The 46,854-nt window shown below is 66.7% G+C and carries 47 protein-coding genes, 1 tRNA gene and 4 pseudogenes (1 of these 52 cut by a window edge); 26 read left to right on the forward strand and 26 right to left on the reverse strand.

Annotation, left to right across the window (positions count from 1 at the left end):
- The 5 genes in view from AC5Y5O_RS24625 to AC5Y5O_RS24645 are tightly spaced (at most 5 nt apart) and all read right to left on the reverse strand, a layout consistent with a single transcriptional unit that may run on beyond the window.
- On the reverse strand, positions 1 to 985 hold the 5' portion of the coding sequence (locus AC5Y5O_RS24625; RefSeq protein WP_500027847.1) for an acyl-CoA dehydrogenase family protein. The gene continues 182 nt to the left of window position 1, outside the view; only the first 985 of its 1,167 coding nucleotides appear in the window; it begins with the start codon at positions 983 to 985; its stop codon lies off the left edge, out of view.
- On the reverse strand, positions 986 to 2,998 hold the full coding sequence (locus AC5Y5O_RS24630; protein ID WP_096289912.1) for an acetyl/propionyl/methylcrotonyl-CoA carboxylase subunit alpha: 2,013 nt from the start codon (positions 2,996 to 2,998) through the stop codon (positions 986 to 988). It lies immediately after the preceding gene.
- 5 nt (positions 2,999 to 3,003) lie between these two features.
- Positions 3,004 to 4,593 carry an acyl-CoA carboxylase subunit beta gene (locus AC5Y5O_RS24635; RefSeq protein ID WP_207768623.1) on the reverse strand — a complete coding sequence of 530 codons (1,590 nt, stop codon included), beginning with the start codon at positions 4,591 to 4,593 and terminating at the stop codon, positions 3,004 to 3,006.
- Between the two features lie 2 nt (positions 4,594 to 4,595).
- Positions 4,596 to 5,744: an acyl-CoA dehydrogenase family protein gene (locus AC5Y5O_RS24640; protein WP_096289910.1), complete on the reverse strand. Its 1,149-nt coding sequence runs from the start codon at positions 5,742 to 5,744 to the stop codon at positions 4,596 to 4,598.
- Positions 5,741 to 7,462, reverse strand: coding sequence for an acyclic terpene utilization AtuA family protein (locus AC5Y5O_RS24645; protein WP_096289909.1), 1,722 nt, complete (start codon positions 7,460 to 7,462; stop codon positions 5,741 to 5,743). Before AC5Y5O_RS24645 ends, AC5Y5O_RS24640 begins: the two co-directional genes overlap by 4 nt.
- Before the next feature lie 246 nt (positions 7,463 to 7,708).
- Here AC5Y5O_RS24645 and rpmF point away from each other — a divergent pair, with 246 nt between their 5' ends.
- The 5 genes from rpmF (at position 7,709) to AC5Y5O_RS24670 (ending at position 12,409) form a co-directional block, all read left to right on the forward strand.
- Positions 7,709 to 7,882: a 50S ribosomal protein L32 gene (rpmF, locus tag AC5Y5O_RS24650; RefSeq protein WP_036471323.1), complete on the forward strand. Its 174-nt coding sequence runs from the start codon at positions 7,709 to 7,711 to the stop codon at positions 7,880 to 7,882.
- A gap of 63 nt (positions 7,883 to 7,945) precedes the next feature.
- Positions 7,946 to 8,629: a two-component system response regulator MprA gene (gene mprA, locus AC5Y5O_RS24655; RefSeq protein WP_096291346.1), complete on the forward strand. Its 684-nt coding sequence runs from the start codon at positions 7,946 to 7,948 to the stop codon at positions 8,627 to 8,629.
- Positions 8,629 to 10,197, forward strand: a complete 1,569-nt coding sequence (locus tag AC5Y5O_RS24660; RefSeq protein WP_096289908.1) for a HAMP domain-containing sensor histidine kinase — start codon at positions 8,629 to 8,631, stop codon at positions 10,195 to 10,197. The genes mprA and AC5Y5O_RS24660 overlap by 1 nt, the downstream gene beginning before the upstream one ends.
- A gap of 74 nt (positions 10,198 to 10,271) precedes the next feature.
- Positions 10,272 to 11,849 carry a S1C family serine protease gene (locus AC5Y5O_RS24665; protein ID WP_096289907.1) on the forward strand — a complete coding sequence of 526 codons (1,578 nt, stop codon included), beginning with the start codon at positions 10,272 to 10,274 and terminating at the stop codon, positions 11,847 to 11,849.
- The gene (locus tag AC5Y5O_RS24670) at positions 11,849 to 12,409 is read left to right on the forward strand and encodes a MogA/MoaB family molybdenum cofactor biosynthesis protein (protein WP_096289906.1); all 561 of its coding nucleotides are present in this window, start codon (positions 11,849 to 11,851) and stop codon (positions 12,407 to 12,409) included. Before AC5Y5O_RS24665 ends, AC5Y5O_RS24670 begins: the two co-directional genes overlap by 1 nt.
- A 32-nt stretch (positions 12,410 to 12,441) precedes the next feature.
- On the opposite strand, the gene mscL is transcribed toward AC5Y5O_RS24670, so the two are convergent.
- The 4 genes from mscL to AC5Y5O_RS24690 all read right to left on the reverse strand — a co-directional run bounded on the left by mscL (position 12,442) and on the right by AC5Y5O_RS24690 (position 14,731).
- Positions 12,442 to 12,903 (reverse strand): large-conductance mechanosensitive channel protein MscL, encoded by a 462-nt coding sequence (gene mscL / locus AC5Y5O_RS24675; RefSeq protein WP_096289905.1) that lies wholly within the window; start codon positions 12,901 to 12,903, stop codon positions 12,442 to 12,444.
- A gap of 65 nt (positions 12,904 to 12,968) precedes the next feature.
- On the reverse strand, positions 12,969 to 13,646 hold the full coding sequence (locus AC5Y5O_RS24680; RefSeq protein ID WP_096289904.1) for an SAF domain-containing protein: 678 nt from the start codon (positions 13,644 to 13,646) through the stop codon (positions 12,969 to 12,971).
- A gap of 66 nt (positions 13,647 to 13,712) precedes the next feature.
- A complete protein-coding gene (locus tag AC5Y5O_RS24685) occupies positions 13,713 to 14,051 on the reverse strand; it encodes an FmdB family zinc ribbon protein (protein ID WP_096289903.1) in 339 nt (112 codons plus the stop codon).
- Positions 14,052 to 14,140: 89 nt separating this feature from the next.
- Positions 14,141 to 14,731: a 5-formyltetrahydrofolate cyclo-ligase gene (locus tag AC5Y5O_RS24690; protein ID WP_096289902.1), complete on the reverse strand. Its 591-nt coding sequence runs from the start codon at positions 14,729 to 14,731 to the stop codon at positions 14,141 to 14,143.
- A gap of 76 nt (positions 14,732 to 14,807) precedes the next feature.
- Between AC5Y5O_RS24690 and AC5Y5O_RS24695 the strand changes: the two genes are divergently transcribed.
- From AC5Y5O_RS24695 to AC5Y5O_RS24715, 5 genes are all read left to right on the forward strand, one after another.
- On the forward strand, positions 14,808 to 15,722 hold the full coding sequence (locus tag AC5Y5O_RS24695; protein WP_096289901.1) for a UTP--glucose-1-phosphate uridylyltransferase: 915 nt from the start codon (positions 14,808 to 14,810) through the stop codon (positions 15,720 to 15,722).
- Positions 15,723 to 15,829: 107 nt separating this feature from the next.
- A complete protein-coding gene (glp, locus tag AC5Y5O_RS24700; RefSeq protein WP_500027853.1) occupies positions 15,830 to 17,122 on the forward strand; it encodes a molybdotransferase-like divisome protein Glp in 1,293 nt (430 codons plus the stop codon).
- Between the two features lie 21 nt (positions 17,123 to 17,143).
- A complete protein-coding gene (locus AC5Y5O_RS24705; RefSeq protein ID WP_207768594.1) occupies positions 17,144 to 17,797 on the forward strand; it encodes a GNAT family N-acetyltransferase in 654 nt (217 codons plus the stop codon).
- Between the two features lie 259 nt (positions 17,798 to 18,056).
- Positions 18,057 to 19,082 (forward strand): divisome protein SepX/GlpR, encoded by a 1,026-nt coding sequence (gene sepX / locus AC5Y5O_RS24710; RefSeq protein ID WP_096291344.1) that lies wholly within the window; start codon positions 18,057 to 18,059, stop codon positions 19,080 to 19,082.
- Between the two features lie 50 nt (positions 19,083 to 19,132).
- Positions 19,133 to 19,205: transfer RNA gene (locus tag AC5Y5O_RS24715), tRNA-Ala, on the forward strand.
- Positions 19,206 to 19,388: 183 nt separating this feature from the next.
- Here AC5Y5O_RS24715 and AC5Y5O_RS24720 read toward each other — a convergent pair.
- The 3 genes and pseudogenes from AC5Y5O_RS24720 to AC5Y5O_RS24730 all read right to left on the reverse strand — a co-directional run.
- Positions 19,389 to 19,720: pseudogene (locus AC5Y5O_RS24720) on the reverse strand (NAD-binding protein); the annotation flags it as partial.
- Between the two features lie 63 nt (positions 19,721 to 19,783).
- Positions 19,784 to 20,270, reverse strand: a pseudogene (locus AC5Y5O_RS24725) (aldehyde dehydrogenase family protein); the annotation flags it as partial.
- A gap of 224 nt (positions 20,271 to 20,494) precedes the next feature.
- Positions 20,495 to 21,106 (reverse strand): TetR/AcrR family transcriptional regulator, encoded by a 612-nt coding sequence (locus tag AC5Y5O_RS24730; RefSeq protein WP_500027856.1) that lies wholly within the window; start codon positions 21,104 to 21,106, stop codon positions 20,495 to 20,497.
- 117 nt (positions 21,107 to 21,223) lie between these two features.
- Between AC5Y5O_RS24730 and AC5Y5O_RS24735 the strand changes: the two genes are divergently transcribed.
- The 4 genes and pseudogenes from AC5Y5O_RS24735 (at position 21,224) to istB (ending at position 25,625) form a co-directional block, all read left to right on the forward strand.
- Positions 21,224 to 22,387 carry an aromatic ring-hydroxylating oxygenase subunit alpha gene (locus AC5Y5O_RS24735; RefSeq protein ID WP_423790951.1) on the forward strand — a complete coding sequence of 388 codons (1,164 nt, stop codon included), beginning with the start codon at positions 21,224 to 21,226 and terminating at the stop codon, positions 22,385 to 22,387.
- A 61-nt stretch (positions 22,388 to 22,448) separates the two neighbouring features.
- Complete coding sequence (locus tag AC5Y5O_RS24740) at positions 22,449 to 24,071, forward strand: acyl-CoA synthetase (protein ID WP_096289897.1); 1,623 nt, start codon at positions 22,449 to 22,451, stop codon at positions 24,069 to 24,071.
- 255 nt (positions 24,072 to 24,326) lie between these two features.
- Positions 24,327 to 24,818: pseudogene (locus tag AC5Y5O_RS24745) on the forward strand (Mu transposase domain-containing protein); the annotation flags it as partial.
- Positions 24,818 to 25,625 (forward strand): annotated as a pseudogene (gene istB, locus AC5Y5O_RS24750) (IS21-like element helper ATPase IstB). The pseudogenes AC5Y5O_RS24745 and istB, both read left to right, overlap by 1 nt.
- Positions 25,626 to 25,911: 286 nt before the next feature.
- Here istB and AC5Y5O_RS24755 read toward each other — a convergent pair.
- The 4 genes from AC5Y5O_RS24755 to AC5Y5O_RS24770 form a co-directional block, all read right to left on the reverse strand.
- Positions 25,912 to 26,511, reverse strand: coding sequence for an RES family NAD+ phosphorylase (locus AC5Y5O_RS24755; protein ID WP_096289896.1), 600 nt, complete (start codon positions 26,509 to 26,511; stop codon positions 25,912 to 25,914).
- Positions 26,508 to 27,167 (reverse strand): hypothetical protein, encoded by a 660-nt coding sequence (locus AC5Y5O_RS24760; RefSeq protein ID WP_096289895.1) that lies wholly within the window; start codon positions 27,165 to 27,167, stop codon positions 26,508 to 26,510. The genes AC5Y5O_RS24755 and AC5Y5O_RS24760 overlap by 4 nt, the downstream gene beginning before the upstream one ends.
- A gap of 72 nt (positions 27,168 to 27,239) precedes the next feature.
- The gene (locus AC5Y5O_RS24765) at positions 27,240 to 27,491 is read right to left on the reverse strand and encodes a hypothetical protein (protein WP_133160882.1); all 252 of its coding nucleotides are present in this window, start codon (positions 27,489 to 27,491) and stop codon (positions 27,240 to 27,242) included.
- 148 nt (positions 27,492 to 27,639) lie between these two features.
- Complete coding sequence (locus AC5Y5O_RS24770; protein ID WP_096289893.1) at positions 27,640 to 28,116, reverse strand: hypothetical protein; 477 nt, start codon at positions 28,114 to 28,116, stop codon at positions 27,640 to 27,642.
- 127 nt (positions 28,117 to 28,243) lie between these two features.
- Here AC5Y5O_RS24770 and AC5Y5O_RS24775 point away from each other — a divergent pair, with 127 nt between their 5' ends.
- On the forward strand, positions 28,244 to 28,864 hold the full coding sequence (locus AC5Y5O_RS24775; protein ID WP_096289892.1) for a MerR family transcriptional regulator: 621 nt from the start codon (positions 28,244 to 28,246) through the stop codon (positions 28,862 to 28,864).
- A gap of 248 nt (positions 28,865 to 29,112) precedes the next feature.
- Positions 29,113 to 29,313, forward strand: coding sequence for a hypothetical protein (locus AC5Y5O_RS24780; RefSeq protein ID WP_096289891.1), 201 nt, complete (start codon positions 29,113 to 29,115; stop codon positions 29,311 to 29,313).
- A 4-nt stretch (positions 29,314 to 29,317) separates the two neighbouring features.
- Here AC5Y5O_RS24780 and AC5Y5O_RS24785 read toward each other — a convergent pair whose 3' ends face one another.
- The 7 genes from AC5Y5O_RS24785 to AC5Y5O_RS24815 all read right to left on the reverse strand — a co-directional run bounded on the left by AC5Y5O_RS24785 (position 29,318) and on the right by AC5Y5O_RS24815 (position 36,989).
- Positions 29,318 to 30,847 carry a molybdopterin-dependent oxidoreductase gene (locus AC5Y5O_RS24785; protein ID WP_500027861.1) on the reverse strand — a complete coding sequence of 510 codons (1,530 nt, stop codon included), beginning with the start codon at positions 30,845 to 30,847 and terminating at the stop codon, positions 29,318 to 29,320.
- 58 nt (positions 30,848 to 30,905) lie between these two features.
- Complete coding sequence (locus AC5Y5O_RS24790) at positions 30,906 to 31,934, reverse strand: dihydrodipicolinate reductase (RefSeq protein ID WP_207768622.1); 1,029 nt, start codon at positions 31,932 to 31,934, stop codon at positions 30,906 to 30,908.
- Between the two features lie 143 nt (positions 31,935 to 32,077).
- Positions 32,078 to 33,127 (reverse strand): cation diffusion facilitator family transporter, encoded by a 1,050-nt coding sequence (locus tag AC5Y5O_RS24795; protein ID WP_096289889.1) that lies wholly within the window; start codon positions 33,125 to 33,127, stop codon positions 32,078 to 32,080.
- Positions 33,124 to 33,522 (reverse strand): ArsR/SmtB family transcription factor, encoded by a 399-nt coding sequence (locus AC5Y5O_RS24800; protein WP_096289888.1) that lies wholly within the window; start codon positions 33,520 to 33,522, stop codon positions 33,124 to 33,126. The genes AC5Y5O_RS24795 and AC5Y5O_RS24800 overlap by 4 nt, the downstream gene beginning before the upstream one ends.
- A gap of 60 nt (positions 33,523 to 33,582) precedes the next feature.
- Positions 33,583 to 34,428, reverse strand: a complete 846-nt coding sequence (locus tag AC5Y5O_RS24805) for a mycofactocin-coupled SDR family oxidoreductase (RefSeq protein WP_096289887.1) — start codon at positions 34,426 to 34,428, stop codon at positions 33,583 to 33,585.
- Between the two features lie 53 nt (positions 34,429 to 34,481).
- Positions 34,482 to 34,964 carry a DUF732 domain-containing protein gene (locus AC5Y5O_RS24810; protein WP_096289886.1) on the reverse strand — a complete coding sequence of 161 codons (483 nt, stop codon included), beginning with the start codon at positions 34,962 to 34,964 and terminating at the stop codon, positions 34,482 to 34,484.
- A 75-nt stretch (positions 34,965 to 35,039) separates the two neighbouring features.
- Entirely contained in the window at positions 35,040 to 36,989 is a 1,950-nt protein-coding gene (locus AC5Y5O_RS24815) for a heavy metal translocating P-type ATPase (protein WP_096289885.1), read from the reverse strand.
- Positions 36,990 to 37,088: 99 nt separating this feature from the next.
- Here AC5Y5O_RS24815 and AC5Y5O_RS24820 point away from each other — a divergent pair, with 99 nt between their 5' ends.
- Both AC5Y5O_RS24820 and AC5Y5O_RS24825 read left to right on the forward strand, forming a co-directional pair.
- Positions 37,089 to 37,442: an ArsR/SmtB family transcription factor gene (locus AC5Y5O_RS24820; RefSeq protein ID WP_096289884.1), complete on the forward strand. Its 354-nt coding sequence runs from the start codon at positions 37,089 to 37,091 to the stop codon at positions 37,440 to 37,442.
- A gap of 109 nt (positions 37,443 to 37,551) precedes the next feature.
- Entirely contained in the window at positions 37,552 to 37,803 is a 252-nt protein-coding gene (locus tag AC5Y5O_RS24825) for a hypothetical protein (protein WP_096289883.1), read from the forward strand.
- Between the two features lie 20 nt (positions 37,804 to 37,823).
- Here the strand turns inward: AC5Y5O_RS24825 and AC5Y5O_RS24830 are convergent, their stop codons facing one another.
- On the reverse strand, positions 37,824 to 38,582 hold the full coding sequence (locus AC5Y5O_RS24830) for a class I SAM-dependent methyltransferase (RefSeq protein ID WP_096289882.1): 759 nt from the start codon (positions 38,580 to 38,582) through the stop codon (positions 37,824 to 37,826).
- Positions 38,583 to 38,701: 119 nt separating this feature from the next.
- On the opposite strand from AC5Y5O_RS24830, the gene AC5Y5O_RS24835 reads away from it, so the two are divergent.
- The 5 genes from AC5Y5O_RS24835 to AC5Y5O_RS24855 all read left to right on the forward strand — a co-directional run bounded on the left by AC5Y5O_RS24835 (position 38,702) and on the right by AC5Y5O_RS24855 (position 42,625).
- Entirely contained in the window at positions 38,702 to 39,697 is a 996-nt protein-coding gene (locus AC5Y5O_RS24835; RefSeq protein ID WP_096289881.1) for a permease, read from the forward strand.
- Complete coding sequence (locus AC5Y5O_RS24840; RefSeq protein ID WP_096289880.1) at positions 39,694 to 40,395, forward strand: TIGR03943 family putative permease subunit; 702 nt, start codon at positions 39,694 to 39,696, stop codon at positions 40,393 to 40,395. Before AC5Y5O_RS24835 ends, AC5Y5O_RS24840 begins: the two co-directional genes overlap by 4 nt.
- An 81-nt stretch (positions 40,396 to 40,476) precedes the next feature.
- On the forward strand, positions 40,477 to 41,493 hold the full coding sequence (locus AC5Y5O_RS24845; protein ID WP_096289879.1) for a GHMP family kinase ATP-binding protein: 1,017 nt from the start codon (positions 40,477 to 40,479) through the stop codon (positions 41,491 to 41,493).
- Positions 41,481 to 42,098: a D-sedoheptulose-7-phosphate isomerase gene (locus tag AC5Y5O_RS24850; protein WP_207768593.1), complete on the forward strand. Its 618-nt coding sequence runs from the start codon at positions 41,481 to 41,483 to the stop codon at positions 42,096 to 42,098. The genes AC5Y5O_RS24845 and AC5Y5O_RS24850 overlap by 13 nt, the downstream gene beginning before the upstream one ends.
- Before the next feature lie 2 nt (positions 42,099 to 42,100).
- Positions 42,101 to 42,625 carry a D-glycero-alpha-D-manno-heptose-1,7-bisphosphate 7-phosphatase gene (locus tag AC5Y5O_RS24855; protein ID WP_096289877.1) on the forward strand — a complete coding sequence of 175 codons (525 nt, stop codon included), beginning with the start codon at positions 42,101 to 42,103 and terminating at the stop codon, positions 42,623 to 42,625.
- Here the strand turns inward: AC5Y5O_RS24855 and AC5Y5O_RS24860 are convergent.
- Positions 42,612 to 43,358 (reverse strand): WecB/TagA/CpsF family glycosyltransferase, encoded by a 747-nt coding sequence (locus AC5Y5O_RS24860; RefSeq protein ID WP_500027868.1) that lies wholly within the window; start codon positions 43,356 to 43,358, stop codon positions 42,612 to 42,614. The two genes, AC5Y5O_RS24855 and AC5Y5O_RS24860, sit on opposite strands and share 14 nt — an antisense overlap.
- A 147-nt stretch (positions 43,359 to 43,505) precedes the next feature.
- On the opposite strand from AC5Y5O_RS24860, the gene pat reads away from it, so the two are divergent.
- On the forward strand, positions 43,506 to 44,498 hold the full coding sequence (pat, locus tag AC5Y5O_RS24865) for an acetyltransferase Pat (protein ID WP_096289875.1): 993 nt from the start codon (positions 43,506 to 43,508) through the stop codon (positions 44,496 to 44,498).
- 1 nt (position 44,499) lies between these two features.
- Here pat and AC5Y5O_RS24870 read toward each other — a convergent pair whose 3' ends face one another.
- Entirely contained in the window at positions 44,500 to 45,471 is a 972-nt protein-coding gene (locus tag AC5Y5O_RS24870; protein WP_096289874.1) for a linear amide C-N hydrolase, read from the reverse strand.
- A 37-nt stretch (positions 45,472 to 45,508) separates the two neighbouring features.
- Between AC5Y5O_RS24870 and AC5Y5O_RS24875 the strand changes: the two genes are divergently transcribed.
- Both AC5Y5O_RS24875 and AC5Y5O_RS24880 read left to right on the forward strand, forming a co-directional pair.
- On the forward strand, positions 45,509 to 46,177 hold the full coding sequence (locus AC5Y5O_RS24875) for a DUF5642 family protein (RefSeq protein WP_096289873.1): 669 nt from the start codon (positions 45,509 to 45,511) through the stop codon (positions 46,175 to 46,177).
- A gap of 28 nt (positions 46,178 to 46,205) precedes the next feature.
- The coding region (locus tag AC5Y5O_RS24880; protein ID WP_500027871.1) for a DUF5642 family protein at positions 46,206 to 46,854 on the forward strand (649 nt) is incomplete at its 3' end.

Raw genomic sequence — 46,854 nt, forward strand, 5'->3', positions numbered from 1 at the left:
CGGCCGCAGCGTATTTCGCCATGTTGGCGGCCTCGGCCGCACCGAAGTCATCACCGGCGTCGTAGAGCGTGGCGGCCTTCTGCATCATCAGTTTGGCGAGCTGGACCTCAATGTGGCACTGCGCCAACGGGTGTGACAGACCCTGGTGCGCGCCGATCGGGGTTCCCCACACCTGGCGGGTCTTGACGTAGTCGGAAGCCTTCTCCAGTGCGAAGCGGCCCATGCCTACCGAGCTCGCCGCACCCATGATCCGCTCGGGGTTCAGGCCCGCGAAAAGCTGTGCGATCGCGGCATCTTCGGCCCCGACGAGCGCATCGGCTGGCAGCCGGACGTCGTCCAGGAAGACCTGGAATTGACGCTCGGGGCTGATCAGCTCCATCTCGATCGGCGTGTAGCTGAAGCCGGGCGCGTCGGTGGGCACCACGAACAACGCCGGGTGCAGCTTGCCGGTCTTGGCCTCCTCGGAGCGTGCCACCACCAGCACGGCCTGCGCCTGATCGACGCCGGAGATGTAGACCTTCTGGCCCTTGAGAATCCAGTCGCTGCCGTCGCGGCGCGCGGTGGTGGTGATCTTGTGTGAGTTCGACCCGGCGTCGGGTTCGGTGATCGCGAACGCCATCGTCATCGTGCCGTCGGCGATGGAGGGGATCCAGCGCTTCTTCTGCTCTTCGGTGCCGAACTTGCTGATGATGGTGCCGTTGATCGCCGGGGAGACCACCATCAGCAACAGCGCGCTGCCCGCGGCGGCCATTTCTTCCATAACCAAGGACAGCTCGTACATGCCGGCGCCGCCGCCACCGTATTCCTCCGGCAGGTTCACGCCGAGGAAGCCGAGTTGGCCTGCCTCTGACCACAATTCATCGGTGTGCTCCTGGGCGCGCGCCTTTTTCAGGTAGTACTCGCTGCCGTATTTGGACGCCCAGGCGGCCACCGACTTGCGCAGCGCCTGGCGCTCCTCGCTTTCGATGAAGCTGGTATCGGTCATTTACGAATCTCCTTTTACTTGGCCGTTCTCCGGCGCTTCGACTATTGCCAGGACGGCGCCGACTTCTACTTGCTGGCCGCTCGTGACGGCCAGGGAGCTGAGTACGCCGTCTGACGGCGCGGTGATGGTGTGCTCCATCTTCATCGCTTCCAGCCAGATCAGCGGCTGGCCGGCCGTTACGCTGTCGCCCACCTGTGCGCCGAGCCGGATGACGTTGCCGGGCATGGGCGCAACCAGCGATCCCTTGGCAACCGACGATCCCGGCTCCGGGAACCGGGGCACCGCGTTCAGATGAACCGGTCCGCGCGCCGAGTCGACGTAGACGTCGTCGAGGTTGGGGCCGTAGCGGGCAACCGCGAATCGGCATGCCACGCCGTTGGCGTCGGCCAGCACCACTTCGTCGGGTGCCGACGAGACCAGATGCACGGCCTCGTCCCCGGCGAGCACCAATCCGGTTCTGGTGAACCGGTATTGGATTCGGTGTTCGTTGTCCTGGTCGTCGGTGTACGTCTTGACCTGATATCCCGAAGTGAGGTTGCGCCAGCCGCTGGGCAGCGAGCCGAACGCCACGGCGGCCGCACGATTGTGTGCGGCATCGGCCAGGGCCGCGGCGATTGCCGACAACCGCACCACGCCTTCGTCGCTCAGCGGTGCCGACAGCTGCGCCAGGCCGTGCGTGTCGAAAAACGCGGTGTCGGTCGCACCGTCGAGGAATGCCGGATGCCGTAGCACGTTCACTAACAGCTCGCGGTTGGTGCGCAGCCCGTGCAGTCGTGTCCGGGCCAACGCGTCGGCCAGTACCAGCGCGGCTTGCCGGCGGGTCGGTGCATACGAGATGACCTTCGCCAGCATCGGGTCGTAGTGGATCGACACCACCGATCCGTCGACGATGCCAGAGTCCAGCCGGATGCCGGTGCGCTGTCCCAACGAGGCGAATTGTGCCCGGCTGCCGGGCACATCGATGGTGTGCACCAGGCCGGCCTGGGGTTGCCACCCGCGTGCGGGATCTTCGGCGTACAGGCGAGCTTCTATCGAATGCCCTTGGGCGGCGGGAGGTTCGGCATCGAGGCGGTGGCCGTCGGCCACCGCGAGCTGCAGTTCGACGAGGTCGAGCCCGGTGGTCTCTTCGGTGACCGGGTGCTCGACCTGCAGCCTGGTGTTCATCTCCAGGAAGAAGAACTCGCCTTGTCCACCAGGCGAGTCGTCGGCGAGGAACTCCACCGTCCCGGCCCCGGCGTAGCCGATGACGCTGGCGGCCAGCCGGGCAGCGTCGAAAAGCTTGGCCCGCATGCCCGGAATGCGTTCCACCAACGGCGACGGCGCCTCTTCGATGATCTTCTGGTGGCGCCGCTGAATCGAGCACTCCCGTTCTCCGACCGCCCACACCGTGCCGTGGGTGTCGGCGAGGACCTGAACCTCCACATGGTGGCCGGTCGGCAGGTAGCGCTCGCAGAATACGGTCGGATCACCGAAGGCAGACTGCGCTTCGCGCTGAGCCGCGGCGACTTCGCCTGCCAGAGCGGATAACTCGTGGACCACCCGCATACCGCGGCCGCCGCCTCCCGCGGAGGCCTTGACCAGCACCGGCAACTGCGCCTGGGTGACCGCGTCGGGGTCGAGTTCGTCGAGCACCGGCACCCCCGCCGACGCCATCAGCTTCTTGGACTCGATCTTGGAGCCCATCGCCCGTACCGCGTCCACCGGCGGCCCGATCCAGGTCAGGCCCGCGTCCGCGACGGCGGCCGCGAAGTCGGCGTTCTCCGAGAGGAATCCGTAGCCGGGATGTATGGCGTCGGCGCCCGCGGCCCGCGCGGCGGCGATGATGGCCTCGGCATTCAAGTAGTCGTTGGTCTTCGCCAAGCGCACCCGGGCGTCGGCTTCGGCGACGTGCGGGGCCGCGGCGTCCGGTTCGGTGTAGACCGCGACGGTTCCCAGACCGAGCCGGCGGCAGGTGGCGAAGACTCGGCGGGCGATCTCGCCGCGGTTGGCAACGAGTACTCGAGTGATTCCCATGGGGCTCACATCCGGAAGACGCCGAAGTTCGACGTCCCCTTGATCGGGCCATTCGCGATGGCGGACAGACACATTCCCAGTACGGTGCGGGTATCGCGGGGGTCGATCACCCCGTCGTCGTAGAGCATTCCAGACAAGACCATCGGCAGCGACTCGGCCTCGATCTGTCCCTCGACCGCGGCTCGCATCGCGGCGTCGGCGTCCTCGTCGACCTGTTGGCCGCGAGCTTCGGCGGCCGCCCGGGCCACGATCGACAGCACGCCGGCCAGCTGGACACCGCCCATCACCGCGGATTTGGCGCTGGGCCAGGCGAACAGGAATCGGGGGTCGTAGGCCCGCCCACACATGCCGTAGTGGCCCGCGCCGTAGGACGCACCGATCAACAGCGAGATGTGCGGGACGGTCGAGTTGGACACGGCGTTGATCATCATCGATCCGTGCTTGATCATGCCGCCCTCTTCATAGTCCTTGCCGACCATGTATCCGGTGGTGTTGTGCAAGAACAACAGTGGCGTGTCGTAACGGTTGGCCAGCTGAATGAATTGGGTGGCCTTCTGTGATTCCTCGCTGAACAGCACACCGCGATGGTTGGCCAGAATCCCGATCGGGTAGCCGCACAACGTCGCCCAGCCGGTCACCAGCGACGAGCCGTACATCGGCTTGAACTCGTCGAATTCGGAGCCGTCGACGACCCGCGCGATCACGTCGCGTGGGTCGAACGGGATGCGCAGGTCCGACGACACGATGCCGATCAGCTCCTCCGCGTCGAACAGCGGCTCCGTCACGGGCCGCGGCACCGGCCCGAGCTTGCGCCAGTTCAGCCGGGTCACCACCCGGCGCCCGATGCGGATCGCGTCGAGCTCGTCGACGGCGAAGTAGTCGGCCAGACCCGAAGTGCGGGCGTGCATTTCGGCGCCGCCGAGGGACTCGTCGTCGGACTCTTCACCGGTGGCCATCTTCACCAGCGGGGGACCGGCCAGGAACACCTTCGAGCGTTCCTTGATCATCACGACGTGATCGGACATGCCGGGGATGTAGGCACCGCCGGCGGTGGAGTTGCCGAAGACGAGCGCGATGGTCGGAATGCCCGCCGCCGAGAGCCGGGTCAGATCGCGGAACATCTGCCCGCCGGGGACGAAGATCTCTTTCTGGGTGGGCAGGTCCGCGCCGCCCGACTCCACCAGCGAGATCACCGGCAGCCGGTTCTGCAGCGCAATCTGGTTGGCCCGCAAGATCTTCTTGAGCGTCCAGGGGTTGCTGGTGCCGCCCTTGACGGTCGGGTCGTTGGCGACGATCAGGCACTCCACGCCCTCGACGGCGCCGATGCCCACCACCACGCTGGCCCCCAGGGTGAAGGAACTGCCGTAGGCGGCCAGCGGGCTCAGCTCGAGGAACGGCGAATCCGGGTCCAGCAGTAGCTCGATGCGCTCGCGGGCGGTGAACTTGCCGCGGGCGTGGTGGCGCGCGGTGTACTTTTCTCCGCCTCCGGCCAGCGCCTTGCCGTGCTCGACGTCGATCTCGGCCAGCTTGGCGAGCATGGTTTCGGCCGCGTCGGCGTACGTGGACGCCTTCGGGTCGAGGGTGGACTGCAGCACGGTCATGATTGGAATCCCAGCAGTTTGGCGGACAGGGCGGTCAGGATTTCGGTGGTACCGCCGCCAATGCCCAGGATTCGCATGTCCCGATATTGGCGTTCGACTTCTGATTCGGCCATGTAGCCCATGCCGCCGAACAATTGAACGGCTTGATTGGCCACCCATTCACCGGCCTCGACGGCGGTGTTCTTGGCGAAGCACACCTGCGGGATCAGGTTCGTCTCACCGGCCAGCTGGCGCTGCACCACATCGCGCGAATAGACGCGGGCGACATCGATGCGCCGGGCCATCTCGGCCAGGGTGTTCTGCACCGACTGGCGCGAAATCAGTGGGCGACCGAACGTCTCGCGGTCGCGACACCAAGCCACGGTGATGTCCAGGCATCGCTGTGCACTCGAATACGCTTGCGCGGCAAGGCCGATCCGCTCAGAGACGAACGCCTGCGCGATCTGGGCGAATCCGCTGTTCTCAGCGCCGACCAGGTTGGCGACCGGAACCCGGGCATCGACGTAGCACAGCTCGGCGGTGTCCGACGAACGCCACCCCATCTTGTCCAGCTTGCGGCTCACCTCGAAGCCCGGTGTGCCCTTCTCGACCGCCAGCAGCGAAACCCCTGCTGCGCCAGGCCCTCCGGTGCGCACCGCGGTGACGACATAGTCGGCGCGCACCCCGGAGGTGATGTAGGTCTTGGCGCCGTTGACCACGTAGTGGTCGCCGTCACGCACCGCGCTGGTGCGCAAATGCCCGACGTCCGAACCGCCGCCGGGTTCGGTGATGGCCAGTGATCCGATCTTCTCGCCGGCCAGCGTCGGCCGGACGAACTCCTCGATCAGCCGCTGATCGCCCGAGGCGATCATATGGGGAACCGCGATGCCACAGGTGAACAGCGACGCGAAGACACCGCCCGGGCCGCCGGCCTGGTGGAACTCTTCGCAGATGACCACCGCGTCGGCGCCGTCGCCGCCACCGCCGCCGGCGGCTTCGGGTAACCCGGCGCCGAGCAGCCCGGCCGCCCCGGCGCGCCGGTGCAATTCGCGCGGCAGATCGCCGGTGCGTTCCCACTCGTCGACGTGCGGCAGAATCTCGCGTTCGGTGAAGGCGCGCACCGTCTTTCGCAGCTGTTCGCGCTCCGGGGTGTTCCAGATATTCACAAAAGCCCTTCCGGGATTTCGACGTGGCGGCTGCGCAGCCATTCACCCAGTCCCTTGGCCTGGGGATCGAACCGTGCCTGATAGGCGACGCCCTGTCCGAGGATGCCCTCGATCACGAAGTTCACCGCACGCAGGTTGGGCAGCACGTGACGGGTGACGTCGCAGTCCGCTGCCTCCGGCAGCAGCTCCTTGAGCAGTTCGACCGTCAATGTGTTGGCCAGCCAACGCCATTGGTCCTCGGTGCGCACCCAAACCCCGACGTTGGCCGAGCCGCCCTTGTCGCCGCTGCGGGCGCCGGCGATGCGGCCGAGGGGTGCGCGCCGGGTCGGCCCGGCCGGCAGAGGTTGCGGCAACGCCGGGGAAGCGGCAGGGGCCAGCTCCAAAGTCTGGCTGGCACAAGGGATATCGGTGCGCGTGCCGTCGGAGTGCACCGCGATATGCGGCACGACGGTGGCCTCGACGTAGCCCGCGTGGAAGACGCCGTAGACCTGGCCATCGCCCGGCGGGGCGGTGACGTGGAAGCCCGGGTAGCTGGCAAGCGCCAACTCGACTGCCGCCGAGGAGAATTGGCGTCCGACATTGGCGGGGTCGGGGTCGCGGACCACACAGTGCAGCAGCGCACTGGCGGCTTCCTCGGTGTCGGCATCGGGGTGGTCGGTGCGCGCCAGCGTCCACTGAAGCTCCGCGGGTTTGACGGTGAGCCCGGCCTCGAGCTGGCGGCGCACCAGCTCGGCCTTGGCCTCGATGTCGAGCCCGGTCAACACGAAGGTCATCGCGTTGCGGAATCCGCCGATGCTGTTCAGCGACACCTTCAGCGTCGGTGGCGGCGGCTCACCGACCACGCCGCTGATGCGCACCCGGTCCGGGCCGTCGGAGGACAGCTCGACGGTGTCCATCCGCGCGGTGACGTCCGGGTTGGCGTAGCGGGCGCCGGTGATCTCGTAGAGCAGCTGCGCGGTGACGGTGTCGACGCTGACCAGCCCGCCGGTGCCGGGGTGTTTGGTGATCACCGAGGATCCGTCCGCGTTGACCTCGGCCAAAGGAAAGCCCGCATGAAAAAGGCTAGACAGGTCGGGCACTTCGGTGAAAAACGCGTAGTTGCCGCCGGTGGCCTGCACGCCGCATTCGATGACGTGACCGGCGACCACCGCGCCGGCGAGTTCGTTGTAGTCGGTGCGGCCCCAGCCGAAGTGGGCGGCCGCGGACCCGACGATCACCGAGGCGTCGGTGACCCGGCCGGTGACGACGACGTCGGCTCCGTCGTTCAGGCAGTCGACGATGCCCCAGGCACCCAGGTAGGCGTTTGCCGTCAGCGGCGTGCCCAGCCCCAGTTCGGCCGCGCGCGGCTGCAGATCGTCGCCCTCGACGTGGGCCACTCGGGCGGTGATGCCCAGCCGTTGCGCCAGGGTGCGGATCGCGTCCGCCAGCCCGGCGGGGTTGAGGCCGCCGGCGTTGGCGACGATGCGCACCCCGCGGTCCCGAGCCTCGCCCAGACAATCCTCGAGCTGAGTCAGGAAGGTCTTGGCGTAGCCGCGCTCGGGGTGTTTCATCTTGTCGCGGCCCAGAATCAGCATCGTGAGCTCGGCCAGGTAGTCGCCGGTGAGGTAATCGACGTCTCCGCCGGTCAGCATCTCGCGCATGGCCGCCAGCCGGTCGCCGTAGAACCCCGAGCAGTTCGCGATCCGGACAGCACCGGATGAGCCAGAACCAGAGGCCATGGGCGTCCTCCATTCGGGATTTCCGGTGCTCAACCAACCAACCACCCGGTAGGTTAGCGGGTACCGCCGGTGTCACGTCAAGGATGCCCGTTCCGGCGCTGCCGTCATAGCCGCGCAGGCCGTACCGCCCATTTTGGCCACCAGCAGGTCACCGACTATTCTGGAGCGCAATCGTCGCCGTCGGCCGCAGAGGTCATGCCGCGCGACGGACGACCGAAACCCCAGACCGAGGAGTAAGGCCCGACCATGGCCACACCCAAGCGCAGGATGTCGCGCTCGAACACCCGCAGCCGCCGCTCGCAGTGGAAGGCGGAAAAGACCGAGCTCGTCGGAGTGACCGTGGCCGGCCAGAAGCACAAGGTGCCGCGTCGACTGCTCAAGGCGGCTCGCCTGGGCCTGATCGATCTCGACCGACGCTAATCTCGGCAAATACCCGGCGCGCCTCTCAGGCCGCTCTCAGGCCCTAGGACGAAACTAGTGGCCGTGCGCATTCTTGTCGTCGATGACGATCGCGCGGTCCGCGAATCGCTGCGCAGATCGCTCTCCTTCAACGGCTACTCCGTCGAGTTGGCTCATGACGGAGTCGAGGCGCTGGAGCTCATCTCCAGTGACCGCCCCGACGCCGTCGTGCTCGATGTGATGATGCCGCGCCTCGACGGTCTCGAGGTCTGCCGGCAGCTGCGTAGCACTGGCGACGACCTGCCGATTCTGGTGCTCACTGCCCGCGACTCGGTGTCCGAGCGGGTGGCCGGCCTGGACGCCGGCGCCGACGACTACCTGCCCAAGCCGTTCGCCCTCGAGGAGCTGCTGGCCCGGATGCGGGCGCTGCTGCGCCGCACCAAGCCCGAGGACGCCGAGTCGGTCGCGATGACGTTCTCCGATCTGGCTCTGGACCCGGTGACCCGTGAAGTCACCCGAGGGCACCGCCGGATCAGCCTGACCCGCACCGAATTCGCCCTGCTGGAGATGCTGATCGCCAACCCGCGCCGGGTGCTCACCCGAAGCCGCATTCTCGAAGAGGTGTGGGGATTCGACTTTCCCACCTCGGGCAATGCGCTGGAGGTCTACGTCGGCTACCTGCGCCGCAAAACCGAAGCCGAGGGTGAACCGCGCCTGATCCACACGGTGCGTGGCGTCGGCTACGTACTACGGGAGACCCCGCCCTGATGATCCGGTTCCAACGACGTCGGCGCGCACCCCTGCGAGCCCCCAGTTCGTTGTCGTTGCGGTGGCGGGTCATGTTGCTGGCGATGTCGATGGTGGCGATGGTTGTCGTGCTGATGGCGTTTGCCGTCTACGCGGTGATCGCGGCGGCGCTCTACAGCGACATCGACAACCAGCTGGATAGCCGCGCGCAGCTGCTGATCGCCAGCGGTTCGCTGGCCGCCGACCCGGCCAAGGCCATCGAGGGCACCGCGTATTCCGACGTCAACGCGATGCTGGTGAACCCCGGCCACTCGATCTACACCGCCCAGCAACCGGGCCAGACCCTGCCGGTCGCCGAGCCGGAGAAGGCAGTCATCCGCGGTGACTTGTTCATGTCCCGTCGTACCGCTTCTGATCAGCGCATCCTGGCGATCCACCTGCCCAACGGCAGCTCGCTGCTGATCTCCAAGAGCCTGCGGCCGACCGAGGCGGTGATGACCAAACTGCGCTGGGTGCTGCTGATCGTCGGCGGTATCGGGGTCGCGGTCGCCGCGGTGGCCGGTGGCATGGTCACCCGGGCGGGGCTGCGGCCGGTCGCCCGGCTGACCGAGGCGGCCGAGCGGGTGGCGCGCACCGACGACCTGCGGCCCATCCCGGTGTTCGGCAGTGACGAATTGGCAAGGCTCACTGAGGCATTCAACTTGATGCTGCGCGCTCTCGCGGAGTCGCGGGAGCGGCAGGCGCGGCTGGTCACCGACGCCGGACACGAATTGCGCACCCCGCTGACATCACTGCGGACCAACGTCGAACTGCTGATGGCGTCCATGGAACCGGGGGCGCCGCGGCTGCCCGAGCAGGAGATGGTGGACCTGCGTGCGGATGTGCTGGCGCAGATCGAGGAATTGTCCACGCTGGTAGGCGATTTGGTAGACCTCACCCGCGACGACGCGGGCCAGGTAGTACACGAACCGGTCGACATGTCCGAGGTCATCGACCGCAGCCTGGAGCGGGTTAGGCGGCGGCGCAACGATATTCACTTCGATGTCGACGTAATCCCGTGGCAGGTCTACGGCGACAACGCCGGCCTATCGCGGGCGGCACTGAACCTGATGGACAACGCCGCCAAATGGAGTCCGCCGGGCGGCCACGTCGGTGTCCGGATGCGCCAACTCGACCCGTCGCATGCCGAGTTGATCGTCTCCGACCTGGGCCCGGGTATCCCGCCACACGAGCGGCGCCTGGTGTTCGAGCGGTTCTACCGGTCGACGACGGCGCGGGCCCTGCCGGGATCGGGGCTGGGGTTGGCCATCGTCAAGCAGGTGGTGCTCAACCACGGCGGGCTGTTGCGCGTCGAAGACACGGTTCCGGGCGGTCATCCTGCGGGAACATCGATCTACGTGCTGCTTCCGGGTCGGCCACTGCCGGTGTCGGCGTATCCGGCGGCCGGCACCGAGAGCGGGGCCTCGGTCGGTGAAGCCGCCGGCGAAGCCAAGACCGATCCCGCCGTTCGCACAGATGACGGCGCAGCGAACTCTCGGGAATCGGCGAACGTTATCTCAGTGGACTCTCAGTCCGCACGCGCAAGGTAGAGGCAGTTAGTGTTGACAATCGAGCCAAGTCGAGCTCGACAGCACCCCAATTAGAGGAAGAGCGACTTAGCGCTATGACGAATGACCCGAGGTATTCGCCACCGCCTCAGCAGCCGGGATACCCGAGCGCGCCTAACCAGCCCTTTGAACCGGGTGGAGCTCCCGCGTACGCCCAAGGGCATCAGCAACCGTACAACCAGCCGTACGACTGGCGGTACCAGCAAGGCCAGCAGTCACAACCGTCGCAGACCTCGCAATACCGTCGGCCGTACGAGCCGTTCGGTGACACCGGGGCGGGCGCGGTACCCAGCGGCACCGGGCCGGGCCGGATCCCCGGCGGTACCGGCGCGGGCCCGATTCCTGGAAGCACCGGCGCCGGACCCATCCCCGGCGGCTCGGGAGTAGGGCCGATCCCCGGAGCCACCGGCACGGGCCCGATCCCCGGCATGCTGCCGCCGATGGGGCCGCCGCGACCGCAGAAGCGAGGCCGCGCCGGCCTGCTGATGGCCGGTGCGCTGGCGATCGCGGTGGTGTCGGCCGGCATCGGCGGCGCCGCGGCCACGGTCGTCGAACTGGGGACGCACTCCACCACCGCCAGCGGTAGCAGCGGACCGTCGGGCGCCACACCCGGCGTTCCGGCGGCCAACATGCCGCCCGGCACCGTCGAACAGGTCGCCGCGAAGGTGGTGCCCAGCGTCGTGATGCTGGAGACCGACCTCGGTCGGGCATCCGAAGAGGGGTCCGGCGTCATCCTGTCGTCCGACGGGCTGATTCTGACCAACAACCACGTCATCGCCGCGGCCGCCGCCCCGCCGAAGGGACCCGGTGGCCCGACGCCCAGCAGCCCGACGCCCGGAAGCCCGCCGCCCGGCGGGCCGGGTGGTCCCGCGCCGAAAACGACGGTGACCTTCTCGGACGGCCGCACCGCGCCGTTCACCGTGGTGGGTGCCGATCCCACCAGCGATATCGCCGTCATTCGCGTGCAGGGTGTCTCCGGCCTGACCCCGATCGCGATGGGTTCCTCGTCCGATGTGCGGGTCGGCCAGCCCGTGATGGCGATCGGTTCCCCGCTGGGCTTGTCGGGCACGGTGACCACCGGGATCATCAGCGCCCTGAACCGGCCGGTGTCCACGACCGGCGAGTCGGGCAACCAGAACACCGTGCTGGACGCGATTCAGACCGACGCCGCGATCAACCCGGGTAACTCCGGCGGTGCGCTGGTCAACCTGCAGGGGCAGCTGGTCGGCATCAACTCGGCGATCGCCACCCTGGGTTCGGATTCGCCGGACGCTCAAAGCGGTTCGATCGGCCTCGGTTTCGCGATTCCGGTCGACCAGGCCAAGCGCATCGCCGACGAGCTGATCAGCACCGGCAAGGCGTCGCATGCGTCGCTGGGCGTGCAGGTGACCAGTGACAAGAGCACGCCGGGCGCCAAGGTCGTCGACGTCGTGACCGGCGGCGCGGCCTCGAACGCGGGCGTGCCGAAGAACGTGGTCGTCACCAAGGTCGACGATCGTCCGATCAGCAGCGCCGACGCGCTGGTCGCCGCGGTGCGCTCCAAGGCGCCGGGCGACAAGGTATCGCTGACCTTCCAGGATCCCGGCGGTGGCAGCCGGACCGTGCAGGTCACCCTCGGCAAGGCGGATCAGTGATGAGAGTCGACGAGCCTCTGAACGAGCCCCTGTCCGAGCTCGGATATACGGTTGCACCCATGGATACGGGTGCGGAATTGGTAGTCGGCCGGGCTCTGGTCGTGGTGGTCGACGATCGCACCGCCCACGGGGACGAAGAAGACCACAGCGGGCCGCTGGTCACCGAGCTGCTGACCGAGGCAGGATTCGTGGTCGACGGTGTGGTGGCGGTCGCGGCCGACGAGGTCGAGATCCGCAACGCGCTGAACACCGCGGTGATCGGTGGGGTGGATCTGGTGGTGTCGGTCGGCGGCACCGGAGTGACCCCGCGCGACGTCACCCCGGAGGCCACCGTCGAGATCCTGGACCGGGAAATCCTGGGCATCGCCGAGGCCGTCCGGGCCTCCGGGCTGTCGGCGGGAATCATCGACGCCGGGTTGTCCCGCGGTCTGGCCGGCGTGTCCGGCAGCACCCTGGTGGTCAACCTTGCCGGTTCCCGGTACGCGGTGCGCGATGGCATGGCGACGCTGAATCCGCTCGCCGCACAGATCATCGGGCAGTTATCGAGCCTCGAGATCTAAAGTCGCGGGCGTCTCGTGCAAGCCGCGGGGACCTACAGCGACTCGGCGTCCGCGCGCGGCCCGTATTCGGGCGGCGGGGTGGTGCCCGCCCCGCCGTGCCGGCCCGACGAAGCCCCGCCGTTGGTCTGCGCGAGCAGGTCGCGGATCTCGGTCAGCAAGACGACCTGGGCGTCGTCGGCCTGCTCGACCTCGCCGCGTTTGCGGAACGTGTTGTAGGGCAGCACGACCAGGAAGTACACCACCGCGGCGACCAGGACGAAGTTGATCGCTGCGGACACCAGCACGTTGAGGTCGATCGTCTGGCCGCCACCGATGCTGATTTTCAGGATGCCGACATCGGATTGCTGGTTGACGCCGATCCGGTTGATCAACGGCTGAATGATGCTGTCGGTGAACTTGGTGACCAGGCCGGTGAATGCCGTACCGATGACCACCGCGACGGACAGGTCGACGATATTGCCCCGCGCGAGAAACTCCTTGAACCCCTTGAGCATTCGACGTCCTTTCTGGGCTGGACATAGTTTGCTGCGGGTGCTCTGGCGAGCGGGGTGTCAGGCACTCAGTGCAGGGTGAGGGTGACTGCCTGCCCTAGCACCGAGCCTGCCACCGTGTTCGCCACGCGGGCCGGCAGCGCAACTAAGACTACGCGGTCATTATCGGCGGCCTGGACTTTCTGCTTCGGCGACACGAGCACGACGACGGCATCGGTGGCCACCACCACGCTGGTCGCCTGGGTGCCCGGCCGCGAATCGGTGGGCGCGGCGAGCACGTCGACCACGTCGCCGGCACGCACCAGGTCGATCAGCGCGCTGTCGGCCAGATGCAGCGGCACGATGCGCGCGCCCGGCCCGGTCTTCGATCCGATCGCGGCTTCGGCCAGCCGGCTGCCCAGCAGCCGGACGTCGGTGAGCACCTCACCCCGACGCGCCGGACCGGCCAGCATCGAACCCACCACCGCGCTCAGGTCTGCTTGTGAACCCTCGGGAAGTGTTGTCGCCAAACGCTTTTCGACCCGAACATCGTCGGAGGTCAACGCCGTGCCGGGAGTCAGGTCACGCGTGGCCACCACCGCGTCGACGCGATCGCCGTCCGGATTCGAGCGCACCGCCGCGACCGCGGCCAACACGACGAGCCCGCCCGCCGCCACCCGGCGGGCCAGTACGGTCCGGGTCCAGTCCGGGCGCAGCGACGCCGATAATCGCTGAAGTAGCGCCGGATTCAGCGATGGTTCTGCCACGCCGCAACGGTAGGCCCGGCGGGCAGCGCAACGCGCCCCAACGGGATGGGTGCTGTGGATAACCCGCTAGCTGGCCGCGGCCGACGTCGTGGATTTCTCGCTGGACGAGGACTTGTCGCTCGAGCTGGACTTCTCGCTGGACGAGGACTTCTCGCTCGAGCTGGAGCTCTCGGAAGATCCGTTGGTCGACGAGCCGTTGCTCGAGCTGGACGACGACTTTTTGCCCGACTCGCGGCTGTCGGTGCGGTAGAAGCCGCTGCCCTTGAACACGACGCCGACGGAGTTGAACAACTTGCGCAGTCGGCCCGAGCACTTCTCGCACGTGGTCAGGGCGTCGTCGGTGAAGGCCTGTACGACGTCGAAGCGATCATCGCATTCGGTGCACGCGTAGCTGTAGGTCGGCACTCCAAAACCTCCGTTAGATAAGCTTGTTAGCACTCTACAGTGCCTGAGTGCTAAAACAGCCATGAAATCCGTCTCATTCCCGGGCGTTATCACCCCGTGGGCAGCGCCACCACGCCGCGCCCGGGGGTGATCACGTGGGTCATCGGCACATCGTGCGGTTCGGCCGGCAACTCTTCGACGAACTCCTCGTCACGCACCATCGCGATCAGCCGTGCCTGCGGGTTTCTGGCATCCAGCGAGCGGTCGTAGTAGCCCCGGCCGCGGCCCAGCCGCACGCCCCGGTGGTCCACGGCCAGCGCCGGAACCACCACCATCTCCGCCTCGGCCAGGACAGACTCCGGCAGCCACGGCTCGGGCGGCTCGAGCAGGCCCCAGCGGCCGCGGACGAGCCCACCCGGCCGGTACTCGGCCCAGCGCAGCCGCATCGGGATGCCGTCACCGGTGGTGCGCGCGACGGGCAACAACACCCGCCGCGCGTGGCGCAGCAACATGTCCAGCATTTCGACCGAACCCGGCTCGGTACCCACCGGGACGTAGGCGCAGACGGTGCTGCCGCCGCTCACCGCGAGGGCAAGCTGCTCGTTGAGCATCCGCGCCTGGGCGGCGTGCACGTCGTCGGCGACCTGACTTCGAGCCGCCAGCACCTGCTCGCGCAGTGTGGCCTTGGTCGAAGTGGTCATGCATCAACGATGACAGCACGGGTATTCGGCCTGCCATGCAGCGGCGGCCACCCCTCTGAGCGCTATGGTGTGAACGATGTCACGGCCAGATGAAGTCCCGATCCCGTACACGGCGATCGTCCCCGCAGCCGGTCTGGGCACCCGTTTCCTGCCGGCCACCAAGACGGTGCCCAAAGAGTTGCTGCCCGTCGTCGATACGCCCGGTATCGAGCTGGTCGCCGAGGAAGCGGCCGCGGCCGGCGCCGAGCGGTTGGTGATCATCACCTCGGAGGGCAAGGACGGCGTGGTCGCGCACTTCGTCGAGGACCTGGTGCTCGAGGGCACGCTCGAAGCGCGCGGCAAGAAGGCGATGCTGGCCAAGGTGCGCCGGGCGCCGGCGCTGATCAAGGTCGAATCGGTGGTGCAGGCCGAACCGCTCGGGCTGGGACACGCGATCGGTTGCGTGGAGCCGACGTTGACGCCCGACGAGGACGCCGTCATGGTGCTGCTGCCCGATGACCTGGTGCTGCCGACCGGCGTGCTGGAGACGATGGCCAAGGTGCGCGCCGAGTACGGGGGCACGGTGTTGTGCGCCATCGAGGTCACGCCCGAGGAGATCAGCGCCTACGGTGTTTTCGACGTCGAGGCCATCCCCGGCGCCGGCAATTCCGACGTCCTCAAAGTCAACGGCATGGTGGAAAAGCCCAAGGCCTCCGAGGCGCCGTCGTTGTACGCCGCGGCCGGCCGCTACGTGCTCGACCGCGCCATTTTCGACGCGCTGCGCCGCATCGACCACGGCGCCGGCGGCGAGTTACAGCTCACCGATGCGATCGCGCTGCTGATCAAAGAGGGCCACCCGGTGCATGTCGTCGTGCACCGCGGATCTCGACACGACTTGGGAAATCCCGGCGGCTACCTCAAGGCTGCGGTTGACTTTGCATTGGATCGTGACGACTACGGCCCGGAGTTGCGGCGGTGGTTGGTGGCGCGATTGGGCCTGAACGAGCAGTAGCCGGCCGCCATACCGGGCCCGGAGAACCACCGGGCGATCGGGGTCGGTCTTTTTCACCGGGCCCGATACGGCGCGCCCGTCAGGGTGACGGCAGGGAGGCGCGGCGAGTGCGTTCGGTTGAGGAGCAGCAAGCCCGGATAACGGCGGCCGCGGTAGCCCCGCGCCCGATCCGGGTTGCCATCGCGGAGGCGCAGGGATTGTTGTGCGCCGAGGAAGTCGTGACCGAGCGGCCGCTGCCCGGCTTCGATCAGGCCGCGATCGACGGCTACGCGGTGCGCAGCGTCGACGTACTGGGTATCGGCGAGGTGGGCGTCGACCTTGCGCTCGACGAAACCGGCGAGCCGATGGCCGACGAGGACAGCCCCGGCGGGCTGGTCCTGCCGGTGATGGGGACCATCGAGGCCGGGGCGCGAACGCCGAGCCGGCTGCAGCCACGCCAAGCCGCCCGGGTGCAGACCGGGGCGCCGCTGCCCACGCTGGCCGATGCGGTGCTGCCGTTGCGGTGGACCGACGGCGGCACGTCGAAGGTGCGGATTCTGCGCGGAGCACCGTCGGGTGCCTACGTGCGGCGCGCCGGCGACGACGTCCAGCCCGGCGATGTGGCGGTACGGGCCGGGACGATCATCGGCCCGGCTCAGGTGGGATTGCTCGCCGCGGTCGGCCGCGAGCGGGTCCTGGTGCACCCGCGTCCGCGGGTGTCGGTGATGGCGGTGGGCGGCGAGCTGGTCGACATCTCGCGCACGCCGAGCAACGGGCAGGTCTACGACGTCAACTCCTACGCGTTGGCGGCCGCGGCCCGGGATGCCGGCGCGGAGGTCAACCGGGTCGGCATCGTGCCCAACAACCCGCAGGAGCTCGGCGAAATCGTCCAGGGCCAGATCAATCGCGCCGAGGTCGTGGTGATCGCCGGGGGAGTCGGGGGCGCGGCCGCCGAAGCGGTGCGGGTGGTGCTGTCCGAACTCGGCGACATGGAGGTCGTCCGGGTCGCCATGCACCCGGGGTCGGTGCAGGGCTTCGGGCAGCTCGGGCGCGACGGCGTGCCGGTCTTCTTGTTGCCGTCGAATCCGGTCAGCGCCTTGGTGGTCTTCGAGGTGATGGTGCGGCCACTGATCCGGCTGTCGCTGGGCAAGCGCCAGCCGATGCGGCGGATCGTGCAGGCCCGCACACTGTCGCCGATCACGTCGGTGGCCGGGCGCAAGGGTTACCTGCGCGGCCAGCTGATGCGCGACCAGGACAGTGGCGAGTATCTGGTGCAGGCGTTGGGTGGCGCCCCGGGGGCGTCGTCGCATTTGCTCGCGACGCTGGCTGAGGCAAACTGTCTAGTTGTGGTTCCCAGTGGTGCCGAACAGATTCGCACCGGTGAGATCGTCGACGTCGCGTTCCTGGCCCAGCGCGGCTGACTCCGACGACTGCGCACGCCCGTGAACCTCTTGCGCTCTAGCGCCCGTCACCCCGGTTGGCCGTCGTCGGTGGGGCCGCTGCGGGTCGCGGCCGGTGTGGTCCGGCTGCGCGCGGTGCGGATGCGCGACGGCGCGCAGTGGAGTCGTCACCGGTTGGCCGACCGGGCGCATCTCGAGCCGTGGGAGCCCACCTCCGACGGCGACTGGGCGCTGCGGCACACTGTCGCGGCCTGGCCGGCGCTGTGTTCTGGCCTGCGTGCCGAGGCCCGCAACGGGCGCATGCTGCCGTACGTGATCGAACTCGACGGGCAGTTCTGCGGACAGCTGACCATCGGCAACGTCACCCACGGCGCGCTGCGCTCGGCGTGGATCGGCTACTGGGTGCCGAGCTCGGCGACCGGCGGAGGAGTGGCCACCGGCGCGCTGGCGCTGGGCCTGGACCATTGCTTCGGGCCGGTGATGCTGCACCGGGTGGAGGCCACCGTGCGCCCGGAGAATCTCGCGAGTCGGGCCGTGCTGGCCAAGGTCGGCTTTCGCGAGGAGGGCCTGCTGCGCCGCTATCTCGAGGTCGACCGGGCGTGGCGCGACCATCTCCTGATGGCGATTACGGCCGAGGAGGTCTACGGATCGGTGGCATCGACGCTGGTCCGTGCCGGATATGCGCGCTGGGCGTAAATTCTTCCCTTCTTGTGCGCGGCGAGATTGCCGTCACGGCTGTGATCGGCGCCTGACTGCGACCATGACCGCAATCTCGACGTGCGGGAACTCGCCGCCGAAGACAAATCGCAATATTTCTGTGGCTCACGTGACATATGTGGCGTGTGATGCTTGATTGAGGCAAATTACAGGTGTGTAATTGCGCTGGTCACAGGTCCCGACCGCGCAGGTCAACGATCGGCCTCGCGGGGATCCGGACCAGAAGGAGCAGGTCATCATGCCAAGCATCCCGCAGTCGTTGTTATGGATCTCACTGGTGGTGCTCTGGCTGTTCGTGCTGGTACCGATGCTGATCAGCAAGCGTGACGCCGTGCGACGCACCAGTGACGTGGCGCTGGCAACCCGGGTGCTCAACGGCACCGGGTCCCGCCTGCTGCGGCGCAGCGGTCCGGCCTCGGGCCACCGCAGCGACCCGCACTGGCAGCCGGAAGACTCGGCCGACGACGACGAGTTCGACGATGCGGAGCGTGACGACCTCGCCGGGACCGACGATGAACACGATGCCGAGACCGAGGAACTGCGCCCCGCCCGTCCGGTGGTGATGAGGATGGCGGCCGCCGAGCCGGCCGAGCCCGACTACCTGGACGTCGACGTCGTCGAAGACTCCGTCGCACTCCCGGTCGGTGCCAGCGCCGCGGCCACCGAACCCCAGCTCGCGGCCGTCGACGAGGACGAGCACGAGCAAGCCGACGATGAGCACCCCGACGACGAGTACGAATACGTCGAGGACTCGTCCGGCTTGGAGCCGGAGGCCGAGGACGAGGACCCGGGACTGCGCGAGCGGGTGGTCCCGTCGAGCGCCCAGCGTCGCCGCCGCTTCGACACCAAGACCGCGGCCGCCGTCACTGCCCGCAAGTACGCCTTCCGCAAGAAGGTGTTGATGGTGATGGCCGTCATCTTGGTTGGCTCGGCGACCGCGGCGTTCGAGATCAGCCCCACCGCCTGGTGGGTGTGCGGCGTGGCCACCGCGATCACGGTGCTTTACCTGGGCTATCTGCGCCGGCAGACCAAGATCGAGGAGAAGGTCCGTCGTCGCCGCACGCAGCGGATGACCCGCGCGCGCATGGGTGTGGAAAACACCCGCGACCGCAACTACGACGTGGTCCCGTCGCGGCTGCGCCGGCCCGGCGCGGTGGTCCTGGAGATCGACGACGAGGACCCGATCTTCGAGCACCTGGACTACGCGATGCCGCAGCAGCACTACGGCTGGCCGCGGGACCTGCCGCGCGCCGTCGGCCAGTAGTGCCGTTGGTGCTGGCGCCCTTGCAGAACTGGTAGCCTCTAGCGGGTCAAGGGGCTATAGCGCAGTTGGTAGCGCGTCTCGTTCGCATCGAGAAGGTCAGGGGTTCGATTCCCCTTAGCTCCACTTTGCGATGAGTGGAGTCATGGGTTACACCTGAGTCGCGTCATCGGTTACAGATCGCCCCGGCCATCGGCCGGGGCGTTTTTGTTGGTTGCGCCAGTAGTTGTGGTCGGGGTCGATGGATCAATGGCATTTTGAGCGACTTTGGTTGAGCCGTTTGACGGTCCCGCCAGCCCGCCAGTGGTGAAGGCCTCCGCTTCCGGCTATAGCGTTGAGCGCGAAGCTATTTCCGCTGCCGCGTGATACTACTTCGCTGCGACGGCCGGGGACACGTCGAGGGATTTGGCTAGCGACAGAGCGCTGGCCGCTGTGCCCAAGTTGGCGGTGAACAGCAGATTGTTCAGCACCTTAGTGATTTGCCCGCAGCCGAGGGCGCCGAGGTGCACGACAGAGTCCGCGTAGGTGTAACACCGGTCGGCACGGTCGACAACATCGGCATCACCACCGGCCATGACCAGCAGACGGCCCTGCGCCGCGGCCGGCCCGCCACCGCCGACCGGCGCGTCGATGAACGAAATATCCGGCGCGCCATGGGGCCGACCTGACTGCCCAGCCCGATGAATCCGACTCTCACGCAACGCTCAACTCATGCCAATGCGGATGTTTTTGATCCGCTGAAACTCACGCAGGCCATCGAGGCCGCCGGTGCGACCGAACCCACTGTGCTTGTAACCGCCATAGGGGCCCTGGGGTTCGATGTCGCTGAATTTGTTGACCCACACTGACCCGGCTTCGAGTTCACGCGCGACCCGATGGGGCGGTTGAGGTCGCGGGTGTGCACGAAGGCGTTCAAACCGTAGGAAGTGTCGTGGCGATCCGCACTGCTTCGTCGTCGTCGCGAAATCTGATGAGGGAGATCACCGGTCCGAATGTCTCGGTTTGCGCCAATTCCGAGGAGTTGTCCACGTCGCCGACGGCGGTGGGTTCGATGTAGTAGCCGCGCGCGAGTTCACCTTCGATGCGCTTACCTCCGGTGAGAAGCTCGCCGGCGCGGGCGCACACGGCGTCATCGAACGCCTGCAGGATGCGGTCGGCGGCGGCCTGGCTGATGACGGGTCCGAACATCACCGAGGCCCGTCTGGTCTGGTGACATTCTCTACGAAACCACCTTCGTCGGGATCGAATACCGCGACGGCGCACGGCGGACGCTGTAGCCAGACATCGAGGAGTGCACAGCCCTGCCGCTTTCCTATTGTATGAATTGTCCGGCGAGACAAAGGATTCAAGCAGGTGGAGCATTACCGCTACGACGACGCCCGTCCTATGTTAGCTATTTTCATGAGTGGTTGTGGTCAGTCGATGCCCGCTCGGCAGTGTGCTTGAACAGCAGGGGCAACCCAACGGTGCAAGTACGCACGCAGCTCCTCGCCACGACGTTGTGGCCGTCCGGGATCGATGATCAACGACTGCAGTATGCGCAGCATGAACTCGACGAGCTCTTGGAGGCTGTCGTCGTCGAATCCCGCGCCCGCCCAGTCGACATTGAACCGATTGAGGATCGATCGGCCGAAGGAAACAGATACCTCCGCCGTCACGCCGGCAGTGAAAGCGCTTGCCTTGCCGGGCTGCATGACCATGCCCAGGTATCTGTCGTGGGGAAGTTGCTCGAGCGTGTAGGCAATCCCCTCCACAACGGCGTGGGTGGGCGAAGTCAGAGGTTGCAGGTGAGCAGCGAGGTGATCGAGAAACGCAGAGACAGCCGATAGCGCTGTGGCGTGTAGTAGCGCCTCTAACGTGGGGAAGTACCGGTACAGGGTGGGTCGAGTGATGCCGAGGGATTCGGCCACCTGGGACACGCTGACCGTTCCCTCGGCGTCGATCGTGCGTCGGGCGGCCGCCACGATGCGGGCGGCCGCTTCGTCGTCGTCGGCGGGAATGTCTCCGGCCCAGCCATGTCTGCGCATCCGTGCATCGTCGCATTCTCTTAGTCCGAGGCAATGAACCCACTTGACTTTACAGTTGGTATTAGATGTATTGTCCGAATAGGAGCCCGCATCAGCCAAGGAGCACCGATGACATCGATGATTGAGCCAACCGTCAACGGCCACGACGAGAGCCTGACCCGTCGGGCACTGCGCTTTGCACTGGATAAGACCACGCAGATGGCCGACAGCGAGCTGCGGGTGCCGCTGCACTACTACCGCGATCCAAAGATCACCGAGATTGAGGAGTCTCAGATCCTGCGGCGGGTGCCTCTGGCGATCGTGCCGTCGGCGCAATTGCCCAAAGCCAACGATTACGTGGTGCGATCGGTATTGGGCGATTCGTTGTTGGTCACCCGAGATCGTCACGGCGAGAGCCACGTGTTCCTGAACTACTGCCGTCACCGTGGCGCGATGCCTGCCTGCGGAACGGGCAACGCGTCACGATTCACCTGCCCGTATCACGCGTGGTCGTACAAGAACACCGGGGACCTGTTCGCGGTGCCCGGCAGCAGCGGCTTCGCCACGATGAACAAGGCCGACTACGGCCTAGTCGAGCTGCCCAACCAAGAACGCCACGGCTTCATCTGGGCGGTGTTGAGTGCCGATGCAGACATCGACGTCGACGCCCATCTCGGTGATATGGCACCCGAACTGGCCCTGATGAACTATTCCTCGTACGGCTATCACACTGAACGCGAGTTCGAGTCCGACGTGTCCTGGAAAGGCGCACTCGAGGCATTCGCCGAGGGCTACCATTTCCCATTCGTCCACGGGCAGAGTGTGATCGGACAGAACACCATCGCCAACACCTCGGTGTACGACGAGTTCGGAAAGCACCATCGGCTGGGGTTTCCCTTCAATTGGATCGTCAACCTCGACAACGACCCCTCGGGAGCCTGGGACCCGTCAGCGAACATGGGCGTGATCTATTGGATCTATCCAAATCTCGTCCTGGCCAACAGCCCGCTGGGTGTGGAAATCATCGACATCCTGCCGGCCGGCGCCCCCACCCGCTGCACCGTGCGGCACAGCTGGATGGGTCGCGTGCCCGCGGCCAACGACGAGATGCGCGCCGTCTACGACGAAGTCTACGAGAACGTGCATGCCGCCGTGCGTGACGAGGATTTCACCATGTTGCCCCAGTGCGGCGAGGGCGTTCGGCACGGACAGCACGACCATATGATCATCGGCCGCAACGAAATTGGTGTGCAACACATGATCCGGGTCTTGGCACAGGAACTCGGTGTCGCACTGCAATGAACACTTTCCTGACCGAGTCGAGTCTCTTGGTCCGCGCAAGGCGGCGGGGAGGATCCACGCAATGGCACTGAACATCGCAGATCTTTTCGAGCACGCCGTAGACGCAGTACCGGACCGCACCGCCGTCATTGCGGGGCCCCGCACCCTGACCTATGCCCAGATCGAAAACGAAGCCAACCAACTGGCGCATCTGCTGCAGTCGAACGGGATCGGTCACGGCGACCACGTCGGGGTTCTTGCCCCCAATACGGCTGAACACGTCGTTGCAATTCTCGCCCTGTTCAAGATTCGCGCGGTCCCGATTAACCTGAACTATCGCTACACCGCACCAGAACTGGCGTATGTCTTCGACAACGCCGACCTCGTCGGGCTGTGTTTTGACGACTCGCTCGGACCACTGGCGTCGCAGGTGCTGACACAGCGGGAGCCACTGCGGGTGCTGGTCTCCATGGGCGCCGGCATCGTCAACAACCCGATGCCCGAAGCGCTGGCCTACGCCTCAGCTCGTGACGAATTCAGCACCGAAAGAGACTTCGGTCAGCGTTCGCCCGACGATCTCTACGTTCTCTACACCGGCGGCACGACCGGATACCCCAAAGGCGTCGTATGGCGCCACGAGGACATCTGGCGAACACTCGGCGGCGGCACGAACTTCATGACCGGCGAGCTGCTCGACGAGTACGACCAATCCACCCAAGCCGCCACGAACCCGCCCATTATGGCCTTCGCGGTCAGTCCACTCATGCACGGTGCGGCCGTCTGGGGGACTCTCATGCATCTTTTCTCCGGTCACACCACCGTGCTGATCGATAAATTCGAGGCTCACGCCGTCTGGGAACTCATCGACCGCCACGGCGTCCAGACGGTGTTCATCACCGGAGATGCCATGGCACGCCCCCTTATCGAGGCTTTCGACACCGGGCGACACTCCGGCGCCTCGCTGGCCGCTGTTGCCAGCAGCGCCGCGTTGTTTAGTCCCGCGGTCAAGAAACGCTGGATCGATGCGTTCTCCCGCACCGTGTTCACCGACTCCATTGGCGCCTCCGAAGTCGGTTTCACCGGCACGACCATCCTCGAACGAGACAATCTCGCCGGCGAAGGACCGTTGGTCCAGATGGCGGCGCAGACCATCGTCGTCGATGACGATCTCAACATCCTCGACCCGGAAGAACACGTGGGACAAACCGCGCGCGTCGCCCGAGCCGGCCACATTCCGCTTGGCTATTACAACGATGAAGAGAAGTCTCGCACCACATTCTTCGAACGCGACGGCATCCGCTTCTCGGTTCCCGGCGACTATGTACGCATCGAAGCCGGGCGCCGGCTGCGGCTGCTCGGTCGCGGCTCCAACTGCATCAACACCGGCGGGGAGAAAGTCTTCGCCGAAGAAGTCGAGCAGGCTCTCAAATCCCACCCAAATATCTACGACGCCATCGTAGTAGCCGTACCCGACCCGCGCTGGGGCCAACGCGTCGCCGCCGTAGTACAGGCTAGAGATGGTCTCCGAGTGACGATCGAATCGATTCACACCCACCTGCGAACAATGATCGCCGGCTACAAACTCCCGCGAGACATCACATTCGTCGATGCCGTGCCACGCCACGTCACCGGCAAAGCCAACTATCCCGAAGCCCGCAAGATCATGCTGGCCAGTTTGGAACCCACCCAACAGCCGACTCACTGAGCTGCCCGCCCGGGAACGACCTGAAACACTCCGCCGTGGCGCCACCCTCATCGATGAACATCGTGGCGACATAAGGCCGACCTCAGCATCGACAGGCGCCCCGGCCAAAGCCATCGAACACGTTGCAGCACAAGAACCTACCAGCGCTGCGAGGGTAGCAGCGCTGACATCAACCGATGGGGTTCTGAGTGCATGGCCCGTCAAGGAAGCTCCGGAACACCACCAATCGAGCTTGCGCCTGCCTGGCCGCAATTTTTTGCCTCCCCGTCCGATTTCAACACCCAGATGACCGACTGGCTGGCCGTGGTCAACACCCGCAACCGTCGGGCGCTCGGCTGTGCGCCGACTGACCGGATCGAGGCTGATCGGGCAGCGATGCTCGGGCTACCGCCGGTGGCGCCGGCCACCGGCTGGTGCTCATCGCTGCGGCTGCCGCGGGATCACTACATTCGCCTGGACGGCAACGACTACTCGGTGCACCCCGCAGCGGTCGGGCGGCGGGTGCTGGTGCGCGCCGACCTGGATCGGGTGCAGGCGTTCTGCGATGGGCAGACCGTCGCCCAACACGACCGGGTCTGGGCGACGCATCAGACGATCTCCGATCCGGTGCATGTGGAGACAGCGAAGATGTTGCCGGGCAGACGGATCCAGATACCACCACCACCTTTGGAGTCCGAAGTGCCGGTACGGGATCTGTCGTCGTATGACATTGCGTTCGGAGTCGACCTCGATGGCGGGGCCGCCTAATGGCCACCACCAAGACCACCGCCACTGCAGGCCGGGACGTGACTGCTGAGTTGGCCTATCTGACCTGGGCGCTGAAAGCACCTACCTTGCGTGAGTCCATCGCCCGGCTGGCCGAACGCGCTCGCGCGAAGAACTGGACCCACGAGGAATACCTGGCGGCATGTCTGCAACGCGAAGTCTCAGCACGTGAATCCCACGGCGGTGAGGGACGAATCCGGGCCGCACGATTCCCCGCGCGAAAGTCGTTGGAGGAATTCGACTTCGACCATGCCAGCGGGCTCAGACGCGACACCATCGCGCACCTGGGAACCCTGGACTTCGTCACCGCCCGCGACAACGTCGTCTTCCTCGGCCCACCCGGAACTGGCAAGACGCATCTGGCGATTGGGCTGGCCATGCGGGCCTGCCAAGCCGGCCACCGCGTCCTATTCGCCACGGCAGCTGAATGGGTGGCCCGCCTGGCCGAAGCCAACCAAGCCGGACGCATCCACGCTGAGCTCACCCGACTCGGCCGCTACCCGCTCATCGTCATCGGCGAAGTCGGATACATCCCCTTCGAACCCGAAGCCGCCAACCTGTTCTTCCAACTGGTCTCGGCCCGCTTCGAACGCGCCAGCCTCATCGTCACCTCCAATCAAAGCGTTCGGCCGCTGGGGCGAAGTATTCGGCGACGACGTCGTGGCCGCCGCCATGATCGACCGCCTCGTCCACCACGCCGAAGTCATCACCCTGAAAGGAGACAGCTACCGACTCAAAGACCGAGACCTGGGCCGCACACCTGCCGCAGCGGCCACCACTGAGGAATAATCACCAACCACCACCGGACAGGGGGTCAATTTTCACCTGCCGCCAGGGGATCAATTTTCAGCCGCCGTCGACAATGCATACGAGCCGCGCACATTCGGGCCTTGTCGACAGTCTCCTTCGAGCGTTGAGGGTTAGGTGCCGCGACAAGCGTTCGATATCGGCTCCGAAAGCTATAGGAGACCTATAACTAAGCCTGGTACCCAGCTGATGTGGCTGGGGCAGGCGGAGGACGTCTCCGGGGCGACACAAATAACGTCTCCCGCTGCGGAGATGTTCGACGCTGCCGCTACCAGCGCGTTGCAGGCGGATCATCGAACAGATCGTATCGGCCTGTGGCGTTCCACTGGTCTGCCGCGCTGTGCGGGGTGCCGCGCCATCGGACGTGCGCCGCGACCTCGGCCGCTGGACGGGCTCCGTCTGTCAGGTGCCCGGTTGGAATGTCTTCGGGCGCGACGGGAAGGCCCAGAAACGGAATCAGCAGACGGACATCGAAGAGGATCAGATTGTGAGTTCCTGGAAGCGCGGCCGAAGGCACGATCATCGCGTCTGCTCCGTTGCGACGAACGGCCGCGGCTAATGCTTGTGTCGGGGCGTAATCGTCACCGACGAGCTCGTCGGGCGTGAGTCCGTAGGTGGCGCAGTCGTCGAAGTCCACACGTGTCGGCTCGATGTTGACGGTCGCTGTCCACAAATTCAGGAGTAGGTCGTCTGGATCTCCAGTTGGACCAATGTGGTGGCGGAGCATTTCAGCTGCAGGGCCGAATGGATGAAGGCAGAGGTACTGGACGGTGTCGAGGCTCGCGCGGTGGAAACGGCCGTCGCTTGGGCTTGGGAACGCCCACCATGGCGTGTCGTACGAGGCGTGCCGAAAGATCGTTAATCTCATGTGGTCATTGCGCGGGCCTCAGTCGCGATGGCAAGGAGCCGCGGGTAGCACAGTGGGTCATCGAGTAGGTCGATTGGTCGTTGGCCGAGCATTGGATGCTCCCGATAGAACCATGCGACTACTCCTGGGCCGGTAAATGAGTGGCGCAGCTGGTTTACGACCTGGCCGACTACGCGGATGCGGGCGGCGTCTTCGGCGGCAGGACCAGTCCCGTCATTTGCGAGCCAGCGCTGCAGTTGCCGAATGGACACTCCAAGTAACTCGGCGAGGGTCTTTTGAGGGGTTGCCAAGACTTCGGCGGTGTTTGCCAACACGACCCCGACTGGCGCGTCATCGCTGAAAGGCTGGTTTTCCACAATGTCGCGTAGCGCATGGCGGAACTGCTCTAACGCGATGCGCACATCTCGGCGCCGCTGTTCGGCGTCGTCATGGCGGAGCGCTTTCTCTGCACGGAACGCGGCGGCCCACAGACTCGTGGTCAGGTACGGGTCGGCTTTGAGACGTGACGGCCTCGCAGCATCCAGTCTGCGATCCAAGCTGTCGATCAGTAGGCCAACTTCTTCCGGCACTGTCGCAGAGCGCTGCAGCAGCTTGGTCGTGTCGTTGACACTCTGGAGCAGGTCACTGAGCTCGCTTTCCAGCAGTGTCGTAGTCATGTCGCCATGATACGACAAATTTACGCAAGCTGCATGCTCGTTTCGTGGAGGTCTTGCCGGTTTCGGCGACGATCACCTGGGCGAGGTCGTCGATGCAAGCGGCGATGATGCGGCGCCACGCGTCCAGCCGGCGCGGCGACCGGCATAGGACAGCCCGGACCACCAGTCCGACGCGGTCCGCGCTCGAGCGACGATGCGATCGACATCGGCCCGAGAATGTATGGGGTAGTTCGCCAACGCCGATCCGTCACGGGGGTCGAACGACGTGAACACGCTGTCCTGCAGCGCCGGGTCGTCCACCGACCCTTTCGTCGATGTGGTCATGGTTGCTTCGTTCTGCTCACGCGTTGCGCGGCTTGAGTTCCGTTGCGGTCACGCCTCACGGACGCCCGTGTTGATTCTGTCGCGCCCAACCGCTTTATACAACTAGTTGCAGAAAAATATTGATGCGCCGGGTGACCCTGATGTGGGGTCAGGCGGCGCTACGAGCCAACGACTGTGCGTATCCGATCGTCTCCTCGTCCACATGCGCCTGGATCGAGTAGCGCATGCCGGCGAAGAGGCCCATCACCCGCATCCACGCGGGCACCTCGAGCTCGACGCGACAAGTAAACCGTGATGTCGAGTCCGTCACCGGGGTGACCGACATGACCCAGCGCACGCCGAGTGTCGCGGGCAGCACGTGAGTCAGGTAGATGCGACTCTTCGGCGAAACCATGACCACCTCGGAGGGCTTGCTGGAGTCTTCGCGGTAGTGCTGGACCAGGAGGTGGCCGCCGATCGACTCGACGTTGACCATGCCGCGCGTTCCGCTTTCGACGAAGGTGCCCGCGGCGCGATGCCCCTTGGCGCATCGCTGGTACTCGCGGTCGGTCATGCCAAACAGCCACTTCGGGACGTCGAGGCGATTCGCCGGCAAGTCGATGGTTGTGTGCTGCTCAAACTCCATTAAGACCATGTGTTTCCTTTCAGAGACTGGCGCTGCGGACCGTGAGGTCCGCAGGGTGACGCCGACTGGATAGCATCACGATCCAATTATGGATAGTGATAGTATCCAATGTCAAAGGAGGAACGGTTTGCGTATCTCACATCTGTCCGCCCGCACCGGCGTGTCGATCCCGAGCATCAAGTTCTACCTGCGCGAAGGTCTGCTGGACGCGGGGGAGCGGACGTCGCGCACCCAGGCGGAATACGGCGAGCGGCACGTCGACCGGCTCCGAGTTATCAAGGCGCTCAGCGAGGTACCCGGCCTGTCGATCAACCGGATTCGAGACATCCTCGCGTTGATCGACAACCCCGGCGAGGACCTCCTCGGCGCGCTCGGGTCGGCGAGCAAGCAGTTGCCGCCCTACGCGGACGACAATGTGTCGCTGCAGGATTCGGCCAATGAAGTGCTCACCAGGCTGAGCGGGTCCGCCGATCGCGAGATCGACGCGCTCGGGCAATTGGGCCATGCGTTGCAGACCGCGCAGGCGGCAAACCTGCCCGTCTCCGATGAGCGGCTGGAGGTTTACCGTGAGCACCTCGGCGCGATCGCGGCCTACGAAATCGCCACCATGCCAACCGAACCGTCCGACGCGCTGACCTACGCCGTCATCGGCACCGTGTTGTACGAGCCGCTGCTGCTTGCGCTGCGGCGGATAGCACTGCAAGAGGAGGCTACCGCGGCGCTGAGCGGCCCGGGCAATGCCAAATAGGTTCGCCCATAGTCGCTGTCGTAGTGAGGGCGGGGGGTCTTAGTCACCGACTTCGGATGCAGACCGCCGGGGGGTCTGCTGCACGGACTGGTGACACTGGCCGCCACGGGGCGCCTGCGTGCCAACCACGTCAGCGAACGTGTGCACCTGTTGGTCGAGCGGTTTGCCGGCAGCGAGCGACCGTCGCGATAGCGGCGGCGGTTCCGGCGCGGGTGGGACGTCGACGCAATGGTGCCTAGGCTTCTGGTATGAGTAGGGGTTTCGTCGTCATGTTCGCGGTCGGATTGCTCGTCGCGGTGTTCGGTCTGATCTGGGCGCTGCAGGGATTCGGGGTGTTGGGTGGTAGCCCGATGAGCAACACCACAACTTGGTCGATCATCGGTCCGATCGCGGTGCTGATCGGCATCGCGATCGCGGTATTCAGTTGGCGCAAGCTTTCGTCGAAATAGCTCGTCAGTTCTCCGTCACGGTGAAGTTCACCGTGTGCCAGCCGGTGGCGCCGTCGGGGACACTGGGAACTTGATCCGCGGTTTGGGTAGCGCCGGAGTTGTCGGTGGCCCGCACTGTAATGCTATGATTCCCAACGATTTTCGCCTGCCAAGGGAAGCTCCACAATCGCCACGTCGCATTGGAATAACTGGCGCCAAGTTCGGCGGGCTGCCATCCACCGTCGTCGATGCGGACCTCCACGGCCCGCACCCCCCGATTCTGTGCCCACGCCACACCGCCGAACACGACGGATCCTCTCGGCAGTTTCTGGCCGTCCGCCGGCACGTCGACGCGCGACTCGGTCTTGATCGGCGCCTGCGCCGCCCAGCCGAACCGCGTCCAGTACGCCTTTGCTTTGTCGAATCGAGTCAGCTCCAAGTCGACGACCCACTTGGTGGCGGACACATACCCGTAGAGCCCGGGCACCACCAGCCGGGCCGGATACCCGTGCTCGACCGGCAGCGGCTGACCGTTCAGGCCCACCGCGAGCAGCGCGTCGCGACCATCGGTGAGGGCCTGCACCGGCGTGCCCGCGGTGAATCCGTCGATCGACGTGGAGAGCACCATGTCGGCGTTTGAATGCACACCGGCCGCCGCAAGCAGGTCGGCCAGCCGGTAGCCCGTCCACACGCCCGTCGAAATCAGTTTTCCACCAACGGGGTTCGACACACAGGTCAACGTCGCCACCGTCTCCACGACATCGAAACGGGACAGGTCGTCAAAGCTGTAGGTGGCTTCGCGGTCCACCATGCCGTGAACGCGCAGCCGCCAGTCGCCGTGGCTGAGTTGGGGAACACTAAGCGCGGTGTCCACCCGATAAAAGTCGCCGCTAGCGGTGACAAAGCTCGGGAGCGTGACGCCTTTCGGTTGGACGTCGGCGGGGATGGGTGGAGCCGGTGCGCGGGGGGTGGGGAGTGTGACGGCGTTGCGGTCGGCGGCCACCGAATGCACCAATCGTGTGACGACCGCGCCCACCACACCGCTCACCACGCCGAATCCGAGCAATCCGTACACCAGCACCGCGCGCCGGCGTGCGTCCGGCTCGTCGCCGTCCGGGTCCCGCGGGTCGAACCGGCGGGTGAGCAAGCGCAGGGCCGCGACGCCGCTGACCGCACCCGCGACCGTGGGGATCGTGTCGGGCAACGTCGCGCCCTGCCGGGACAGCACCGCGGCGCAGCCGAGGATGCCCGCCGCGGCGATGACCGCGCTGCCGACGGGACGCCGCTTGGTTTCGAAGCTGCCGGCGACCGCAGCGATGGTCGCGATCACCACGAGCACGACGATCCCCAAGAAGGCCTTGTCCAGCGAGCCCAAGGTCTGAATCGCCCATTCTTTGACGGGCCCCGGGGTCAGGTCGACGACCATGGAACCGACCGCGGCGCGCGCATCCGCCCGCGCGCCGAACGGGATGGCCACCAGCGCGGCGACCCCGAGCGAGACCGCCGCGGCGGCGACCCCCGCGATCATCCGCTGATTCGACGTCGCGGCAGCCATCGGACCAACTCTACTCGCGTTCACTCAGCACACCGCAAAAACCTTGCCGGGCAGCCGATCACGCCTTGGTCGTGTTGCCGAATCCGACGTGGCTGTGAATCAGGGGCAGCGTCGCCGCCGTGGCGAAGCCCGCTGGGGCTGCGCAGATCGCGGCCACGGCGTTCAGCACCTGCATGCCGGTGGCCACGCTTGCCGAGCGGACGTGCTCCTCCATACTCGCGGCGCGGGTGAAGCTGGCCAGGCAGAAGAAGTGGGTCCGCATCGAGGGGTCGCCCTCGATCGTCAGCGTCCACCCGTCCTGGGGTTTGGGCCAATCGTCCGGGTATTCGCCGCCGACGGTCCACAATGTTTCGATCTGGACCAGCACCTCGCCGTTGCGCCGGCCCGACCACTTCCACCGTTGCCCCGCAGTGGTTCCCGCGCGCAGCACATGATCGAAGATCTGATGATCCTCGCGGGCGGGAACGGCCTGCACGGTCGCGGTGACCTCGTCGATGTCGGCGTTGAGCGTGTCGGCGAGGAACCAGACCTGTTCGGTGAAGATCCCGCTGTTGAAGGCCAGGAACTCGCTGGCTTGCGGGCTGATCTCCTCGATGGGTTGGCCAAAACGCATGTTGTCGAACGTGATTGACGTGCTTTCGTAGACCGACCAGTCGGCGCGCTCCTGAAGCGTGATCTTGTCGATGGTGCGGCACATGCCGGACAGGGTCAGCGGCAGTGCGCCGGAGAGGTTCCCGGGGTTCAGCCCGCTGCCGTGCACCGTGGTGTCACCGGCCCGGCACGCCTCCAGCACCCGATGGCGGTCGGCCGGTACGATACGGCGCGGATGGAACAGGAATGCCGTCGTCGCAACGTTTTTCCCGCCGGCGAGCAGCTCGCACACCTCGTCGAGGTTGGTGTTGCGCGGCGTGTAGAGCACACAGTCCGCGTCGAGCTCCATGATCTTGTCGGCGTCGGTGGTCGCGGCGACGCCGATCGGGTCGCGGCCCACCAGGGTGCCGACGTCGACTCCGTCCTTCGCGTCGGAATACACCCGGGCGCCGACGATCTCGAGATCGGGTCGATGGTCGATGATGGTCGTGACCATCTCGGCGCCCACCGTGCCAACGCCCCAGGGGACGACGCGCAGTGGCCGATGTGGCTGGCGATCACTAGCTGGCGTCATTGCCGTCTTTCTGTAGCCGAAAGTGTGGTCGCCATAGACGATAGAGTGCCGCGGCACTTCACTGTTCAGTGGTGATGGGCGTGCGACGCGATGCTTTCGCGATGTTGCTGGGCCGCGTTGGTGCCGCCGGCGGGATAGGCATGAATCATCGCGGTGGTCAGCTTGGGCACGGCGTGAATCAGATCGTGTTCGGATTCGTGTGCGATTTGGTGTGCCGCAGCCAAACTCAGCGCCGGGTCGATGTCGAGTTCGGCATCGGCGTGTAGGCGGTGCCCGATCCAGCGCATCCGCACACTGCGCACTGCACGCACGCCGGGCCGGGCGGCCAGCGCGGCTTCGGCCGTGTCGATGAGCTCCGGATCGACGCCGTCCATCAAGCGGCGGAACACATCTCGCACCGCGGTGCGCAGCACCGCCAAGATGGCCACCGTGATCAGCAAGCCGACGATCGGATCGGCCAGCGGGAAGCCCAAGGCCACGCCGCCGGCACCGGCCAGCACCGCCAGCGAGGTGAAGCCATCGGTGCGCGCGTGCAGGCCGTCGGCGACGAGCGCGGCCGAGCCGACGCGGCGTCCGACCCGGATGCGGTAGAGCGCCACCCATTCGTTTCCGATGAAACCCAGAAGTCCGGCTACCGCGACCCAGCCGACGTGCTCGATGGGCCGCGGATTGATCAACCGCTCAACGGCCTCGTACCCGGCGATGATCGCCGACAGCGTGATCATCGCGACCACGAACAGTCCGGCAAGGTCTTCGGCCCGGCCGAAGCCGTAGGTGTAGCGGCGCGTTGCGGCCTTGGTACTCAACGCAAATGCGATCCACAGCGGCACCGCCGTCAGGGCGTCGGAGAAGTTGTGGATGGTGTCTGCGGCCAGCGCGATGGAGCCGGAGAGGACCACCACGACGATCTGCGCGATGGCCGTCGCGCCCAGGACCAGCAGGCTGATCTTGACCGCGCGGATGCCGTCGGCGCTGGACTCCAGCTCGCTGTCGAAGCTGTCGGCGGCGTCGTGGGAATGCGGCGCGAAGATCTCCTTGATCGCGGCCCGCAGTCCCTTCGGATGGCGGTGCTCGTGATCGTGTCCGCGCGAGTGGTCGTGCCCGTGATCGCTCATCGTGCGCGGGCCTTCCGTGGCCGGCGATCGGTCGTGATGCCCCGTACGTCGGGGTCGCCGCGGTGGTGGGATGGCACGCCGGGACCGGCATGTTCGGCGTTGTACACCGCGTCGATGACCAACTGGCGGACGTGCTCGTTTTCCAGGCTGTAGTAGATCGTGGTGCCGGCCCGTCGAGTGCGGACCAGCCGGGCCATGCGCAGCTTGGCCAAATGCTGGGACACCGACGGCGCGGGCTTGTCCACCTTTTCAGCAAGGTCGTTGACCGACGACTCGCCCTCGGTCAGCGCCCACAACACCCGAATACGGGTGTGGTCGGCCAACATCCGGAAGACCTCGACGATCAGGCTGACCTGATCCTCGGCGAGCGGCGGTGCAGCATTATCTGCATGCATACGTAGATAGTAGCCAATGCGGGCGCGCGCCGCTCGCGTGAAAGCGGGGGTCCGCCCGGGCTAGAACTTCGCGACAGCCCCCGCATCGATCGGCAGCGCGGCGCCGGTGATGTACTGCGACTCGTCGGAGGCGAGAAACAGCACCGCGTTACTGACCGCGCGCGCATCGATGACGGGCACCGGCAGCATATGGAAGTGGCCGAGCACGGCGGCCGTGTCGTCGATCGTGGGGTTGGGGAGGTCGGGCCGTAGCATGCGGTGGAACGGCTCGTTGTCGATCATCGGCGTCCGGATGTTGCCGGGATGAATCGAATTGACTCGAATCAATTGCGGCGCAAGCTCATTCGCGAGCGAATTCATCAAGCCGACCACGCCGTGCTTGGCCGAGGCGTAGTGCGCCATGTACCCGCCGCCGCGCAGCCCCAACATGGAGCTCACCAGGATGATGGACCCGCCGCGGCCGTCGGACATATGCGGTATCGCCACCTTGACGGTGTGCCAGACCCCGGTGAGATTGATGTCGAGCATCGTCTGCCAGGCGGCTTCCTCGATCATCGCGGCGGGTGCGGGACTGCCGCTGATGCCGGCGTTGGCGATCACCACGTCGGGGCGACCCAACTCGTCGATCCCGCGCTGCAACGCCTCACGCAGGCTCGCGAGGTTTCTGACATCGGCGGTGGCGGCCACGATGCGCCGGTCCAACTTCTCGACCAGCGCCACGGTTTCCTCGAGATCGGCCTCCGTGGCTCCCGGATAGCTCACGCCCTCGACGTCGCCGCACAGATCCACGGCGATGATGTCGGCGCCTTCCTCGGCGAGGCGGACGGCGTGTTCTCGGCCTTGGCCGCGCGCAGCACCCGTGATGAACGCGACTTTGCCGGCCACTCTGCCAACGGAGCTCGTCATGGGGACAACCATATCGCCGACCGTTTGGCGCGGGAACTCAGTAGTGGCAGGGGTTAGCGACCCAACGAGAACAAGCCCGGCGCGGCGGGGCCAAGGGACGGATTGGCGCCGGGAACTTGCAGCGGGAACGGCATCTTTCCGTTGGCCACTGATGTCATCATGCCCGGGCATTCCATCTGTATCGCCATGCTGGCGACCAACCCGGCCATGGTCGGCGAAAGTCCTTTGGTTGCACCCAGTTGCGACGCCACCGACGCGAGGGTTGCACCCGGCTTGACCAGCGATGGGCAGATTGACTGGCCGATGCCGGCAAGCGCGTTGGTCAGTGAGCCGTTGGTGCCGTTCCCTAGGCCGCCCAGCGCGGCGGTGATGGGGTCATTGGACGTGTCGGCCTGGGCGAGCGCAGGCAGCGTCGCTGCGGCCGCGAGGACGCCGGCCGCAACCGCCAATGGGCGAACCGCCCCGGAAGCCGCATTGATGAAATCTGCCCATGCAGCGGTGGAGTGACGTGGGCGGAACATCATCAGTGCGGTCATATCGCTCCTAGGATTCGGGGAAGTGCACAGCCATGCACTGCCCCTGTCTTCGGTAACGATCGGCAATCCGTTACATCACGATCCGGGCGCATCGGCAGCCGTCGGCCAGGCCCGCCCGCTCAGGAGTCGCAATCCGTTAAGCGCGACGACGATGGTCGAACCCTCGTGGCCCGCCACGCCGAGGGGAAGCGGCAGGTGGCCGAACAGGTCCCAGACGACGAGTCCGGTGATGAAGGCCGCCGCGATGGCCAGATTGGCGATCACCACCCGGCGAGCCCGACGGGCCAGCGCAACGACGGCCGGGATCGTCGTGAGTTCGTCCCGGACGGTGACGGCGTCGGCGGTTTCCAGGGTGAGGTCGGCGCCGTTGCGGCCCATGGCAATCGAGGCGTGCGCGGCGGCCATCGCGGGCGCGTCGTTGATGCCGTCGCCGACCAGCAACACCCGGTGGCCGTCGGCCTGCAGTTGGCGCACGGCGGCGACCTTGTCCTCGGGCAGCAGGTCGGCTCGGACATCGGTGATCCCGACCTGCGCGGCCAGCTGCTCTGCCGCGAGGCGAGTATCACCGGTCAGCAGGACCGGCGGTCCCGCGGTGATCGCGACGATAGCGCCGACCACGCTCTGGCTTCCCTCGCGCACGGTGTCGTCGAGTCCGAGAACGCCCACCGGCGCAGCATCGACGACGACGAGAACGGCCGTGGTGCCTTGGCGTTCGAGGTCGCTCGCCGCGGCGGGGTTGCTCTGAAATGCGCGCGGGCTCAGCACTTCGATGCTGCGGTCGCTGACACACGCGCGCACGCCCCGACCGGGCAGGGCCTGGAAATCGGTGGCTTCGGCAACGGGCAGCTTGCGTGCGCGGGCGGCGGCGACGATCGCGCGCCCGAGCGGATGTTCGCTGAATTGCTCTGCGCTGGCGGCTATTCGCAGCACGTCGTCGTCGCTGTAGCAGTCCTCGATCACGGCGATGCCGCTGAGTCGCGGCGTTCCCGTCGTCAGCGTGCCGGTCTTGTCGATCGTCACCAGGGTGGTGTCGGCAAGGTGCTCCATCGCAACCGCCGACTTGACCAGCACACCGCGGCGCCCGGCGTTGGCGATCGCCGAGAGCAGCGGCGGCATGGTCGCCAACACCACCGCACACGGCGATGCCACGATCATGAACGTCATTGCCCGAAGCAGCGTGGACCGGAGGTCGGCGCCGAGGATCAGCGGGACCGCGAACAGGGCGAGCGTCGCCACGACGACGCCGACGGAATAGCGTTGCTCGACCTTCTCGATGAACAGTTGCGTCTTGGCTTTGGTGGCCGATGCCGCCGCGACCAGGGCAACGATACGGGCGACGACGGTGTCGGAGGGGTCCTTGGTGACGCGAACACGAAGTGCCCCAGCGCCATTGAGGGTTCCGGCGAAAACTTCGTCGTGGGCTGCCTTCGCGACCGGCATCGGTTCCCCGGTCACCGACGACTGGTCGACATCGGAGGCGCCGTCGACAACGACACCGTCGGCGCAGACGCGCTCACCGGGGCGCACGCTGACGAGGTCGCCGACGCGCAGTTCGGTGGCGTGGACCGATTCTTCGATCCCGTCGGCGGCCAGGCGGATGGCGCGTTCGGGTGCCAGGTCGAGCAATCCCTTGACCGAATCCTCGGTGCGTTTGGTCGCCGCGTCCTCCAATGCACCGGACGTGGCGAAAATGACGATCAACAACGCGCCGTCGAAGACCTGGCCGATGCTCGCGGCGCCGATCGCGGCAAGGACCATCAGCAGATCGACGTCGAGCGTGCGAGAACGCAACGCCTGCAAGCCTTCCCAGGCCGGTTCCCAGCCGCCGGTCAGGTAGCAGGCTAGATACAAGACCCACCAAGCCCAGGTAGGAGCGCCCAGCAACTGAGCCGCGAGCCCGGCCACGAACAGGGCCAGGGCGACCGTCGCCCACCGGATCGACGCGACCGACCACAGACCCGAGACGGGTGAGCGCCGGGTGTCCGACGAGCGCGTGCGCGTCGGCTGCGCGGTTGTGCACGTCATCGAAGCGGCCTCCTTCTTGGGGCGATTCACCTATGCATGTATACATGTAAAGCTCTACATATGTCACATCAGTTTGTGGGCGCGTGCTTCAATGGGGAGATGGGGCACGGAGTCGACGGCAGGGTGACGCCACCGGCCACGCTTGACTCGGTCTCGGCCATCAAGATCGCCGAGACACTGCAAGCGCTGGCCTCGCCCAACCGGCTGATGATCCTGACCCGGCTACGGCAATCGCCATGCTCGGTCGGCGAACTGTCCACGGCGGTCGGCATGGAACAGCCGGCGGTGTCTCACCAATTGCGGCTGCTGCGCGCCCTGGGGCTGGTTGCCGGCGACCGCAACGGCCGCAACATCGTCTACCGCCTCTACGACAACCACGTCGCCCAACTGCTCGACGAGGCCGTGTACCACATCGAGCACCTGCGCCTGGGCGCCACCGAGACGACGGCGTAGCCGGTCGGGACCGCGATCGGCGGTGCGGTCGGAAAAATTTGGCTGAACATTCGATAAGAGCGTGTTTCGGCCGCGGATTAGAGACGGTCTCGGCTCTAATGTGTTGGGGATGAGCACGAAGTACTACTTGCAGAAGGTCCCGGTCGAATCCGTTCAGCCGGGCTTCTCACTGGCCGTCGGCGAAGACGGCGATTACCGGCTGTTCCAGGTGGAATGCACGCAGATGTCGCGGCGGGCCGGCTTGCCGGTCATGTTCAGGCTCACCTCTGAGCCCGTCAACGGTGGCGATCCGTGGGTCCTCGAGTGCGAAGAGGGCACGCCGGTGGTCCGGATTCTCGGTGTCGGCAAGGCGGCTTCCTAGGCGGCTTCCCAGGCCGTTTTCTAGGCCTCCTGGGTGGTGACCGCCGGCTTAGCCGCGACGACGAACTGCACCGCGCGCTGCGTCTGCTGTTCGATGTCGACGAGCCCGGCCGACGAGAACAGGTCGACGAAGTCGCGCCGGCCGAACACCGTGAGCCCGATGCTGCGCGCGACGGCGGTCATCAGTCGACGCACCGCGGCCGATTCCGGCGCATAGCTGGTCAAGATCGCGATCCGGCCACCGGGTTTGAGTACCCGCACCATCTCGGCGGCCACCCGGAACGGCTCGGGCATCAGGTACAGCGCACCGAAACAGAAAACAGCGTCGAAGGTTTCGTCGCCGAACGGCAGCATGCGGGCATCGCCGCGGACATAGCAGGTGTGCGGGCCGCTGTTGTCGGCGACGGCGCGGGTCAGCATCGACTCGGAGATATCGAATCCGACCGCCAGACCGCCGTCGGGCAGTTCGGCGGCCAGGGGGGCGGTGAAATTGCCTGGGCCGCAAGCGACATCGAGCAACCGGTGAGCGGTCCCCAGATGCAGGGCCGATGCCGCCCGGCGCTGTTCGGCCCGGTGGGTGAGGCCACTGGCCGCGTAGAAGGCGGTCGGCCGCCACAGCCGTTCGTAGACCGTTGCGACGAACGGGCTGTTCATGGCGCGTTGCGCCACGGTCGGCACCGGCGCACTGGTCGATTCACCCAACACGTCGAGAAAACCGTGTCGCAGCTGGGCGGTCTGGCTCATGAGGCCGCGGGTCGTCTCGACCGGATCCTGGCTCATTGTGTTTCGACGCTAGTGGACCGCCCCGCCGCGCCGGTGGCCCGGGTGCGGGCGCAGGGCCCGTCACAGTGATAATCATTTTCATCAATGGTCATGAAGTTCCAGGCCGGGTGCGGTAGATGAGGGCCGAGCGTCGAGCACGTTTCGGGTCCATGGAAGTCCTGGTCTTCGGTTTGGTGGGGTTCGCGATCGCGGGGACGTGGTTGCGCGCCGTCGTCGTCAACAGCACCGCCTTATCCACCGCGGGCACCGTGTTCTGTGGCGTCTTCGTCCAGGCCTTGCCGTTTCTGGGCTTAGGCGTGGTGGTCAGCGGATTGATCGCGGTGTTCGTGCCGCCCGAACGGCTGGCGCGCATGCTGCCGCGCCGGTCCGCGGCCGCAGTCCTCGCCGCCGGTGTGGCCGGGGCCGCCCTGCCCGGATGCGAGTGCGGCTCGGTGCCGGTGGCTCGCCGACTCTTCGGCGACGGCGGCGCCGCCGGAGCGGCGGCGTTGACGTTCATGCTCGCCGCACCCGCGATCAACCCGGTCGTGGTGGTCGCGACGGCCGTCGCGTTCCCGGGTCAGCCGAAGATGGTCGTCGCGCGGGTCGCCGCGTCGTTGCTGACCGCGGTGGTGATGGGCTGGGCCTGGTCGCGGTGGGGTCGCGCCGAATGGATCACCCGCCGGCTCGCGGCGCACGACTCGCACCGCCCGGAGGCGCGGTCGAAGTGGCTGGTGTTCTGCGAAGTGGCCCGGCACGACTTTCTGCAGGCGGCGGCCTATCTGGTGGTGGGAGCCGCCGCCGCGGCGGCCCTGCACGTGCTGGTGCCGCCGTGGATCTTCGAAAACGTCGGCGCGCATCTGGTGCTCGGCGTCGTCGTGATGGCGGCGCTGGCCGTCACGCTGGCCGTGTGCTCGGAGGCCGACGCGTTCGTGGCATCCAGCCTGACGATGCTGCCGCTGATTCCGCGGCTGGTGTTCCTGGTGGTCGGGCCCGCCGTCGACGTCAAGCTGCTGGCGATGCAGGCCGGCATGTTCGGCCGGGCGTTCGCCACCCGCTTCGGACCCGCGACCTTCGTCGTCGCCACCGTGGTGGCCACCGCGGTCGGCGTGCTGCTGCTGGGCGGTTCTCGATGAAGCGCGAAACCGAGAACACGATCCTGCTGCTGGTCGGGCTGAGCGTCGCGCTGATCGTGGCCACCGGCGTGTTCACCCGCTACGTCAAGCCGTCGCTGCTGCCGTGGCTGGTGCTCACCGCCGCGTTGCTGATCGCGCTCGCGCTGGTGTCCATCGTCGGCGACGTGCGCAGCGGCGGCCGCGATCACGACGACGGGCATGCCCATCGCGGCGGCGTGGTGTGGTTGCTCGCCATACCCATCGTGGTGCTGTGCTTCGTGACGCCACCGGCCCTGCGGCCCCAGGCCGCCACGGTGACCAACGTCTCCAATGACGTTCTGCGCGTGGCATTTCCGCCGTTACCGCCGGGGCGTGCGCCCGAGATCTCGCTGGCCGAGGCGGTGGTGCGCTCGGCCAACGACAGCACCGGCTCGCTGAACAACCGGCTGATCACGGTGACCGGTTTCGCCCTCAACGAACCCGGCGGCATCGACCTGGCCCGCATCGTGATCATCTGTTGCGCCGCCGACGCCCAACTGGCCCGCATCCATCTGCGTGACCACGACGGCGGCAGCACGTTGCACTTTGCCGACAACACCTGGCTGAAGGTGGAGGGCGTGATCACGCCCGCGCAGCGCCAGCCTCACACCCCGCCGATCCCGACGCTGCGGGCCGTTTCCGTCACGCCCGTCCCCGCTCCGGCAAACCCCTACGCGTAGCCCAAACCAGGACAAACCTGCTGGTTAGCCTGTTAGGCTCGCGACCGTCGGCACAGCGATTCACCTCGGAGGGGACTTCGGATGACACGCCCACGAATCCGCGCCCGGGCACCGCTGCGGATCTCGTTCGCCGGCGGCGGCACCGACGTCCCGCCTTTCCCGGAGCTCGAGGGTGGCTGTGTTCTTTCGGCGACGATCGACCGCTTCGCCTACGGATCGCTGACCCCGCGGACCGATCGCAAGGTGAGCATCGAGTCGGTGGACTTCAAGACCACCCACGAGATGACGCTCGACAGCGAAATCCTCTACGACGGCAGCCTGGACCTGATCAAGGCCGCGGTGCGGCGGTTCGGCCGCGACGGGACGGACGGCTACGACCTGGTGCTGCGGTCGAGCGCGCCGCCCGGATCCGGGCTGGGTTCGTCGTCGACGATGATGGTCGCGCTCACCGGCCTGCTCGCCGAGCACTACCGGGCGCCGATGGGCGAATACGAGACCGCCCAGCTGGCCTGCGCCATCGAGCGTGACGACCTCGGCATCGCCGGCGGCCTGCAGGACATGTACGCGGCGACGTTCGGCGGATTCAACTTCATCGAGTTCAGCGACCGGGTGATCGTCAACCCGCTGCGGGTCCGCGACGAGATCGCGTTCGAGCTCGAACTCAGCCTGCTGCTCTGCTACACGGGCATCACCCGCGACTCCGCGCGAGTGATCGAGGACCAAACCCGCCGCGCCACCACGGGTGCCGACGACACGCTCGCCGGGCTGCGCGCGCAGAAGGATCTGGCGGTGGCGATGAAGGCCGCCCTGCTGACCGGCAAGCTCAACGACTTCGGCGCCCTGCTCGGCGAGGCGTGGATCCAGAAGAAGCGGATGTCGCCCTACATCACCAACCCGCGCATCGACGAACTGTACGACCTCGCGTTGCACAACGGCGCCCTCGGCGGCAAGATCACCGGCGCCGGCGGCGGTGGTTACATCCTGCTGTTCTGCGACTTCACCAAGAAGCACCGCCTCATCGAGGCCCTCGAGGGCGCGGGGGCCACGATCACCGAATTCGCTTTTGAGAGCAAGGGATTGACCACATGGCAGGCATGAGCACCTCGGATGTCGTCGCGCCGAGTGTGGAGACGGTCCAGGCCCGGCTGGCGGACACGATCGCCGTCAAGCAGCAGATGCAGTCGGGCGAGTTCGCGGCGCAGACCGTCGAGGTGGCGCGGGTGATCATCGACGCGCTGCGCGCCGACGGCAAGGTGATCTTCTTCGGCAACGGCGGCTCGGCTCAAGACGCCGGGCATCTGGCCGCCGAGCTGATGGGCCGCTTCGCGTTCGACCGACCGGGCCTGGCCGCGCTGAGCCTTCCCGACGCCACCGCGGCGATCACCGCGATCGGCAACGACTACTCCTACGACGAGGTGTTCGCCCGCCAGGTGCTGGCGGCCGGCCGCGCCGGCGACGTGGTGGTCGGCCTGACCACCTCGGGCAACTCACCCAACGTGGTGCGCGCGCTCGAGGCGGCCGGTCAGGCGGGGATGACGACCGTGACGCTGACCGGCGCCCGCGGCGGCAAGGTCGCCGACGTGGCCCAGATCTGCATCCGGGTGCCCAGTGCCGACACCGGCCGGATTCAGGAAGCGTGCCTGCATCTGGGGCACACCATTTGCGAAATGGTCGAAGCCGCGTTGTTCCCCCGTCCGTCCTGACGATGGGTTGGGACAACGTCCGCACCGTGTTTCTGGACCGAGACGGAACCATCAACGTCAAGGCCGACGACGGCGAATACATCCGAACGCCCGAGGAATTGGTTCTCTTACCCGGCGCGGCCCAGGCCATCGCGGCGCTGAATGCGGCCGGCCTGCGCACGATCCTGGTGACCAACCAGCGCTGGCTGTCCGAACCGTCAGCGCAACCAACGCAGTTCCACGCCGTCCAGGACAGGCTGGGGCAACTGCTGGCGGCTCAGGGTGCCCGGCTCGACGCCGAATATCATTGCCCGCACGCGGCGAACAGCTGCGACTGTCGTAAACCGTTGGCCGGCATGCTGATTCGTGCGGCGGCAGAACACGGTTTCGATCTGGCCGAGTCGGTCATGATCGGCGACAGCGCCGCCGACGTGGCGGCCGGCCGAGCGGCCGGTGCGACGACCGTGCTGCTGCGGGCCGGCGGCGGCGAGGATGCCGACTTCGTCGTCGACGACCTCGCTGCGGCCGTGCGGCTCATTCTCGCCTGAACCGCGCAGCGATCGAGCGGATCATCAGGGCGAGCGCGAACGGCAGATCGTCGCGCAGGTATCGGCGGGCCAGCCGGCGCGGCTCGAGCATCAGCCGGTGCACCCATTCGAATCCGAGTCGCTGCAGCAGCGGGGACGCCCGGCGGACCGCACCGGCCGTCATGGCGATGCCGCCGCCGCAGGCCAGGCACCAGACCTCGGGCAGCTCTTGGCGTAGCCGTTCGATCAGGCATTCCTGCCGGGGGAAACCCAGGCCGACGAAGACCAGGTCGGGTTTGGCGGCGACCACGGCCGCGACCGCGCGCCGCGTGCCGTCCTCCGTCTTGTCGAAGCCGAACTCCGGCGACAGGGCGCCGGCAATGCGCAGGGTGGGAAATTGCGTGGCAAGGGCGGCGGCCGCCTGCTCCGGAATGCCCGCGGCGCCGCCGAAGAAATAGATCGACTTGCCGTCGGCGGCCGCAGCCGCACTCAACGGTTGAATCAGCGACGAGCCGGCCACCCGCTCCGGCAGCGGCTCACCGCGCAGCCGCGCCGCCCACACCAGCGGCATTCCGTCGGCGACGACCACCGATCCCCGCGCGATCAGCGCGGCCAGTGCACCGTCTCGGCTGGCCGCGAAGGCCACGTCGACGTTCACCGGAATGATCGAGCCGCCGCGCCCGTCGGCCCAGGCCTTGCGCACGACGTCGACGGCGTCGCGTTGGGTGAGGGAGTCGAACCAAAGATCGCCCACCTGGATCCTGGCTGGCCGCATGACTTGTGATTCTCACCGCAATGGCGCCGAAGTTCCACGGAACTCCTGACATCGGTTCGCCTGGTTGTTGCTGCACCGCCCGCCGACGCCATAGCCTGAGCGAATCGGACCGCAAGATGGGCCGCCGTGGCCGAGCTGATCGGCGCGCGGGCGGAAGAACTCGCCGCGATGGACATCTTCGAGGGATGCGCCATCGAAGACTTGGAGCCGTTGGCGGCCAGCCTGCAGCCACTGCGCGCCGCGGGTGGACAGATTCTGATGCAGCAGGGCGAGCAGGCCGTGTCGTTTCTGCTGATCTCCTCGGGTGCCGCCGAGATCAGACACGTCGGCGTGGACGGCGCCGTGTCGATTGGCGAGACGGCCGCCGGCGCGATCATCGGTGAGATCGCGCTGCTGCGCGACAGCCCCCGCATCGCGACCGTCACCGCGCTCGAGCCGCTGGCCGGCTGGATCGGTGACAACGACGCGTTCACCCGGCTGGTGCACATCCCGGGCATCATGCCGCGGCTGCTGCGGATGGTGCGCCAGCGGCTGGCCGCCTTCGTCACGCCCATCCCGATACGGACGCGCGACGGCAGTCACCTGCTGCTGCGTCCGGTGCTGCCCGGTGACGACGTGCGCACCGTGCACGGCCATATCCAGTTCTCCAGCGAAACGCTGTATCGGCGGTTCATGACGGCCCGGTTACCCTCGCCGGCGTTGATGCACTACCTGTCCGAGGTCGACTACGTCGACCATTTCGTCTGGGTGGTGACCGACGGCGACGACCCGGTGGCCGATGCGCGCTTCGTCCGCGACGAAAAGGATCCGACGGTCGCCGAGATCGCGTTCACCGTCGCCGACGCCTACCAGGGCCGGGGGATCGGGAGCTTCCTGATCGGTGCACTGTCGATCGCCGCCAAGGTTGACGGTGTCGAAAGGTTTTCCGCGCGAATGCTTTCCGATAATCTGCCGATGCGCGCGATCATGGACCGGCACGGCGCGATCTGGCAACGCGAAGACGTCGGCGTCATCACCACGGTCATCGACGTGCCGCGGCGGCGCGACTTGGGCATCAAGCGTGACCTCGCCGACGAGATCAAACGGGTCGCCCGGCAGGTGATCGAGGCGCTCGGCTGAATCAGAACACCGGCTGGTGGACAGTCAGCTTCGCCGTGATGTCACCGACCAGGTCGTCGTCATACGGGTTGATCGCGACCGGATCGGATCCCTCGGTGAAGTCGAGGCCGTCCAGCTCGATCCAGACCGTGTTCGGACTGGTTGTCAGCTCGAAGAAGTAAGTCCGGTTTGTCAGGTCGGTGACCGTGCGGAATTCGGTGTTGTAGATCCCGAAATCCTCGTAGGGTGCGCCGAACGGCACCGAGACGTTGCGCATGATCGCCATCACGCCGGCCACTGCCTGCCGGGTGTCGCGCGGCTCGGGCAGCAGTGCCAAAAAGTACGCCGCACGCTGGAACCGATCGACCGCGTTGACGTTACCGGGCAGCGGCATCTCGCAGCCGGGCTTGGAAAAGTCTTGCTTGGCAAGCAGTTTCAGTTGTTCTTCATAAGTTGGGTCATTGGTCATCAGGGTGTACTCGCGACCGTGATGCACGACCATGCGGCCGTGGTCGAACTCGACGATGGCCGAATCGCCGGACACATCCTCGATCGCGAGGTGGATGGTGGCGTCGTACCCGCGCGCGTTGATCATCACCAGCTGAAAGTCGTCCATCAACGCCAGCGCCTCGGAAACGGTGGCGGCCTGGTCGAGCAGATACTGGGTCCACAGTCCGACGTGCAATCCCGGCTTGGACGGGTCCCGCGGCCCCAGATCCGTGGATTCCAGATACAGCCCGTGCACGGCCAGGCCGCGTTCGTTGACGCCGTCGAAACTACCGACGCCGTAGACGGTGGTGACCAGGCTCCCGTAACGGCTGGTCCACTTCAGCGGATTCTGTTCGACGACGGTGTTTCCGGCCATCACCCCGCCGTCACGTTCGCGTCCGCGCGGAAATGCCACGATCATCGGCTCAGTGGATTCCGGCCAGTCCATGCTGCGGCCGGTCAGAACGGACAGCTTGTTGGTGTTCCAGAGGACGCGTGTGCACACATGCGTCAAGCTACTCGTCGCGTGGTATCAACTTGGCATGCGGCCGTTCTGGTTCGGTGCGGTGCTCACGGTTTTGGTGGCCGCCTGCAGCCACTCGCCGGCCCACCGGCCTTCGGCGACGCCCTCGCCGTCGGCGCACTCCAGCACCGTCAACCCCGCCAACATCAAGCGGGTCGTTCGCGACCTGCCGCCCAATTACGAGGCCACGTCCGGCATTCCGGGCGCGGCCTCGCCACGGGCGATCTGGGGTCTTGGCCCCGACGCGACGTCGCGGCCCGCGTCATGCACCACACTCGCCGAGCCCGGCAAGGGCCGCGACCAGTCCGCGCAGGGCCTGTCCGCCTCGGGTCCGGGCGGCATCATCAACGTGGTGGTGGTGGCTTTGCCAGACATTGACCTGGACCGCGGCGTCGTCGACGACTGCGGCGAGTGGACCATGACCGCCGAGCACACCACCGCCAGCGTCCGGCTCACCGACCCGCCGCGCATCGATGATGCGCAAACCGTCGGCATGATCGTCGACATCAGATCCTCTGTCGAGTCGGGCACCGAAATCGATTCGCGGGCATACACATTCATCGCGTACCTGGGTGGCTACTATGCCTTCACCACAGTGACCACCGATCCGGGCTCGGCGCTGCCGGCGTTGCCGGCGCAATCCGCCGCCGATCTGCTCGTCAAAACGGTGTCCACGTTGCGCAGCTGAATGTCCGGCTTTGGGTAGATTAGCCACGGTGTCCAAGCTGGTAGGCGTGATCGCGGCCGGGTTCGTGCTTGCCGGTTGCTCATCGAATGCGACCTCGACCAACGCCGACATCGCCAAGGTCGTGGGTGTGAAGTCGAGCTTCGGGCCCGAGTTCACGGTCAGCGACATCTCGGAGCGGGCGATCGATCCCAAGCTGCTGTCGGCCCGCAAGCTGCCCGAGGGGCTGAAATTCGACCCCGCCAACTGCGCGAAGCTGGCGGCCGGACCCGACATGCCGCCGGATGTGCAGGGCAACATGGCCGCGGTGTCCGCCGAGGGCGGCGGTAACCGGTACGTCGTCATCGCGGTGGAAACCTCCAAACCGCTACCCGTCAACGACCCGGGCAAGGACTGCACCAAGGTCGCGTTCTCCGGGACGGGGGTGCGCGGCGGCCTCGAGGTCATCGACGCGCCGAACATCGACGGGACGCACACATTCGGCGTGCACCGGGTTCTGCAGGCGCTGGTCGCCGGCGGTCCCCGCACCGGCGAGCTCTACGACTACTCCGCGCAATTCGGCGACTATCAGGTGATCGTGATCGCCAACCCGCTCGTCGTGCCCGACCAGCCCGTCGCCAAGGTCGACACCCAGCGCGCCCGTGACCTGCTCGTCAAAGCGGTCGCCGCGATCCGTGCGT

The organism is Mycobacterium sp. NGS40 (assembly GCF_059812735.1).

What these genes read in the sequence shown, in the direction of transcription:
- AC5Y5O_RS24630 (WP_096289912.1), bottom strand. Translation starts at nt 2,998, where the DNA reads ATGGGAATCACTCGAGTACTCGTTGCCAACCGCGGCGAGATCGCCCGC.
- AC5Y5O_RS24645 (WP_096289909.1), bottom strand. Translation starts at nt 7,462, where the DNA reads ATGGCCTCTGGTTCTGGCTCATCCGGTGCTGTCCGGATCGCGAACTGC.
- rpmF (WP_036471323.1), top strand. Translation starts at nt 7,709, where the DNA reads ATGGCCACACCCAAGCGCAGGATGTCGCGCTCGAACACCCGCAGCCGC.
- AC5Y5O_RS24660 (WP_096289908.1), top strand. Translation starts at nt 8,629, where the DNA reads ATGATCCGGTTCCAACGACGTCGGCGCGCACCCCTGCGAGCCCCCAGT.
- AC5Y5O_RS24665 (WP_096289907.1), top strand. Translation starts at nt 10,272, where the DNA reads ATGACGAATGACCCGAGGTATTCGCCACCGCCTCAGCAGCCGGGATAC.
- AC5Y5O_RS24670 (WP_096289906.1), top strand. Translation starts at nt 11,849, where the DNA reads ATGAGAGTCGACGAGCCTCTGAACGAGCCCCTGTCCGAGCTCGGATAT.
- mscL (WP_096289905.1), bottom strand. Translation starts at nt 12,903, where the DNA reads ATGCTCAAGGGGTTCAAGGAGTTTCTCGCGCGGGGCAATATCGTCGAC.
- AC5Y5O_RS24690 (WP_096289902.1), bottom strand. Translation starts at nt 14,731, where the DNA reads ATGACCACTTCGACCAAGGCCACACTGCGCGAGCAGGTGCTGGCGGCT.
- AC5Y5O_RS24695 (WP_096289901.1), top strand. Translation starts at nt 14,808, where the DNA reads ATGTCACGGCCAGATGAAGTCCCGATCCCGTACACGGCGATCGTCCCC.
- sepX (WP_096291344.1), top strand. Translation starts at nt 18,057, where the DNA reads ATGCCAAGCATCCCGCAGTCGTTGTTATGGATCTCACTGGTGGTGCTC.
- AC5Y5O_RS24730 (WP_500027856.1), bottom strand. Translation starts at nt 21,106, where the DNA reads ATGCGCAGACATGGCTGGGCCGGAGACATTCCCGCCGACGACGACGAA.
- AC5Y5O_RS24735 (WP_423790951.1), top strand. Translation starts at nt 21,224, where the DNA reads ATGATTGAGCCAACCGTCAACGGCCACGACGAGAGCCTGACCCGTCGG.
- AC5Y5O_RS24740 (WP_096289897.1), top strand. Translation starts at nt 22,449, where the DNA reads ATGGCACTGAACATCGCAGATCTTTTCGAGCACGCCGTAGACGCAGTA.
- AC5Y5O_RS24755 (WP_096289896.1), bottom strand. Translation starts at nt 26,511, where the DNA reads ATGAGATTAACGATCTTTCGGCACGCCTCGTACGACACGCCATGGTGG.
- AC5Y5O_RS24760 (WP_096289895.1), bottom strand. Translation starts at nt 27,167, where the DNA reads ATGACTACGACACTGCTGGAAAGCGAGCTCAGTGACCTGCTCCAGAGT.
- AC5Y5O_RS24765 (WP_133160882.1), bottom strand. Translation starts at nt 27,491, where the DNA reads ATGACCACATCGACGAAAGGGTCGGTGGACGACCCGGCGCTGCAGGAC.
- AC5Y5O_RS24770 (WP_096289893.1), bottom strand. Translation starts at nt 28,116, where the DNA reads ATGGAGTTTGAGCAGCACACAACCATCGACTTGCCGGCGAATCGCCTC.
- AC5Y5O_RS24780 (WP_096289891.1), top strand. Translation starts at nt 29,113, where the DNA reads ATGAGTAGGGGTTTCGTCGTCATGTTCGCGGTCGGATTGCTCGTCGCG.
- AC5Y5O_RS24785 (WP_500027861.1), bottom strand. Translation starts at nt 30,847, where the DNA reads ATGGCTGCCGCGACGTCGAATCAGCGGATGATCGCGGGGGTCGCCGCC.
- AC5Y5O_RS24790 (WP_207768622.1), bottom strand. Translation starts at nt 31,934, where the DNA reads ATGGTCACGACCATCATCGACCATCGACCCGATCTCGAGATCGTCGGC.
- AC5Y5O_RS24795 (WP_096289889.1), bottom strand. Translation starts at nt 33,127, where the DNA reads ATGAGCGATCACGGGCACGACCACTCGCGCGGACACGATCACGAGCAC.
- AC5Y5O_RS24800 (WP_096289888.1), bottom strand. Translation starts at nt 33,522, where the DNA reads ATGCATGCAGATAATGCTGCACCGCCGCTCGCCGAGGATCAGGTCAGC.
- AC5Y5O_RS24805 (WP_096289887.1), bottom strand. Translation starts at nt 34,428, where the DNA reads ATGACGAGCTCCGTTGGCAGAGTGGCCGGCAAAGTCGCGTTCATCACG.
- AC5Y5O_RS24810 (WP_096289886.1), bottom strand. Translation starts at nt 34,964, where the DNA reads ATGACCGCACTGATGATGTTCCGCCCACGTCACTCCACCGCTGCATGG.
- AC5Y5O_RS24815 (WP_096289885.1), bottom strand. Translation starts at nt 36,989, where the DNA reads ATGACGTGCACAACCGCGCAGCCGACGCGCACGCGCTCGTCGGACACC.
- AC5Y5O_RS24820 (WP_096289884.1), top strand. Translation starts at nt 37,089, where the DNA reads ATGGGGCACGGAGTCGACGGCAGGGTGACGCCACCGGCCACGCTTGAC.
- AC5Y5O_RS24825 (WP_096289883.1), top strand. Translation starts at nt 37,552, where the DNA reads ATGAGCACGAAGTACTACTTGCAGAAGGTCCCGGTCGAATCCGTTCAG.
- AC5Y5O_RS24830 (WP_096289882.1), bottom strand. Translation starts at nt 38,582, where the DNA reads ATGAGCCAGGATCCGGTCGAGACGACCCGCGGCCTCATGAGCCAGACC.
- AC5Y5O_RS24835 (WP_096289881.1), top strand. Translation starts at nt 38,702, where the DNA reads ATGAGGGCCGAGCGTCGAGCACGTTTCGGGTCCATGGAAGTCCTGGTC.
- AC5Y5O_RS24840 (WP_096289880.1), top strand. Translation starts at nt 39,694, where the DNA reads ATGAAGCGCGAAACCGAGAACACGATCCTGCTGCTGGTCGGGCTGAGC.
- AC5Y5O_RS24845 (WP_096289879.1), top strand. Translation starts at nt 40,477, where the DNA reads ATGACACGCCCACGAATCCGCGCCCGGGCACCGCTGCGGATCTCGTTC.
- AC5Y5O_RS24850 (WP_207768593.1), top strand. Translation starts at nt 41,481, where the DNA reads ATGGCAGGCATGAGCACCTCGGATGTCGTCGCGCCGAGTGTGGAGACG.
- AC5Y5O_RS24855 (WP_096289877.1), top strand. Translation starts at nt 42,101, where the DNA reads ATGGGTTGGGACAACGTCCGCACCGTGTTTCTGGACCGAGACGGAACC.
- AC5Y5O_RS24875 (WP_096289873.1), top strand. Translation starts at nt 45,509, where the DNA reads ATGCGGCCGTTCTGGTTCGGTGCGGTGCTCACGGTTTTGGTGGCCGCC.